At 65.1% G+C, this 56873-nt stretch carries 48 protein-coding genes and 3 tRNA genes (1 of these 51 cut by a window edge); 33 read left to right on the forward strand and 18 right to left on the reverse strand.

The window, feature by feature from the left end:
* The 9 genes from rho to Q0894_RS05650 form a co-directional block, all read left to right on the forward strand.
* Window positions 1-390, forward strand: partial view of a transcription termination factor Rho gene (gene rho / locus Q0894_RS05610; RefSeq protein ID WP_132042821.1) — the 3' portion only. Its footprint begins 870 nt before the window's first position; only the last 390 of its 1260 coding nucleotides appear in the window; the start codon falls outside the window, past its left edge; it ends in the stop codon at window positions 388-390.
* Window positions 391-463: 73 nt separating this feature from the next.
* Window positions 464-1951 carry a 4-hydroxy-3-polyprenylbenzoate decarboxylase gene (gene ubiD, locus Q0894_RS05615; protein ID WP_299232253.1) on the forward strand — a complete coding sequence of 496 codons (1488 nt, stop codon included), beginning with the start codon at window positions 464-466 and terminating at the stop codon, window positions 1949-1951.
* Between the two features lie 18 nt (window positions 1952-1969).
* Window positions 1970-2749, forward strand: a complete 780-nt coding sequence (locus tag Q0894_RS05620; RefSeq protein ID WP_299232255.1) for an NAD(P)H-flavin reductase — start codon at window positions 1970-1972, stop codon at window positions 2747-2749.
* Complete coding sequence (gene folM / locus Q0894_RS05625) at window positions 2746-3459, forward strand: dihydromonapterin reductase (RefSeq protein ID WP_299232257.1); 714 nt, start codon at window positions 2746-2748, stop codon at window positions 3457-3459. Before Q0894_RS05620 ends, folM begins: the two co-directional genes overlap by 4 nt.
* 115 nt (window positions 3460-3574) lie before the next feature.
* Window positions 3575-3703, forward strand: coding sequence for a hypothetical protein (locus Q0894_RS05630; RefSeq protein WP_299232259.1), 129 nt, complete (start codon window positions 3575-3577; stop codon window positions 3701-3703).
* An 80-nt stretch (window positions 3704-3783) separates the two neighbouring features.
* A complete protein-coding gene (locus Q0894_RS05635) occupies window positions 3784-3912 on the forward strand; it encodes a hypothetical protein (protein WP_299232261.1) in 129 nt (42 codons plus the stop codon).
* A gap of 321 nt (window positions 3913-4233) precedes the next feature.
* Window positions 4234-5298 carry a 3-deoxy-7-phosphoheptulonate synthase gene (locus tag Q0894_RS05640; RefSeq protein WP_299232263.1) on the forward strand — a complete coding sequence of 355 codons (1065 nt, stop codon included), beginning with the start codon at window positions 4234-4236 and terminating at the stop codon, window positions 5296-5298.
* Between the two features lie 319 nt (window positions 5299-5617).
* The gene (locus Q0894_RS05645; protein WP_195688745.1) at window positions 5618-6130 is read left to right on the forward strand and encodes a DUF3087 family protein; all 513 of its coding nucleotides are present in this window, start codon (window positions 5618-5620) and stop codon (window positions 6128-6130) included.
* A 138-nt stretch (window positions 6131-6268) separates the two neighbouring features.
* On the forward strand, window positions 6269-8392 hold the full coding sequence (locus Q0894_RS05650; protein WP_299232267.1) for a PhoX family phosphatase: 2124 nt from the start codon (window positions 6269-6271) through the stop codon (window positions 8390-8392).
* A 67-nt stretch (window positions 8393-8459) separates the two neighbouring features.
* On the opposite strand, the gene hemB is transcribed toward Q0894_RS05650, so the two are convergent.
* Window positions 8460-9470 (reverse strand): porphobilinogen synthase, encoded by a 1011-nt coding sequence (hemB, locus tag Q0894_RS05655; protein WP_299232269.1) that lies wholly within the window; start codon window positions 9468-9470, stop codon window positions 8460-8462.
* A 203-nt stretch (window positions 9471-9673) separates the two neighbouring features.
* Here hemB and elbB point away from each other — a divergent pair, with 203 nt between their 5' ends.
* The gene (gene elbB, locus Q0894_RS05660; RefSeq protein WP_299232271.1) at window positions 9674-10336 is read left to right on the forward strand and encodes an isoprenoid biosynthesis glyoxalase ElbB; all 663 of its coding nucleotides are present in this window, start codon (window positions 9674-9676) and stop codon (window positions 10334-10336) included.
* 110 nt (window positions 10337-10446) lie between these two features.
* On the opposite strand, the gene tatC is transcribed toward elbB, so the two are convergent.
* From tatC to Q0894_RS05725, 13 genes are all read right to left on the reverse strand, one after another.
* Window positions 10447-11214, reverse strand: a complete 768-nt coding sequence (gene tatC, locus Q0894_RS05665; protein WP_299232273.1) for a twin-arginine translocase subunit TatC — start codon at window positions 11212-11214, stop codon at window positions 10447-10449.
* Window positions 11211-11633: a Sec-independent protein translocase protein TatB gene (gene tatB, locus Q0894_RS05670; protein WP_299232275.1), complete on the reverse strand. Its 423-nt coding sequence runs from the start codon at window positions 11631-11633 to the stop codon at window positions 11211-11213. The genes tatC and tatB overlap by 4 nt, the downstream gene beginning before the upstream one ends.
* 6 nt (window positions 11634-11639) lie before the next feature.
* On the reverse strand, window positions 11640-11912 hold the full coding sequence (gene tatA, locus Q0894_RS05675; RefSeq protein ID WP_195688751.1) for a Sec-independent protein translocase subunit TatA: 273 nt from the start codon (window positions 11910-11912) through the stop codon (window positions 11640-11642).
* A gap of 65 nt (window positions 11913-11977) precedes the next feature.
* Window positions 11978-12313 carry a phosphoribosyl-ATP diphosphatase gene (locus tag Q0894_RS05680; RefSeq protein ID WP_299232277.1) on the reverse strand — a complete coding sequence of 112 codons (336 nt, stop codon included), beginning with the start codon at window positions 12311-12313 and terminating at the stop codon, window positions 11978-11980.
* A 39-nt stretch (window positions 12314-12352) separates the two neighbouring features.
* Window positions 12353-13975 carry a ubiquinone biosynthesis regulatory protein kinase UbiB gene (gene ubiB, locus Q0894_RS05685; protein WP_299232353.1) on the reverse strand — a complete coding sequence of 541 codons (1623 nt, stop codon included), beginning with the start codon at window positions 13973-13975 and terminating at the stop codon, window positions 12353-12355.
* A complete protein-coding gene (locus Q0894_RS05690; protein ID WP_299232279.1) occupies window positions 13975-14613 on the reverse strand; it encodes an SCP2 sterol-binding domain-containing protein in 639 nt (212 codons plus the stop codon). The genes ubiB and Q0894_RS05690 overlap by 1 nt, the downstream gene beginning before the upstream one ends.
* 7 nt (window positions 14614-14620) lie before the next feature.
* On the reverse strand, window positions 14621-15388 hold the full coding sequence (gene ubiE, locus Q0894_RS05695; protein ID WP_299232281.1) for a bifunctional demethylmenaquinone methyltransferase/2-methoxy-6-polyprenyl-1,4-benzoquinol methylase UbiE: 768 nt from the start codon (window positions 15386-15388) through the stop codon (window positions 14621-14623).
* Window positions 15389-15481: 93 nt separating this feature from the next.
* Entirely contained in the window at window positions 15482-15865 is a 384-nt protein-coding gene (locus Q0894_RS05700; protein ID WP_299232283.1) for a DUF971 domain-containing protein, read from the reverse strand.
* Window positions 15866-16065: 200 nt separating this feature from the next.
* Window positions 16066-17388, reverse strand: a complete 1323-nt coding sequence (gene hslU / locus Q0894_RS05705) for an ATP-dependent protease ATPase subunit HslU (protein ID WP_299232284.1) — start codon at window positions 17386-17388, stop codon at window positions 16066-16068.
* A 10-nt stretch (window positions 17389-17398) separates the two neighbouring features.
* On the reverse strand, window positions 17399-17932 hold the full coding sequence (hslV, locus tag Q0894_RS05710) for an ATP-dependent protease subunit HslV (protein WP_132042789.1): 534 nt from the start codon (window positions 17930-17932) through the stop codon (window positions 17399-17401).
* Window positions 17933-18078: 146 nt separating this feature from the next.
* Window positions 18079-18810, reverse strand: coding sequence for an SPOR domain-containing protein (locus Q0894_RS05715; RefSeq protein ID WP_299232286.1), 732 nt, complete (start codon window positions 18808-18810; stop codon window positions 18079-18081).
* A gap of 3 nt (window positions 18811-18813) precedes the next feature.
* The gene (gene argS / locus Q0894_RS05720; protein ID WP_299232288.1) at window positions 18814-20499 is read right to left on the reverse strand and encodes an arginine--tRNA ligase; all 1686 of its coding nucleotides are present in this window, start codon (window positions 20497-20499) and stop codon (window positions 18814-18816) included.
* A 242-nt stretch (window positions 20500-20741) separates the two neighbouring features.
* A complete protein-coding gene (locus Q0894_RS05725) occupies window positions 20742-23138 on the reverse strand; it encodes a primosomal protein N' (protein WP_299232290.1) in 2397 nt (798 codons plus the stop codon).
* A 20-nt stretch (window positions 23139-23158) separates the two neighbouring features.
* Here Q0894_RS05725 and rpmE point away from each other — a divergent pair, with 20 nt between their 5' ends.
* Together rpmE and Q0894_RS05735 are read left to right on the forward strand one after the other, a co-directional pair.
* Window positions 23159-23371 (forward strand): 50S ribosomal protein L31, encoded by a 213-nt coding sequence (rpmE, locus tag Q0894_RS05730; RefSeq protein WP_132042781.1) that lies wholly within the window; start codon window positions 23159-23161, stop codon window positions 23369-23371.
* A 184-nt stretch (window positions 23372-23555) separates the two neighbouring features.
* Window positions 23556-24824, forward strand: coding sequence for a malic enzyme-like NAD(P)-binding protein (locus Q0894_RS05735; protein ID WP_299232292.1), 1269 nt, complete (start codon window positions 23556-23558; stop codon window positions 24822-24824).
* A gap of 73 nt (window positions 24825-24897) precedes the next feature.
* Here Q0894_RS05735 and Q0894_RS05740 read toward each other — a convergent pair whose 3' ends face one another.
* Window positions 24898-25662, reverse strand: a complete 765-nt coding sequence (locus Q0894_RS05740) for a DUF481 domain-containing protein (protein WP_299232293.1) — start codon at window positions 25660-25662, stop codon at window positions 24898-24900.
* 109 nt (window positions 25663-25771) lie between these two features.
* Complete coding sequence (locus tag Q0894_RS05745; RefSeq protein WP_299232294.1) at window positions 25772-28288, reverse strand: penicillin-binding protein 1A; 2517 nt, start codon at window positions 28286-28288, stop codon at window positions 25772-25774.
* 270 nt (window positions 28289-28558) lie between these two features.
* Between Q0894_RS05745 and pilM the strand changes: the two genes are divergently transcribed.
* The 12 genes from pilM (at window position 28559) to eno (ending at window position 45906) form a co-directional block, all read left to right on the forward strand.
* On the forward strand, window positions 28559-29620 hold the full coding sequence (gene pilM, locus Q0894_RS05750; protein WP_299232296.1) for a type IV pilus assembly protein PilM: 1062 nt from the start codon (window positions 28559-28561) through the stop codon (window positions 29618-29620).
* Window positions 29617-30216 (forward strand): PilN domain-containing protein, encoded by a 600-nt coding sequence (locus tag Q0894_RS05755; RefSeq protein WP_299232298.1) that lies wholly within the window; start codon window positions 29617-29619, stop codon window positions 30214-30216. Before pilM ends, Q0894_RS05755 begins: the two co-directional genes overlap by 4 nt.
* The gene (gene pilO, locus Q0894_RS05760; protein WP_299232300.1) at window positions 30213-30836 is read left to right on the forward strand and encodes a type 4a pilus biogenesis protein PilO; all 624 of its coding nucleotides are present in this window, start codon (window positions 30213-30215) and stop codon (window positions 30834-30836) included. The genes Q0894_RS05755 and pilO overlap by 4 nt, the downstream gene beginning before the upstream one ends.
* Complete coding sequence (locus Q0894_RS05765; protein WP_299232302.1) at window positions 30833-31369, forward strand: pilus assembly protein PilP; 537 nt, start codon at window positions 30833-30835, stop codon at window positions 31367-31369. Before pilO ends, Q0894_RS05765 begins: the two co-directional genes overlap by 4 nt.
* A 95-nt stretch (window positions 31370-31464) precedes the next feature.
* The gene (pilQ, locus tag Q0894_RS05770) at window positions 31465-33579 is read left to right on the forward strand and encodes a type IV pilus secretin PilQ (protein WP_299232304.1); all 2115 of its coding nucleotides are present in this window, start codon (window positions 31465-31467) and stop codon (window positions 33577-33579) included.
* Window positions 33579-34121, forward strand: a complete 543-nt coding sequence (aroK, locus tag Q0894_RS05775; protein WP_089676962.1) for a shikimate kinase AroK — start codon at window positions 33579-33581, stop codon at window positions 34119-34121. The genes pilQ and aroK overlap by 1 nt, the downstream gene beginning before the upstream one ends.
* Before the next feature lie 2 nt (window positions 34122-34123).
* Entirely contained in the window at window positions 34124-35230 is a 1107-nt protein-coding gene (gene aroB / locus Q0894_RS05780) for a 3-dehydroquinate synthase (protein ID WP_299232309.1), read from the forward strand.
* 627 nt (window positions 35231-35857) lie between these two features.
* Entirely contained in the window at window positions 35858-40309 is a 4452-nt protein-coding gene (gene gltB, locus Q0894_RS05785; protein ID WP_299232311.1) for a glutamate synthase large subunit, read from the forward strand.
* Between the two features lie 138 nt (window positions 40310-40447).
* Window positions 40448-41866, forward strand: a complete 1419-nt coding sequence (locus Q0894_RS05790) for an FAD-dependent oxidoreductase (protein WP_299232312.1) — start codon at window positions 40448-40450, stop codon at window positions 41864-41866.
* Window positions 41867-42066: 200 nt separating this feature from the next.
* Window positions 42067-43722: a CTP synthase gene (locus Q0894_RS05795; RefSeq protein WP_299232314.1), complete on the forward strand. Its 1656-nt coding sequence runs from the start codon at window positions 42067-42069 to the stop codon at window positions 43720-43722.
* A gap of 5 nt (window positions 43723-43727) precedes the next feature.
* Window positions 43728-44579, forward strand: a complete 852-nt coding sequence (kdsA, locus tag Q0894_RS05800; RefSeq protein WP_132042753.1) for a 3-deoxy-8-phosphooctulonate synthase — start codon at window positions 43728-43730, stop codon at window positions 44577-44579.
* A gap of 34 nt (window positions 44580-44613) precedes the next feature.
* Window positions 44614-45906, forward strand: coding sequence for a phosphopyruvate hydratase (gene eno / locus Q0894_RS05805; RefSeq protein ID WP_299232319.1), 1293 nt, complete (start codon window positions 44614-44616; stop codon window positions 45904-45906).
* Between the two features lie 525 nt (window positions 45907-46431).
* On the opposite strand, the gene fdxA is transcribed toward eno, so the two are convergent.
* Both fdxA and mutS read right to left on the reverse strand, forming a co-directional pair.
* Window positions 46432-46755 carry a ferredoxin FdxA gene (fdxA, locus tag Q0894_RS05810; RefSeq protein WP_132042749.1) on the reverse strand — a complete coding sequence of 108 codons (324 nt, stop codon included), beginning with the start codon at window positions 46753-46755 and terminating at the stop codon, window positions 46432-46434.
* A gap of 217 nt (window positions 46756-46972) precedes the next feature.
* Entirely contained in the window at window positions 46973-49552 is a 2580-nt protein-coding gene (gene mutS, locus Q0894_RS05815; RefSeq protein WP_299232321.1) for a DNA mismatch repair protein MutS, read from the reverse strand.
* Between the two features lie 175 nt (window positions 49553-49727).
* Between mutS and Q0894_RS05820 the strand changes: the two genes are divergently transcribed.
* The 9 genes from Q0894_RS05820 to Q0894_RS05860 all read left to right on the forward strand — a co-directional run bounded on the left by Q0894_RS05820 (window position 49728) and on the right by Q0894_RS05860 (window position 56873).
* Complete coding sequence (locus Q0894_RS05820; RefSeq protein WP_195688777.1) at window positions 49728-50240, forward strand: CinA family protein; 513 nt, start codon at window positions 49728-49730, stop codon at window positions 50238-50240.
* Between the two features lie 105 nt (window positions 50241-50345).
* On the forward strand, window positions 50346-51413 hold the full coding sequence (recA, locus tag Q0894_RS05825; protein WP_299232325.1) for a recombinase RecA: 1068 nt from the start codon (window positions 50346-50348) through the stop codon (window positions 51411-51413).
* A gap of 3 nt (window positions 51414-51416) precedes the next feature.
* Window positions 51417-51893 (forward strand): regulatory protein RecX, encoded by a 477-nt coding sequence (locus tag Q0894_RS05830; protein ID WP_299232327.1) that lies wholly within the window; start codon window positions 51417-51419, stop codon window positions 51891-51893.
* Window positions 51894-52098: 205 nt separating this feature from the next.
* Complete coding sequence (gene alaS, locus Q0894_RS05835) at window positions 52099-54711, forward strand: alanine--tRNA ligase (protein ID WP_299232329.1); 2613 nt, start codon at window positions 52099-52101, stop codon at window positions 54709-54711.
* Window positions 54712-54813: 102 nt separating this feature from the next.
* Window positions 54814-56067, forward strand: a complete 1254-nt coding sequence (locus Q0894_RS05840; RefSeq protein ID WP_299232331.1) for an aspartate kinase — start codon at window positions 54814-54816, stop codon at window positions 56065-56067.
* 208 nt (window positions 56068-56275) lie between these two features.
* Window positions 56276-56473: a carbon storage regulator CsrA gene (gene csrA, locus Q0894_RS05845; RefSeq protein WP_132042736.1), complete on the forward strand. Its 198-nt coding sequence runs from the start codon at window positions 56276-56278 to the stop codon at window positions 56471-56473.
* Window positions 56474-56556: 83 nt separating this feature from the next.
* Window positions 56557-56649 (forward strand) — tRNA-Ser (locus Q0894_RS05850).
* 21 nt (window positions 56650-56670) lie between these two features.
* A tRNA-Arg gene (locus Q0894_RS05855) sits at window positions 56671-56747 on the forward strand.
* A gap of 49 nt (window positions 56748-56796) precedes the next feature.
* Window positions 56797-56873 (forward strand) — tRNA-Arg (locus Q0894_RS05860).

The following is a 56873-nucleotide window of genomic DNA, read 5'->3' on the forward strand; positions in this document are numbered from 1 at the left end:
GCCCACGCCCTCGAGAAGCCCAAGCGCTTCTTCGGTGCGGCGCGCAATATCGAGGAGGGCGGCAGCCTGACCATCATCGCCACCGCGCTGGTCGACACCGGCTCCAAGATGGACGAGGTGATCTTCGAGGAGTTCAAGGGCACCGGCAACATGGAGGCGCACCTCGATCGCAAGCTGGCCGAGCGTCGCGTCTATCCGGCGATCAATATTCGCCGTTCCGGTACCCGTCGCGAGGATCTGCTGGCCTCCGAGGACGAGATGCAGCGCATGTGGATCCTGCGCAAGCTGCTCAATCCCATGGAGGATACCGCGGCCACCGAGTTCCTGATTGACCGCCTCAAGGATACCAAGACCAACATCGAGTTCTTCGAGGCAATGAAGCGCCGCTAGCCGTATCAGTCAGTGAGCGAAGGGGTAGCATGCTATGCTGCCCCTTTCGTCATTCTGGGATCGGGAAGTCCGAATGAAGTACAAGGATCTGCGCGAGTTTATCGCTGCCCTGGAGGCTCAGGGAGAGCTCAAGCGCATCAGCGCCGAGGTGGACCCCTACCTCGAGATCACCGAGATCTGCGATCGCACCCTGCGCGCGGGAGGGCCGGCCCTGCTGTTCGAGAACGTCAAGGGCCATGATATGCCGCTGCTGGGCAACCTCTTCGGCACGCCGCGCCGGGTGGCCCTGGGCATGGGACAGGACTCGGTTGCCGCCCTGCGTGAGGTGGGTGAGCTGCTCGCCTTCCTCAAGGAGCCGGAGCCTCCCAAGGGCTTTCGTGATGCCTGGGACAAGCTGCCGATCTTCAAGCAGGTGATGAGCATGGGGCCCAAGAGCGTGCGCTCGGCCCCGGTACAGGCGCTGGTCTACGAGGGAGAGGAGGTCGATCTTGACCGCCTGCCGATTCAGCACTGCTGGCCCGGTGATGCCGCACCACTGGTCACCTGGCCGCTGGTGATCACTCGGGGGCCCCACAAGAAGCGCCAGAACCTGGGCATCTATCGGCAGCAGAAGCTCGGCCGGAACCGGCTGATCATGCGCTGGCTCTCCCATCGCGGTGGGGCGCTGGACTTTCAGGAGTTTCAGCAGGCACACCCCGGCGAGCCTTTCCCGGTGGCGGTGGCGCTAGGGGCCGACCCGGCCACCATCCTGGGTGCGGTGACCCCGGTGCCCGACTCGCTCTCCGAATACGCCTTCGCGGGGCTGCTGCGCGGCTCGCGCACCGAGCTGGTCAAGTGTGGCCATGTCGACCTGGAGGTGCCGGCCTCGGCGGAGATCATCCTCGAGGGCTTCATCTACCCCGATGACATGGCGCCGGAAGGCCCCTATGGTGACCATACCGGTTACTACAACGAGGTCGACAGCTTCCCGGTATTCACGGTGACGCGCATGACCATGCGCGAGAATGCCATCTATCACTCCACCTATACCGGACGTCCTCCCGATGAGCCGGCTATCCTGGGCCTGGCGCTGAACGAGGTGTTCGTGCCGATCCTGCGTCGACAGTTCCCGGAGATCGTTGACTTCTATCTCCCGCCGGAGGGCTGCTCCTACCGCATGGCCGTCGTGACCATGAAGAAGCAGTATCCCGGTCACGCCAAGCGGGTGATGATGGGCGTCTGGAGCTTTCTGCGCCAGTTCATGTACACCAAATTCGTGGTGGTGCTCGATGACGACGTCGATGCCCGCGACTGGAAGGATGTGATCTGGGCCATCACCACGCGCATGGACCCGGCCCGCGATACCGTGATGGTGGAGAACACTCCCATCGACTATCTGGACTTCGCCTCGCCCGTCTCGGGCCTGGGCTCCAAGATGGGCCTGGATGCCACCAACAAGTGGCCCGGCGAAACCGACCGAGAGTGGGGCGAGCCCATCGTCATGGACGAGGCCGTCAAGGCCCGCGTCAGCGAGCGCTGGAACGAGCTGGGCATCGAACTCCCCGACAACAAGACCCCCTGACATGCGTACGAGGATTTCATGACGCCAAGGATCCTGACCTGCCCGGTCACCGAGGTCGAGGACCTCAGCCAGGACGTCTTCCGCGTCCGACTCGACGGACGCGCCGAGGCGGTCGCCCATGACCCCGGCCAATACCTGGAGCTCAAGCTCGCCGAAGAGGTCTGGGTGCCGTTCTCCATCGCCAATGCCTGGCGTGGCGACGGCGAGATCGAGCTGCATATCCAGCACTGGCCGGAGCGCGGCAACTCCGTGCGGCTGCGCGAGATGGTCAAGGTGGCCAACCACCTGACCCTGCGCCTGCCCGGCGGTGACTGCGTGCTCGACCCCGACAGTCGACGGCCGTTGCTGCTGATCGCCGCCGGGACCGGCTTCGCCCAGATGAAAGCGCTGGTCGAGGGGGCGCTGGCTGCCGACCCCGAGCGCGAGATCGCCCTGTGGTGGGCGGCGCGGGAGGAGCGCGACCTCTATCTGGAGAGCCTGCCCCGGGAGTGGGCCGAGTCGCATCGCCACTTCCACTTCCACCCGGTCACCGAGGTGGCCCCGGCGCTGCCCTGGTCCGGCGAACGAGTAGTGGGGCATCACGGCCGCATCGACCAGGCGCTGGCCAATGGGCTCGAGGATGTCTCGGAGCAGGATGTCTACCTCTCCGGCTCACCGGGCATGGTCTACGCCTGCGTCGATGTGCTGGCCTCGTTGGGCCTGTCGCCCTCGCGGGTGTTCTCCGACGTGTTCGCCTATGCGCCCCGCGACCCCATCGTGCCCACCACGGGCAGCCTGCAGCATGAGGCCGGTGCATGAGCGCTTCGCCGATCCTGATCACCGGCGGCGCTCAGCGGCTGGGTCGCCACTGCGCCGAGCAGCTGATCAACGACGGCCATCCGGTGATCATCAGCTATCGTCGCGAGCGGCCCGAGCTCGAGGCGCTGCGCGAGCGAGGTATCGTCACCCTGCAGGCCGACTTCGCCAGCGAGGCGGGTATCCTCGACTTCATTGCGCGGCTCAAGCGCGAGACGGCGTCGCTGCGTGCCATCGTGCATAACGCCAGCGACTGGGCGCCCGACTCCTGCGGGGAGGAGGCGGGGGCGATCTTCGAGCGGCTGTTCCGGGTGCATATGCAGGCCCCCTATCTGATCAACCTGCACGCCCGCGGGTTGCTCGAGGCGTGCAGCGAGCCCCAGCGCGATATCGTGCATATGACCGATTACGTGGTGCAGAAGGGCTCCCGGAAGCACGCCGCCTATGCCGCCAGCAAGGCGGGGCTCGATAACCTGACCCTGTCGTTCGCCGCCATGTACGCCCCCGATATTCAGGTCAACGCCATCGCCCCGGCGCTGATCATGCTGGGTGAGGACGACGACGAGGCCTATGCCGAGAAGGCGCGCGCCAAGTCGGTGATGCGGAAGGTGCCTGGCCCCGGGGTCATCTATCAGACCCTGCGCTACCTGCTCGACAACCGCTATGTCACCGGCGCTACCCTGCCGGTGGATGGCGGTCGCCATTTGCGCTGAGCCTGCACAATGATCAGCAGAGTGCGACCATCGGCGCCGTGCCGGTGGTCGTCATCTTCGCTAGAATAGTGCCTTACCCTGACCCAAGATCCTGACGCAATCGAAGGAGCGACACATGGCGGGACATGACGAGAATTTCAGCGACAACAGCGGCCTGCTGTCCATCATCATGGGACTGGTCGTGCTGGTGGCCATGAGCTGCCTGCCGGCCACCATCGGCTGGTACCAGCTGTTCGCCGGCTGAACCATTTGGCCTTTGGCGTGATGGGCCTTGTCAGCCCTGCCGCGATGCGGCACGATAAAGCGACTGCACAGGAGAGACCCATGACCGCACCCGCCACCCACCGCTTTCACCATCACGCCGCCAGCGAGCGTGTGGGATCGCTGTGCGCGGCCACAAGCGGTTTCTGGTATGGCTACTTTATGATCGGTGTGCCGGCGGCCATGTCCTGAGCGCAAGAGACGACATCGCCGGAGGCACACCCCCCAGGGCCGCCTCCACCAGAACCCCCGGACGGCAGCCCCGCCCGGGGGTTCTGCATTCCTGGCTACCCGAAATCATCACGGCCACGTCGCCCGACAGCACAGTAGATATCGAGGAGAGAACCATGACCGCATCCATCGCCATCCGCCAGACCCTATGCTGCGTGGGCTATTACGGCTACTGGCGATTTAGCGAGCTGCGGTCGGCTCACTCCGCCACATCCGACCGTAGCGAGATCGGTGGCATCCGACAAACACGATGTATGACCGCTACCCGGAGTTGATGACGCCATGAATGCGACCCTTGCCGCCGCCCCCCTGAACGATTCCCTGAGCCCCGCCGCCCATCCCGCTCGAGTGCTGCCCACGCCCGGCGATTTGTGCCGTGAGCTACCGCTCTCCGCTGACCTGAAGCGCCGCGTCGAGAGCCAGCGCCAGGCCGTGCACAATATTCTTGCCGGCCACGATGATCGCCTGCTGGTGGTGGTCGGCCCCTGCTCCATCCACGACCCCCGGGCAGCCCTGGAGTATGCCCAGCGGCTGGCAGAGCTATCGGCACGAGTGGATGACCGCCTGCTGCTTGTCATGCGGGTCTATGTCGAGAAGCCGCGCACTACCGTGGGATGGAAGGGGTTGGCCTATGATCCCGGCCTCGACGGCACGGGGGACATGGCTCGCGGCCTCGAGGTCTCGCGCCGGCTGATGCGTGATGTGACGGCACTGGGCCTGCCGGTGGCCACCGAACTTCTGCAGCCGATGCTGGCGCCCTATCTGGAGGACCTGCTCTCCTGGGTGGCGATCGGCGCCCGTACCACCGAGTCCCAGCTGCACCGTGAGCTGGCCAGTGGTCTCGCGGCGGCGGTCGGCTTCAAGAATGCCACCGGTGGTGATATCGGTGTGGCCCTGGATGCCATGCGTGCCGCGGCTCATCCCCATAGCCATTTCGGCATGGATAGCGAGGGGCGGCCGGTGATCCGCGATACCGAGGGCAATCCTTACACCCAGCTGGTGCTGCGCGGCGGTCACGGCGAGCCCAACTATCAGGCACATCATGTTCAGGCGGCTCGTCGCGCCCTGGTGGAGGGGGGGCTCTCCCCGCGGCTGATGGTGGACTGCAGCCACGCCAACGCACGCAAGGATCATCGCCGCCAGAGCGAGGTGCTGCTCGATGTGCTGGCACAGCGCCTGGCCGGCGAGACGGCGATCGCCGGGCTGATGCTGGAGAGTCATCTTCACGAGGGAAAGCAGTCGCTGGAGCCGGGGTGCTTGCGCCACGGGGTGTCGGTCACCGATGCTTGCATCGGCTGGGAGACCACCGAGCATCTGCTGCTCTCCGCCGCCGAGCGCTTGAGGTAGCACACGAGGCTGACCCGTCGACAGGCCCCCGGGGTGCCGGACCATCGAGGGGGGCGCTGTAAACCCATCCCTGGGCGCTACCGATGCCCTGCTTCGCTCTCGCGTCCTGCTCCGCTTGCAGGACCTGTGCTGACCATCCATGGCCAGCCCGTTCGAAGCAGTGCTTCTCACCCCTGGCATAGGACTCCCTCTCCGGCCTGTCCCCGGCGCCTCTCACCTGTGGTGGCACTTGCGTGGTGGTACATCGTCCGCACTGTACCCCGGGTGGCGATGCCGGGATAATGCGCCCGATTCCCGACTCGTTACCCAGGAGAGCGCCATGTCGTTTCACTTCGAGGAGCACGACCCCGAAACTTACCGCCGCAAGGGTCGCCTGATCAGCCTGGCCATGGCGGCCCAGCTGGTCGTCTTCGGACTGCTGTTTTCCCAGTTGCTGCAGGCTGCCTTCGACGGCGGCTTCTGGCTCAATGTGTTGGGGGTTGTGCTGGGCCTGATATCGACCAGCCTGGTATTTGCCGTGGTGCGTGAGCGCCCCTGGATGGCGGAGGTGCGTTATGCGTGGCAGCTCAAGCATCACCTCGCGCGGGTCAGCGGCTACCTGCCTGGGCTGCGACGTGCCTCCGAGGAGGGCAATGATACCGCCCTGGATCTGCTCGCGTTCTACCACCAGGGCATGCTGCAGCTAGCCGACCTCAACGGTCGCACCCTGGATGATGATGGCGAAGCCGTTGCCGAGCGCCTGAGGGTGCGTCAGGCCCGGGAGGAGCGGGGCCTGCCCGAGCGCGTCGAGGGGTTCGACCCCCACGACCTCGCGGCCTTCCGCAAGGGGTAGCTCGAGCGTGGCCGCCTGTCAGGCGGCCAGGATGTCGCCTCTCACCCGTCGGTTCATCGTACTGTCACCTCTCTCGCCTAGTCTGACCTCGTTAGCTGGAAGCGTCTGACGCTTCCCCAACCCGACGAGGAGAGCAGCATGAGCAAGGAAATCGAGGATCACCGCGTCCTGAACCCCGGCACCAACGAGCCCTTCGCCTCCGTTCTCGAGCGTCATGTCACGCGGCGCAGTGTGATGCGTGGCGGCCTGGGGCTGGCGGCCGCCTCGATGCTGGGTTTCGGTGGGGCCGCTCAGGTGCTGGCTTCGAGTGTCGACCAGAAGACGCCACTGGCCCTGGCCTTCGAATCGGTACGCGGCTCGCGCACCGACGCCGTGGTGGTGCCGCCAGGCTATACCGCCCAGGTGCTGGTGCCCTGGGGCACATCGCTCGCTGAAGAGACCCAGGGGTGGCATGACGGGCTGCCCATGACCGCGGAGCGTCAGGCCACCAGCGTGGGCATGCACCATGATGGCATGCATGGCTTTGCGCTGGATGAGTCGACGGCCTCCCGGCGCTTCGTGCTGGCGCTGAATAACGAGTATATCGACCAGCAGGCGCTGTGGGCGCCTGAGGGAGGCCCGACCAATGCCGAGGAGGGTGTCCGCCCCGCCGAGGAGTCGCGCACCGAGATCAATGCCCACGGGGTGACTCTGGTGGAGGTGGAGGCGTCCGCCGATGGCCACTGGCGCCATGTGCCTGGTTCTCCCTATAACCGTCGGCTTACCAGTGCGTCCGTGATGGATATCTCCGGGCCGGTCGCCGGCAGCGACTATGTGCGCACCCGCTTCTCGCCGGAGGGCAGGCTTGCCCGCGGCACCAACAACAATTGCGGCAACGGCTTCACGCCCTGGGGCACCTACCTGGCCTGCGAGGAGAACTGGCCCAACATCTTCGTCAATACCGGCGAGCGCTTTCGGGACGATGCTCGCATCGGGGTCCCCACCCGGCGCTCCCGCTATGGCTGGGAGACCTCGGCGGGTGACTCCTCCGAGCAGAACGACGAGTTCGCCCGCTTCGATATCACCCCGCGTGACGCCGATGCCCGCGGGGACTATCGCAACGAAGCGCGTACCTTCGGCTATCAGGTGGAGATCGATCCCTACGACGGCTCTCGCCGAGCCGTGAAGCGCACCGCGTTGGGGCGCTTTCGTCACGAGGGTTGCTGGCTCGGCAAGCTTCAGCCCGGCAGGCCGGTGGTCTTCTACTCCGGGCACGACGCCCGCAACGAGTATATCTACAAGTTCGTCTCCGCCGCCGCCTGGGAGCCGACCGACGCCAACCGCCCAGGCGAGGCCTATGACCGCCTGGCCATCGGGGCCAAGTACCTGGATCACGGCGTGCTGTATGCCGCGCGCTTCGATGCCGACGGTCGAGGGGAGTGGTTGCCACTGACCCCGGAGGCGAAGACCACTGATGGTCGCCGCCTCCACCAGGCGCTGGGGTTGGCCGCCGACGACCTGGCAGGCATCATCATCAACACCTGCGACGCCGCCGATCTGATGGGGGCCACGCCCATGGATCGTCCCGAGTGGGCCAGCGTGGACCCCGCCTCCGGCGAGGTCTATATCACCCTGACCAACAACAGCCAGCGCACCGGGGAGGGGAGCGAGGAGACCTTCACCAATGGCGGCAGTGCGGTCGAGGAGCCCGGTGTGGGGTTTGCCACCGCCCCGACCAACCCCGCCAACCCGCGTCCCGACAACGGTGCGGGACATATCATCCGCTGGCGGGAGGGCGATGGAGTGACTCGCTTCGCATGGGAAGTGTTCGTCTTCGGGGCGTCAGCCACCGATAGCGACAACCCCTCCGGGCTGACCGAGATGAATCAGTTCGCCAGCCCCGATGGCCTCTGGTACGACGACCGTGGTGATGGTCAGGGGATCCTGTGGATCCAGACCGATAACGGCTATGAGGGGGTCGCCGAGCACACCAATGATCAGCTGCTGGCGGTGGTGCCGGGGGCCCTGGGGTCAAGCGGCGAGCAGGCCGTGGTGACTGCCGATAACCAGCAGCACCTCAAGCGCTTCGCGGTGGGACCCAACGGCTGCGAGGTCACCGGAATCTTCGCCACCCCGGACAGAACGGCGCTGTTTATCAATATCCAGCACCCAGGCAACTGGCCGGCCTCGGAGGATGCCACCGAGGAGGCCCAGGGCAGTGTGCGGCCCCGGGCGTCTACCGTGGTGATTCAGAGGCAGGATGGCGGGCAGATCGCGGTGTAGCGCGAGTCGGCAGGTCATCGGCGTCGGCCGGGGGCGCCTGTTGCCCGGAGGCCGACGCCTGACGCCGCTACTGCTCGGTGAGCAGTCGTGCGGCCCGCTTGGCGAAGTAGGTCAGCACGCCGTCGGCGCCGGCGCGCTTGAAGCACAGCAGGGATTCGAGGATCACGCTATCGGCATCCAGCCAGCCGTTCTCGAAGGCCGCCATATGCATGGCGTACTCGCCGCTGACCTGATAGGCATAGGTGGGTACCTTCAGCTCATCCTTCACCCGACGCACCACGTCGAGGTAGGGCATGCCGGGCTTTATCATCACCATGTCGGCACCCTCGCTCAGGTCCATGGTCACCTCATGCAGCGCCTCGTCGCCGTTGGCCGGGTCCATCTGGTAGGTGCTCTTGTCGGCCTTGCCCAGGTTGGCGGCGGAGCCCACCGCGTCGCGGAAGGGGCCGTAGTAGCGCGAGGCATACTTGGCGCTGTAGGCCATGATGCGGGTATTGACCCGCTGTTCCTGCTCGAGCACCTGACGAATCTCGCCGATGCGGCCATCCATCATGTCCGAGGGTGCCACCACGTCGGCACCGGCCTCGGCGTGGGAGAGCGCCTGCCTGAGCAGCGTCTCCACGGTGCGGTCATTCTGCACATAGCCCTGCTCGTCGAGGATGCCGTCCTGGCCGTGGCTGGTGTAGGGGTCCAGGGCCACATCGGTGATGATGCCCAGCTCGGGAAGGGCCTCCTTGAGGGCCCGCACGCTGCGTTGCACCAGGCCATCGGGGCTGTAGGAGGCCTCGGCCAGTTCGCTCTTCAGCGAGGCATCCACGACCGGGAACAGGGCCAGGGCGGGAATGCCCAGCTCGAGTGCTTCGCGGGCCTCCTCGATCAGCAGGTCCACCGAGAGTCGCTCGACCCCCGGCATGGAGGGCACCGGTTCGCGCTGGCCCTCGCCCTCCAGGACGAAGACCGGCCAGATCAGGTCGGCCGGCGTCAGCACGTTCTCGCTCATCAGACGGCGCGAGAAGGCATCGCGGCGCATGCGCCGCATGCGAGTGGCGGGAAAGTGGCGTGGGGTCGTGAAGCTCAAGATCGTCTCTCCGGCTCTGGCGCCACCGACGGAAGTCCGGCGCTCTTTGATGACTTGGATGGGAATGGACGGCCCATGAGTATATCAGTGTGGCCTGGTGCCGAAAGGCTCGCCTTGTCGCACCCGAGGGATGGCTCTAGAGTGTCATATTCGATTATTGGTCCTGTCGCTCGTTGGCAGGCGACTTCTGCAAGGAGATAGGCATGAGCAAACAGGTGGCGGTGATCCTCTCGGGCTGTGGTGTCCATGATGGCGCCGAGATCTACGAGACCACCCTGACACTGCTGCGGCTCGACCAGCTGGGTCTCGGCTATCGCTGCTTTGCCCCGGATATTCCCCAGCATCACGTCATCGATCATCGAAGCGGTGAGGAGGTGGAAGGGGAGACGCGTAGTGTGCTCAGTGAGTCGGCTCGCCTGGCGCGGGGTGATATCCAGGCGCTGGACGAACTGGACGCCGACGAGTTCGATGCGGTGATTCTGCCCGGTGGTTTCGGTGCCGCCAAGAATCTCTCCAGCTTCGCCATGGATGGCGCCGAGATGCGGGTACTCGACGAGCTCAAGGAGACGCTGCAAGGCTTCCATGAGGCGCGCAAGCCCATCGGGCTGATGTGCATCAGCCCGGTGATGGTGCCCAAGCTGCTCGGCACAGGCATCGCCGTCACCATCGGTCAGGACCCCGGGGTGTCGGGTGCCATCAGCGCCATGGGGGGCTTGCACCGCAGCTGCGGCGTCGAGGATATCGTGGTCGACTTCGAACACCGGGTGGTCACCACGCCGGCCTATATGCTCGCCACCCGCATCAGCGAGGCCGCCACCGGCATCTTCAAGCTGGTCGATCGTGTCGATGAGCTGATGGACCTCTGACCGGGCTGGGCCCGGAGCCGTAAGCTTGTAGAGCGACGCTTCACGCCTGGAAGCTAAATCGCCCCCATGGCGTTGCCATGGGGGCGATCTGTTCTAGGCTGCGGACCAGCTTACGAGTCGTCCTTCAGCTCGCGGCGCTCCTTCTTGCGTCGGGCCAGGCGGCCGAACAGCAGCCCCACCTCGTAGAGCAGATACATGGGGATCGCCAGCAGGCTCTGGGAGATCACATCCGGCGGTGTGAGCAGCATGCCGACCACGAAGCAGCCAAGCACCACATAGGGACGCTTCTTCGACAGGCTCTCCACCGTGGTGGCGCCCGAGGCGATCAGCAGGAAGGTGGCGATGGGTATCTCGAAGGCCATGCCGAAGGCGAAGAACAACTTCAGGACGAAGTTGAGGTAGGCGTTGATATCGGTCATCACCGTCACGTTCTCCGGCCCGGTCTGGGTGAAGAACTCGAACAGCAGCGGGAAGACCGCGTAATAGGCGAATGCCGCACCGGCGTAGAACAGCAGCACGCTGGAGGCCAGGATCGGGATGGCCAGGGCCTTCTCGTTGTCGTAGAGGCCCGGGGCCACGAAGGCCCATGCCTGATGCAGGACATAGGGCACGGCGATAAACACGGCCGCCACCAGTGTCAGCTTGAAGGGGGCCAGGAAGGGCGATGCGACTTCGGTCGCGATCATCTGTGATCCCTCCGGCAGCAGCGCCATCAGCGGCTGAGCCACGAAGAGATAGATGTCGTTGGCGAAGGCGTAGAGGCCGAGGAAGATCACCAGCACCGCCACCACCGCGCGCAACAGACGCGAGCGCAGCTCGATCAGGTGCTCGATCAGCGGGGCCTGGTGCTGTTCCGGGCCGTCACCGGGGTTGCTCATCGTTGTGGGGCGTCCTTGTCGACGGAGGAGGGCTGGGGGGCGGCGTCAGCGTCGGCGGCACCCTCGCGAGCGCGTGCCAAGGCATCATCCAGGCGTTGCTCCGGGGATGACTCGGGCGCCTGTTGAGGGGGCTTCTCGGCCTCGTGGATCCCACCCTCGTGCTTGGCGAGGCCCTCGACGCCGTGCTTCACCCGGGAGACGCTGTCGTCCAGCTTCTTCTGCTGCTCGTCGAGCTTCTGGCGCAGCTCCTCCGCCTCCAGCTGGGCGCTGATCTCGCGCTGCATGCCGGAAACGGTTCGCTTGATCTTGCCGATCCACAGGCCCAAGGTGCGCGCCGCCTTGGGCAGCCGCTCCGGTCCCAGCACCAGCAGGCCTACCACGCCGAGCAGCAGGAGTTCGAGAAAGCCGATATCGAACATGGCGGTTTATTTGCGCTCTTCTTGTTCCTCGGGCTTTCGCTCGGCCTGAACATCGTAGGTATTGGGCTCTTCCTTGTGGTCGACGCGGGCCTGCGCTTCGCTCTCGGCGCCGTTCTTCTCGTCCTGCTCGCCCTTTTCATCCTCGCTCATCGCCTTCTTGAAGCCCTTCACGGCGCCACCCAGATCGGTGCCGACGTTGCGCAGCTTCTTGGTGCCGAAGATCAGAATGATGATGCCGAGTACGATCAGCAGCTGCCAGATACTGATGCCACCTAACATTAGTGCTTCCTCTTGTTGGGGGTTCCGGCTCACCCGGAACGGCCAGTGATGTCGTGTCCAGCGGGTTATGGCTTGCGTGCGGCCTTCTCGTCGTGGCCGGAGATGCCGAAGCGACGCGCCAGTTCGTCGAGTAGTGCACCATGCTCAAGCCCGAGATGCGACAGCATTACCAGGCTATGAAACCACAGGTCAGCCGTTTCGGCGATCAATGCCTGACGTTCGGCATCACCGCCGTCCTCGGCGTCCTTTGCCGCGAGCAGGGTCTCGGTAGCCTCTTCGCCGACCTTCTCGAGTATCTTGTTCAAGCCCTTGTGATGCAAGGCAGCGACGTAGGAGTCTGCTGGATTGGCCTCGCGACGTTGATCCAGGACAACCTGAAGCCGCTCAAGAATATCGCTCATCGATGACGTCTCCGTGAAAAAAGGGGGCGTGAAACGGGGTCAATACCAGGCCAGCAGTACCAGCCCGATGGCGGTGGCGACCAGCGCCGGCCAGGGTTGGCCATCGGCCCATTCGGCCAGTGGCTGCCAGGCCATGGCCAGCGCTACCAGCAGCAGGCCCAGACGCAACCGGCGATGGCGCCGCCCCTGGCGCTCCAGCTGATACTGGATGCCCCCCAGTGCCTCGCCCTGGCGCCGTCGCTGGCGCTTTTCCAGCTCGGCCTGAGCCAGCGCCTGGTGGGCCAGGGTTGGCAGCTCGGGCAACTGGTGACTGAGCTCAGGGGCGTGGCGCTTGAGAGAGGCCCACAGCCCCTTTACCCCGGCACGCTCCTCCATCCAGCGCTCCAGGTAGGGCTTGGCGGTCTGCCACAGGTCCAGCTCGGGATAGAGCTGACGCCCCAGGCCTTCGATATTGAGCAGGGTCTTCTGCAGCAGGACCAGCTGGGGCTGTACCTCCATGTCGAAGCGACGGGCGGTCTGGAACAGACCCAGCAGCACCTGGCCGAAGGAGATGTCCTTGAGCGGTTTCTCGAGTATCGGCTCGCACACGGTGCGAATCGCCGCGGCAAACTCGTTGGCGCGGGTGTGCTCGCCGACCCAGCCCGACTCGATATGCAGCGCCGCCACCTCGTAGTAGTCCTGGTGGAAGAAGGCCAGCAGGTTGCGGGCGAGGTAGTCCTGATCCTCGCGGGTCAGGCTGCCGACGATGCCACAGTCGATCGCGATGTACTGGGGGTCGTGTGGGTGCTTGCGGGAGACGAAGATATTCCCCGGATGCATGTCGGCGTGGAAGAAGTTGTCACGGAACACCTGGGTGAAGAAGATTTCCACGCCGCGCTCGGCAAGCTTCCTGAGGTCGGTGCCCTGGGCCTCGAGTGCGTCGATATCGGCGACCGGCACGCCATAGATACGCTCCTGGACCATGACCCTCTGGCGGGTCAGCTCCCAGTGAATGGCGGGCACATAGAGCAGTGGGGAGTCCTTGAAGTTGCGCTTGAGCTGGGAGGTGTTGGCGGCCTCCTTGTGCAGGTCGAGCTCGTCGAACAGGGTGGTCTCGTAGTCGCGCACCACCTCCACCGGACGCAGGCGTCGCGCCTCGGGCACGAAACTCAGCAATCGCGCGAAACGGTAGAGCAGGGCCATGTCCTGGCGCATCACCCGTTCGATGCCGGGACGGATGATCTTGACGACGACCTCCTCGCCGCCGTGTAGCCGGGCGCCGTGTACCTGGGCGATCGAGGCCGAGGCCAGCGGCTCGGTGTCGAAGCGGGCAAAGGCCTCGGTCACCGGTAGCCCGAGCTCCGTTTCCACCACCTCACGAGCCTGTTGGCCGGGGAAGGGGGGTACCTGGTCCTGTAGCCGCTTGAGCTCGTCGGCCACGTCCTCGGGCAGCAGGTCGCGGCGGGTGGAGAGTACCTGACCGAACTTGATGAAGATGGGGCCCAGCGACTCCAGGGCCAGGCGCAGGCGCTCTCCGCGGGAGCGCTCGCTGATGGGGACCAGCCGCAGCGGCGAAAGCCTGAACAGGGTCCGCAGCGGCCAGGGGAGGCGCTCGAGAGGCAGCAGGGTGTCGAGACGGAAGCGGGTGATCACCCACAGGATGCGCAGCAGACGCAGCAGGATCATGCCGTCACCCTGTCCGCCATACGCCGGTGCAGGCGAGCCAGGCGTGCCTCCAGGCGGTCGGAGGCCACCTCGAGCTCGGTAAGGTGGTCGCGCAGTACCTCGAACTGAGGGCGGCCCGGCAGCAGGCGCGCCTCCTCGATCAGGTACTCCGAGAGGTCGGCATAGAACTCGTCGCGGGAGCGCAGCCCGAAGCGGCCCAGGCGGCGCAGGCCCTCGGCCAGGCTGTGAGCCGGGATATCGCCGAGCCAGCGGGCCAGCTCCCCCTCCCAGTCCAGGTCGAGGTCCAGCAGCAGGTCGCGGGTAGCTTCCAGCAGCGGGATGCGGCCACGCACCGCCAGCCGTCCCTGGAACATCAGGCGCTCCATGGAGGCGCCACCGAGCAGGGCACCGAGGCTCTCGGCGTCAAGCTCGACCACGGCATCATGGTCCTCCTCGGCGCCGCCTTCGGCGCGCAGCAGGTCGAGGCCACCGGGGTGGAAGTGGATGGCGAGTGCCAGCTCGGGGTTCTCGAGACGCAACAGCAGGCGCTGGCCCGCGAGGCGGGCGAGGCGTGAGGGCGCAGCCGGGTCACGGGCCAGCAGGGCGTTCAGGGTTCTCTCGGCGGCGGCGAGCAGCAGGGTCGGGGTCACGGCCATGCCCACCTCAGAGCTTTATGCCGCGGTGCAGGGCCACGATGCCCCCGGTCATGTTGGTGTACTCCACTCGCTCGAGGTCGGCCGCTTCCATCATCGACTTGAGTGTCTCCTGATCGGGATGCATGCGGATCGACTCGGCCAGGTAGCGGTAGCTGTCGGCATCGCTGGCCACCAGCTGCCCGATTCTCGGCAGCAGACGGAAGGAGTACTCGTCGTAGGCGCGGGTCAGCAGGGGATTGCGCGGCTTGGAGAACTCCAGCACCAGCAGTCGGCCGCCGGGCTTGAGCACCCGGGTCATCGAGCGCAGGGCGGCATCCTTGTCGGTCACGTTGCGCAGGCCGAAGGCGATGGTGATGCAGTCGAAGGTATTGTCCGGAAAGGGCAGGCATTCGGCATTGGCCTGGACATACTCGACATTGCCGCCCACACCATGGTCGAGCAGCTTGTCGCGGCCGACGCGCAGCATCGACTCGTTGATATCGGCCAGGACGACACGTCCGCGTGGCCCCACCGTGCGCGAGAACTTCAGTGTCAGGTCGCCGGTGCCGCCGGCGATGTCGAGCACACTGTGCCCCGGGCGCACGCCGGCACGCTCGATGGTCAGGCGCTTCCAGAGGCGGTGGATGCCGAATGACATCAGGTCGTTCATGACGTCGTAGCGGGCCGCCACGGAGTGAAACACATCGGCGACCCGGGAGGCCTTCTCGTCGAGAGGCACTTCCTGGTAGCCAAAATCGGTGGTCTGCTGGTCCCTGGAGCTGGAGTTGGCGCTCATGCGATGGGGCTCCCGAATCGCTGCATGGGAGAGGTCAAGGCCTCGGATGGGCGCCATTGTAGCCTCCCGCAGCGGCGATTGTCTTGACGCGGGTTACAGCTGCTTGATTTCTATACCCAGTGGCTCGCGGCTGGCGCCGGCCGCCTCCAGACGCTGGAGATAGTCGGCCCAGTTGGCCTCGCGGTGGTTGATCAGCCACCACAGGTAGTCCCAGCTGAACAGTCCACTGTCGTGGCCATCATCGAAGTGCAGCTTGAGGGCGTAGCGGCCGGCAGGCGTGATGTCCTTGAGCCCGACGAACTGCTTGCCCGTCTGCAGGGTCTCCTGGCCGCGGCCATGGCCGCGTACCTCGGCGGAGGGTGAGAAGACCCTCAGGTACTCGATGGCGAGCCGGTAACTCTGGCCATCGGCATAGCCGAGCTCCAGCTCACGGGCCTTGCGATGGTAGTGAACATTGGTGGGAATAGGGGCGGTCATGGGCACCTCCGGTGAGCTTGAAGCTGGAAGAGCGCCGCTTCGCGGCTGGAAGCTGGAAGAGTCTGGTTACGCCGAGAATGGGAAGAGAGCCCGCTTTGCAGGCTTATGCCTGGGGCTGGAAGACAGACTCTGGCTCCAGAGTTAGCGGGGGCATGATGTCTTCCAGCTTCCAGCTTCCAGCTTATGGCTTAAAGCTGGGGTTAGAGGATATACCGCGACAGATCCTCGTCCATCGCCAGCTCGCCGAGCTGGGAGTCGACGTAGGCGGCGTCGATGGTCAGCGGGGTGCCGATATCGCTGCCCTGGAAGGAGGCCTCCTCCAGCAGTCGCTCCATCACGGTGTGCAGGCGGCGCGCGCCGATGTTCTCGGTGCCCTCATTGACCTTCCAGGCGATCTCGGCGATGCGCTCGATTCCGTCTTCGGTGAAGGCGACCTCGAGCCCCTCGGTGTTCAGCAGCGCCTGGTATTGCTTGGTCAGCGCCGCGGAGGGCTCGGTGAGGATGCGCTTGAAGTCATCCGGGGTGAGGGCGTTGAGCTCGACGCGGATCGGCAGGCGGCCCTGCAGTTCCGGAATCAGGTCCGAGGGGCGCGACAGATGGAAGGCGCCGGACGCGATAAACAGCACATGATCGGTCTTCACGATGCCGTACTTGGTCGAGACCGAGGAGCCCTCGATCAGCGGCAGCAGGTCGCGTTGCACGCCCTCGCGGGAGACTTCGCCGCCGCTGGACTGGCCGCCGCCCTTGCAGACCTTGTCGATCTCATCGAGGAAGACGATGCCATTCTGTTCCACCGATTCGATGGCGCGGGCCTTGATCTCCTCCTCGTTGACCAACTTGCCGGCCTCCTCGTCGCGCAGCACGGCGAAGGCATCCTTCACCGCGATGCGGCGCGTCTCGGTCTTCTGCTTGCCCATGCCCGAGAAGAGGCTCTGCAGCTGGTTGGTCATCTCCTCCATGCCCGGCGGGGTCATGATGTCGACATTGGGTCCCTGCTGGGAGACCTCGATATCGATCTCCTTGTCGTCGAGCTGTCCTTCGCGAAGCTTCTTGCGGAAGATCTGGCGGGTGGAGCTGTCCTGGCGGGGCTCATCTTCCTGGCCCCGGGGTGGTGGCAGCAGGGCATCGAGGATGCGCTCTTCGGCGGCATCCTCGGCGCGGTGCGCGACCTCCTCCTTGGCCTGTTCGCGAACCAGCTTGATGGCCGCCTCGGTAAGGTCGCGCACGATCGATTCCACGTCGCGGCCCACGTAACCCACCTCGGTGAACTTGGTGGCCTCGACCTTGATGAAGGGAGCACGGGCCAGCTTGGCCAGGCGGCGGGCGATCTCGGTCTTGCCGACACCGGTGGGACCGATCATCAGGATGTTCTTGGGCGTCACTTCCTGGCGCAGATCGCCGTCGAGTTGCATGCGCCGCCAGCGGTTGCGCAGGGCAATGGCCACGGCGCGCTTGGCATCCTGCTGGCCGATGATGAACTGGTCCAGGGCGTGAACGATCTCGCGGGGGGTCATCTGGGTCATGGTGTCGGCCTTAGCCCGCCTTGGCAGGCAGCTCCTCGAGGGTGACGTTGTGGTTGGTGAACACGCAGATATCGCCGGCGATCTCGAGCGACTTCTCGGTGATCTCGCGGGCCCCGAGGTCGGTGTTCTCGATCAGGGCACGCGCCGCGGCCAGGGCGAAGTTGCCACCGGAGCCGATGGCGATGATGCCGCCCTCCGGTTCCAGCACATCGCCGTTGCCGGTGATGATCAGCGAGGCGTCCTTGTTGGCCACGGCGAGCAGCGCCTCCAGGCGGCGCAGGGCGCGATCGGTACGCCACTCCTTGGCCAGCTCCACGGCGGCCTTGACCAGGTTGCCCTGGTACTTTTCCAGCTGAGCCTCGAAGCGCTCGAAGAGGGTAAAGGCGTCGGCGGTGCCGCCGGCGAAACCGGCCAGCACGTCGCCGCGATAGAGGCGCCGCACCTTGCTGGCGTTGCCCTTCATCACGGTGTTGCCCAGCGACACCTGGCCATCGCCGGCCAGCGCCACCTGGTCACCGCGGCGCACGGATACGATCGTGGTCATGGAGGGGACTCCTTGGGGGAGCGGGTCAACGGCTCCCGATGACTTTCGGCGCCCTGCGGGCGCCGTAACGAATCTGTCTGGTGGGAGTAGGTGTGGGCGTGGCGCCCGAAATTCAAGCGGGCAGCATGCAGATGGGGAGTGTCGGCTCAGTTGTTGAGCTGGATAAGCAGTGGCTCGATGCCCTGGGTGGTCATCAGGTCCTGGGCACGCGACAGCTCGCGACGATCCTCGTAGGGGCCCACCTGAACGCGGTGCCAGGTCTGGCCGCCGCCTGCCTTGACCTCGCTGACCTGCGCCAACAGGCCGAAGTCCCGAAGTCGGCTGCGCAGCTGCTGGGCATCGCCGGCCTCGCGGAAGGAGGCAGCCTGCAGCATATAGCGCTGCCCCGAAGCGCTGGTGGCAGTCGTGGTCTGCTGTGCCGGCCGCTCCGTCGCCTGGCGGTCGTTGGATAAGTTGGCGGCGATCACCTCGGCGATCGGGTCATCCGCGGGAGCCGAGTCAGCGTCGGCTGCGACCTCCGCCGCCGGTGGCGGGGTCGCCGTGGAAGCGGGCATCTCCCCGCCGGGGGCGATCACCTCGGACTCCGGCAGCAGGGTATAGAACTCGAAGGTCGGCATCGGTGGCTCGCTGGGCTCCGCGGGTGGCGCTGGTGCGCTCTCGGGCGAGGCGCTCCGCGGCAGTACCGTGGCCAGCGGTGAGTCCTCTACCTGCCAGGGTGCCACACCGTGCTGATGCTGGGAGAGCAGGAAGCCGGCCACCAGGCCGGTCAGGCCCCATACCCAGCCGGGAAGGCGCCATTCGCGGCGGGGCTTCTTGCTGGGCTGGCGCCGGTTGTTGGTGGCGCCGCGCTTCTTCACAGGCTGCTTGCGAGTCGCCATGGGTTACATCTCCTCCGGGGCGCCGACTCCCATCAGCTCCAGGCCATTGCGCAGCACCTGGCGGGTGGCCAGGCCCAGGGCCAGGCGGGCGTTGCGCAGGGCGTCATCCTCGACCATGACCTTCACCGCGTTGTAGCAGGTGTGGAAATCGGCGGCCAGATCGAGGAGGTACTGGGCGATCTGCTGAGGCTCGCGGGCGGCGGCCGCGTGAGTCACCGCTTCGGGGAAGCGGGCCAGGCGATTCAGCAGCGCCTTCTCCTGGTCCTCCTCCAGACGACCCAGGTTGTCCATGGCCAGGGCATGGTCGAAGGGCAGTCCGTCATTCGTTGCACGACGCTCGACGCTGCATACCCGGGCGTGGGCGTATTGCACGTAGTAGACCGGGTTGTCGTTGGACTGCGAGCGGGCCAGATCGATATCGAAGGTGAGCTGGGAGTCGGCACGTCGCGCGGCCAGGAAGAAGCGGGTGGCATCGCGCCCCACCTCGTCGATCAGGTCGCGGACGGTCACGTAGCTGCCGGCACGCTTGGAGAGCTTCACCTCCACGCCGGAGCGGGTCACCATCACCATCTGATGCAGCACGTAGTCGGGCCAGCCCTGAGGGATGCCGGCTTCCAGGGCCTGCAGGCCGGCGCGCACCCGGGTCACGGTGGAGTGGTGGTCGGCCCCCTGTTCATTGATCACGGTGGTGAAGCCGCGCTGCCACTTGTCGAGGTGATAGGCCACGTCGGGCAGGAAATAGGTGTACTGGCCGTCGGTCTTGCGCATCACCCGGTCCTTGTCGTCACCGAAATCGGTGGTGCGCAGCCACAGGGCGCCATCCTGCTCGTAGGTGTGGCCATTCTCGATCAGGCGCTCGACGGTCGCCTCCACCTTGCCGTCGCGGTAGAGCGAGGACTCGAGGAAGTAGACGTCGAAGTTCACGCCGAAGGCCTTGAGGTCGAGGTCCTGCTCGCGGCGCAGATAGGCCACGGCAAACTCCTGGATCGCCGCCAGGTCGTCCGGGTCGGCCTTGGCGGTAACGTGGCGGTCGTCGGCATGCACGGTCTCGCCACCCAGGTAGGCATTGGCCACATCGATGATATAGCCACCGCGGTAACCGTCCGCCGGCCAGCCTTCATCCTCGGGGCTGAGCCCCTTGACGCGGGCCTGTACCGAGAGCGCCAGGTTGGTGATCTGGGCGCCCGCGTCGTTGTAGTAGAACTCGCGGGTCACATCGAAGCCGGTGGCTTCGAGCAGGCGACAGACGCAGTCGCCGATGGCCGCCCCGCGACCATGGCCGACATGCAGCGGTCCGGTGGGGTTGGCGGAGACGAACTCCACCTGCACCTTCTGCCCCTGACCGGTGAGGCTGCGTCCATAGGCATCGCCCGAATCGAGCACCTGGCGGACCACCTGTGCGGCGGCGTCGGTGGCGGCGAAGAAGTTGACGAAGCCGGGGCCGGCGATTTCGATCCGGCTGACCGCCGGGCTCTCGGGCAGGGCGGCCACCAGGGTGTCGGCCAGGTCGCGGGGCTTGCGGCCGGCCGGCTTGGCCAGCATCAGTGCCAGGTTGGTGGCGTAATCGCCATGCGCCTTGTCTCGGGTCGGGTCGACCTTGATGGTCGGGGCGAGGTCGGCGGGCAGCACGCCCTGCTGCTTGAGGGAGTCGAGGGCGTCCTCGAGCAGCGCAACGATAGTCTCTTTCATGGGGCGTTGGATATCCTGTGGCGTCGGGGTGAGCGGCCGATGAACCGGCGATAATGAGACGCTCGGCCCGGCGTGGGCATGGAAAGGGAGCCCTGTACGGGCATGGCCGGCCATTATCGGCAATTGCGCGCTGGCTTTAAAGGGCGGGGCTGTGCCCCGAGCGATACGCATTAAGCCGTAAGCTTTAAGAAAAACCCCTTGCCGCCAGGCTTGACGTCGACATGCCGGCTTACGGCTTATCGCTAGGATAACGTCTGCGGATCAATATCCAGCGACCAGCGCACTCGACGCGCCTCGGGAGTGGCCTCCAGCCAGGCGGTGAGCCAGGCGCTGGCCTCGTGAAGGGCGCTACGCTTTTCGGCGCCGAGCATCAGCTGCAGGTGGTAGCGGCCCTGGCGCCGCTCCATGGGGGCCGGCACCGGGCCCAGGCAGTCCACCTCCAGCTGGCGTTCGGCCAGCCAGGCTCGTAGTGCGGCGGCGGTGTGGCGACCCAGGTCGCCGGCGGCCTCTTCCTTCGCACTCTCCAGGCGCAGGAGGGCCAGGAAGCGGAATGGTGGCAGCGCGGCGGCGCGCCGCTCTTCCAGGAGGCGCTCGGCGAGGGCGGCATAGCCGCGCTCGGCCAGCAGGCGCAGGTGAGGGTCCTCGGGATGCATGGTCTGGACCAGCACTCGACCGGGGTGGGCGGCACGACCGGCGCGGCCAGCTACCTGTACCAGCAGCTGGGCCCCCTGCTCCAGGGCGCGGAAGTCACTGGCATAGAGGCCGGCATCGGCATTGACCACCACGACCAGTGTGACATGAGGCAGATGGTGCCCCTTGGCGAGCATCTGAGTGCCCACCAGCAGGCAGGGGTCCCCGCGGCGAACCTCCGTCAGGGTCTGCTCGAAGGCGTCGCGACGGCGGGTGCTGTCGCGGTCGATGCGGTGCACCGGCACCTTGGGGAAGCGCTCGGCGAGAGTCTCCTCGGTGCGCTCGGTGCCGCTGCCCAGCGGCCGCAGGTCGATGCTCTGGCACTCGGGGCAGGCGTCGGGCAGGACGCGGCGGCGATCGCAGTGGTGGCAGGCCAGTAGCGGCGGCTGGCGGTGGAGGGTCATACGGGCGTCGCAGGCGTCGCACTCGGCCAGCCAGCCGCAGGCATGGCAGGCCAGAGTGGGAGCGAAGCCGCGGCGATTGATGAAGACCAGTACCTGGTGGCCCGCGTCGAGGGTCTCCGAGATCGCCTCCAGTGCCGGAGGGGCCAGGCCACCCAGGCGGGGACGTCCCCGCAGGTCGAGAAGCTCCAGGCGTGCGGGGGCGTGGCGGGTGGCGCGCCGGGTCAAGGGCAGGTGGCGCCACTCGCCACGGTGCGCGCGGGCCAGGCTTTCCAGCGAGGGCGTGGCGCTGCCCAGCAATAGCGGGATGCGGTGGTGATGGGCGCGGGCCACGGCGAGGTCTCTGGCATGGTAACGCAGCCCATCCTGCTGCTTGTAGGAGGTGTCGTGCTCCTCGTCGACGATAAGCGCGCCGGGGCGGGCCAGTGGAGTGAAGATCGCCGAACGGGTGCCGACCACGATAGGAGCCCGGCCGCTGGCGGCGGCCTCCCAGGCATCCAGTCGTTCATGCTCGGTGAGTCCCGAGTGCAGGGCGACCACCGGTACTCGGAAGCGCTTGCGGAAGCGTGACAGGGTCTGGGGGGTGAGGCCGATCTCCGGTACCAGTATCAGCGCCTGGCGGCCGCGTCCCACGACCGCCTCGATCAACTGCAGGTAGACCTCGGTCTTGCCGCTGCCGGTGACTCCCTCCAGCAGGCAGGGGTGGTAGCCATCGAGCCGCTCGTGGAGCGCCGAAAGGGCGTGGGCCTGCTCGCGGTTGAGCGGCAGCGCTGGGCTGGCCAGCAGATGGTCAGGATCGGGGAGAGGCGCGGCGGTGAGGGGTTCCTCGTAGCGCTCGACAAGCCCCTTGGTGGTGAGAGCCTTGAGCTGGTCGCGGCTGAATGACTGGGCGAGGATCGCCTGGCTGGCCAGACCGTGGGGGTGCTGGCGCAACATCTCCAGCAATGCCGCCTGGCGCGGGGCTCGGGGCAGGGTGTCGCTCCCCGATGCGTGCCCCGCGGGGGTAAGCGCCCAGCGCTCGCGTGTGCGGGGAGCCAGCGCACGTCCCTGACGCAGCAGGACCGGCAGTGCCTGGTGCAGGGTGTCGCCCAGCGGGTGCTGATAGTAGCGTGCGGTAAAGCGGCACAGCCATAGCCAGTCCGGAGGCAGTGGGGCGTCGTCCAGGCAGGCAGTTACTGGCTTGAGGGCGGTCAACGGCAGGTCACTCTGCTCGCGACACTCCACCACGATGCCGACCACCTCGCGGCGACCGAAGGGCGCACGCACTCGTAGCCCCGGCTGCCAGCCGCAGGCCGGCACGTCGTGGGTCGGGCGGTAGTCGAACAGGCGATGAAGCGGCGAGGGAATGGCGACGCGTAGCACCCGCGGAATCGGTGAATCTGGCAATTGGCCTCCGGCGGCGACTCTGGTAGTATGCGGCGCTCCCCGGCGCCTGATCGACGGCTCGGGGGTTCCGGTGATCCCATGATTGTTTGGCAATCGATAGTGTTGCTCGTCAATCGATAGACAACCGTGTGCGGTGCCTGGCAGCGGATCAGGTGGCGGCATACAGCGCAACGAGGCTCAAGATGAAACAAGGTATCCACCCCGAATACAAGACGATCAGCGCGACCTGTTCCTGCGGCGCCACCTTCGAGGTCGGCTCCACCGCCGGTCGCGATCTGGAGCTGGACGTCTGCTCGCAGTGCCACCCTTTCTATACCGGCAAGCAGAAGCAGGCCACCACCGGTGGTCGCGTCGAGCGCTTCAACAAGCGCTTTGGCGCCGCGCTCAAGCGCTGATCGCGACCGATATCGGTCAGCCGTCACGAGAACCCGCCTTCCTGGCGGGTTCTCGCGTTTTGGCGGCAAGGTGCCGGTAGCGGCTCAGCCGAGCGCCCAGCAGGCGCTTCGAGGGGCGCTGTTCAGTAGTGGAATAATTTTCTATACTTGTTTAACAAGTCACCCTTCCTGATGGACTTCGAGCATGACTGACGCAAGACAGGCGGCGCTGGACTACCACGCGAAACCCATTCCCGGAAAACTCTCCATCGAGCTCACCAAGCCCACCGCCACTGCCAAGGACCTGGCACTGGCCTACAGCCCCGGTGTGGCAGAGCCGGTGCGCGAGATCGCCCGAGACCCTGAAAATGCCTACCGTTACACCGGCAAGGGTAACCTGGTGGCCGTGATCTCCGATGGTACTGCCATCCTTGGTCTGGGCAATCTCGGGGCGTTGGCCAGCAAGCCGGTCATGGAAGGGAAGGGGGTGCTGTTCAAGCGCTTCGCCGGTATCAACTCCGTTGACATCGAGGTCAATGCCGAGAGCCCACAGGCCTTTATCGATACCGTGGCGCGCATCGCCGATACCTGGGGGGGCATCAACCTCGAGGACATCAAGGCCCCCGAGTGCTTTGAGATCGAGCGCACGCTCATCGAACAGTGCAGCATTCCGGTGTTCCATGATGACCAGCACGGCACCGCCATCGTCACCGCTGCCGGGATGCTCAATGCCCTGGATATTGCCGGCAAGAGTCTGTCCGAGGCGAAAATTGTCTGCATGGGGGCCGGCGCCGCGGCCATTGCCTGCATGAAGCTGCTCGTCTCCTGTGGAGCGCGTGCCGAGAACATCGTGATGCTCGATCGCAAGGGCGTGATCCACAGCGGGCGTGAAGATCTTAATCAGTACAAGGCGATGTTCGCCGTGGAGACCGACAAGCGCACCCTCGATGATGCCATCGATGGCGCCGATGTCTTCGTGGGGCTCTCCGGCCCAGGCTTGATGAGCGCCGACCATCTGCTCAAGATGGCTGCCAACCCGGTGGTATTTGCGTGCACCAACCCGGACCCGGAAATCCATCCGGATGTCGCTCATGAGACCCGTGATGACGTGATCATGGCCACCGGTCGCTCCGACTACCCCAATCAGGTCAACAATGTACTGGGTTTCCCGTTCATCTTCCGTGGCGCCCTGGATGTTCGGGCCACACGCATCAACGAGGAGATGAAGGTGGCGGCGGTGCATGCGCTCAAGGATCTGGCACGGGAGCCGGTGCCCGGTGATGTGCTCGAGGCCTATGGGAAGGAGAGCATGAGTTTCGGTCGCGACTACATCATTCCCACGCCGGTCGATGTGCGCCTGCTGGACCGAGTGACCTCCGCCGTCGCCCAGGCGGCCGTGGATTCCGGTGTGGCGCGCCGCCCCTACCCCTCGCACTATCCACTCAAGACCGTGGACGATGTCTACGGAACATGAGCCCCTGTGTGCTAGAAGCTGCCCATGATGACGCCGGCCCTCGAGCCGGCGTCAGTCTATGTGCGCTGCTGGTTTACCAGTCGTAGAGAATGGAAGCGCTGGTGGTATAGTCGGTGCGCGCCTCAGCGTCCGCCGGCGGGCGGGAGGTATCCTTGATCTCGTGTGACAGCTTCAATGCCAGATGTGAGTTGAGCCGGGCGGTGAGTGACGAAAGTGATCGCGAGGTCGTGTTGTCGTCGGTGGCTTCCAGTGAAAGTTCTTGCTCCAGGCTTGCGGTCTTCGAGAAAGCCCACTCGTAGGCCATCGCGCCGTATGCCACGCCCAGCGAGGCGTTCTCCTTCCCTTCGATGCGGTCGTAGCGGTAACCCGGGCCCGCCTCCAGTGAAAGTCGGTGACGCTCGTCGTCGAGCAGGTCTCGCCCATAGCCGGCTATGGCGGTGAATTGCCGGTCATAGCCGCTGAAGCGGTCTCTCTCTCCGCGGGCGAAACCAAAGAGGTAGTGAGGGCCTTCGAGATTAAAGCGCTCGCGGCCGGCGACGAGGTACTGCTCGGCGCTGGTATCGCCGTCACGACTGACATTGCGGACCTCGCCCCGCAGGGTATGAGTCCAGTTGTCGGTCAACCAGGTGAGTCGACCCTTGGCGATCAGGGTCTGGCTGTCGGTGTTGCCGGACATATGGGTGTAGCCCAGCTCGGCGCTGCCGCTGAAGGCCTCGTCGTCCTCTGCGGGCAAGGGTGGGGCATAGAAGGGGGTGGAGTGCACCTTGCCCGCGATTGCTAACAGGCCGAAAAGCGCCAGCCATACAGGTGTGCAGGGCCGAATCGCAGAATACGGCATGGTCTGTCTCTCGGATTGCCAGGTGTCGTGATGGGTGAGCGGCGCGTGAGGCAGCAAAAGGGGGATGCCTCCACGCCGCTTCCAGCTAATGCCGGGGTTGGTCGCAGCGTTAGAAGATCGCCTCGTAGACGCCCGTGCCCTGAGAGCCACTCTGCTGTTCCACCTCGCGCTCCACACGGCGTGGCTGCTGCTCAGGCAGATGATCGGGGTGGAAGAGTTCGCTGATGCCGCCGCGCGATACGCGTCGGCCGGTCTCGGGATCGACACGGGCGGTGACCAGCTCGTCAGGAGCCTCCGGCATGGCCGGGGGCTTGCCGTCGAGGGCCTGGCCCATGAACGCTATCCAGATCGGCAGGGCAGCATTGGCACCGTATTCGGCGGTGGTGGTGTTGTCATCCTTGCCTAGCCAGACCGTGGCCACCAGGTCGCTGTTGAAACCGGCGAACCAGGTGTCGCGCTGACCGTTGGTGGTGCCGGTCTTGCCGACGATATCCTCGCGGCCCAGCTCCAGGGCACGGCGGCCAGTGCCGTTCTCGATCACGTCACGCAGCATGTCGCGCAGGATATAGAGGTTGATGGGATCGACCACGCGCTCGGCGACGGCGTGGCGCTCACCGTCGAGCGTTACCTCCTCCTGACCGGCGCTGCACTCGCGGCATGCCACGGCCGTCTCCGTCTCTTCCACCATCGTTTCGCCCTTGGCGACGCGCTCGATAAACCAGGGCGAGACCTTGAAGCCCCCGTTGGCCAGAACCGCATAGGCGCTGGTCATCTCCAGGGGGGTCAGGCTGGCGCTGCCCAGTGCCAGGGAGAGGCCATGGGGAAGGCGCGACTCATCGAACCCGAACCCTTTGAGAAACTCGATGGTCTCGTTAAGGCCTACCTCACGAAGCACGCGGATGGTCACCAGGTTGCGAGAGCGTGCCAGGGCATTGCGCAGACGCATCGGGCCCAGGAAGTCCCCGCTGGAGTTGACCGGGCGCCACAGCTCGTTGCTGCCGTCGTCGATCACCACCGGGGCGTCGTTGACGACGCTGGCGGCGGTCATCATGCCGCTCTCGAGTGCCGCCAGATAGATGAAGGGCTTGAAGATGGAGCCCGACTGGCGCTGAGCCTGTACGGCACGATTGAACTTGCTGGCGTTGAAGTCGAACCCGCCCTGCAGGGCGAGAATGGCTCCGGTATCGGGGTGCATTACCACCAGCGAGCCTTCCGCGTCGGGGCGCTGGGCCAGGCGAAGGCTGCCATCTTCACGCTCCATCACGCGCACCAGGTCGCCACGACCGGCGATCTCGGCTGCCGAGCCTGGCTCGGCACCGCGGTACCGTGCGCTCTTGTACTCGCGGGCCCAGGAGAGACCGTCCCACTCGATGGTCCGCAGTTTGCCTTCACGCATCAGCACGCGCATCTGGCGGCCTTCACTCTCTACCACGATGGCGGGATGCAGGAGTCCATAGCGCGGAGTGCGCTGCAGCACCTGGACCCAGTTGCTGACGTCGCCATCGATTCCCTCGACACGAGTCTCGCTGCGCTCGGCGGCGCGTCGGGCGGTCTCAAGCACTTCGGGGGACTCGTCGAGCTCCTCCTCCAGGCCGCTGCGTTCGGTGCGATCCTGCGCCTCTGCCAGGCTCGGCGGCAGCTGCTTCTCCTCCGGGCCACGCCAGCCGTGACGGGTGTCGTAATCGATCAGGCCCCGGGCCAGAGCGCGGCGCGCCATTGGCTGGAGCTCGCTGTCCAGGCTGGTAGTGATCTTGTATCCGCCGGTGTAGACCTCGCTCTCCCCGAAGCGCTCCACGGCATACTGGCGGGCCATCTCGGCGACGTAATCGGCATCGACTTCCGCCTGGGCGATATGGCGTTCGGCGGTGATGGGGGCCTGCACCGCTTCATCGTAGGTGGCCTGGTCGATATGCCCCAGTTCCCGCATGCGGAACAGGATCCAGTTGCGGCGAATCAGTGCGCGCTCCGGGTTGGTCAGCGGGTTGAAGCTGGAGGGGGCCTTGGGCAGGCCGGCAATCATCGCCTTCTCGGCCAGGGTCAGCTCGGCCAGCGGGCGGTTGTAGTAGATTTCGGCGGCGGCGGCGATACCGTAGGCGCGGTGGCCCAGGAAGATCTTGTTGACATAGAGCTCGAGGATCTCCTCCTTGCTGAGCACCTGCTCCATCTGCAAGGCGAGCAGGATCTCGCGAATCTTGCGGGTAAAGGTACGATCCAGAGTCAGCAGGTAGTTACGCGCCACCTGCATGGTGATGGTGGAGCCGCCGGACTGGATCTCCCCACCACTGGCCACCAGTTCCCCGGCCGCACGCAGCAGACCCTTGGGGTCGACACCACGGTGTTCGAAGAAGGCGTCATCCTCAGCGGCCAGCAGTGCCTGGATAAACTCCTCGGGGATCTGGTCATGATCGATCGGCAGGCGACGCTCCTCGCCATACTCGCCGATCAGCTTGCCGTCGCGGGTATAGATGCGCAGTGGTGAGTGCAGCTCGAAGTCCTGGAGCTGGCGCACGTCGGGGAGACCGGGGGCAAAGTAGAGGGCGGCGCCGACCACGCCCAGCCCGGCCGCGGCGATCAGCGAGATGGTCAGCCAGACCAGGGATAAGAGCAGGGTTCTGATAAACGTCATGAAATGGCGGTGTCCATGCAGGGAACTGGAGCGGATGTGAAGCGATGACGATACGTGGTTGCGACATTGGTTGCCGGGCCATTATAGAAAGCCCGGCCGAGGGTCACCAGCGTTGACGATGCTAGCCCAAGGTTTACCGTGTTAGTAATGGCAAGATCATGTAACCTCATGCGACAAAACTGAGGTAAGCAATCGAGACCTGCCGCCGTCACCAAGGCAGGCACATGTCAAGGCGAGCAAGCCGCACGACTCAGCAGGGGCAGGATAGAGATGCGTTTGATGGCATCAAGCAAGGGACTGATCGGTGTCGATATCACCTCGGCCACGGTCAAGCTTGTGGAGCTCAGGCGAGCTGGGGCCACGTATCAGGTGGAGAGCTATGCGGTCAGGCCGTTGCGCGAGGGCGCGGTGGTCGAGCGGCGCATCCAGGATATGGATGAGGTGGTTGATGCCCTTACCCGAGCCGTGCACCAGGCCAAGCCACATACCCGTCAGGCGGTGGTGGCAGTGCCCGCGAGCGCGGCGATCACCAAGACGCTGACGCTACCGGCATCGCTCAGCAGTGACGAGATCGAGTCGCGAATCGAGCTTGAATCTGACAAGCACATTCCCTTTCCGTTCAGTGAGGTCGCCTACGACTTCCAGCGCCTGGGGCTGAATGCCCGCTATGCCGACCAGCAGGACGTGCTGCTGGTGGCCTGCCGGCAGCAGGAGGTCGGCCAGCTGACCGATGCCGTGATGCAGGCAGGCCTGACGCCGGCTGCCGTGGATGTCGAGACCTTTGCCATGGAGCGTGCCTTCACCGAGGTGCGCCGGCAGCTGCCGGCGGATATCGGGGAGGAGGACAGTGTGGCGCTGGTGGATATCGGGGCCAACATGAACACCTTCCATGTGTTGCGTCAGGGGCGCGTCGTCTACAGCCGTGACACCGTGTTCGGTGGGCGCCAGCTCACCGAGGAGATTCGTAACCGTTACGGCTTGAGCTACGACGAGGCGGGGCTGGCCAAGAAGCGTGGCGGCCTGCCGGAGGACTACCAGCACAGCGTCCTCACCCCCTTCATCGACACCCTGGCCCAGCAGGTCGGGCGTTCGCTGCAGCTCTACTACACCGCCGGCCGCAAGCAGGAGGTGCGTCATATGGTGCTGGCCGGTGGCACCAGCGTGCTGCCGGGGCTGGCCGAGCGCCTGGCCCGGGAGAGCGGCATGGAGGTCTCCATCGCCAATCCGTTGGCACGCATGAAGGTCAGCAGCCGTATTGATGTGCAGACCCTTTCCGGTGAAGCACCGGCCATGCTGACGGCCTGTGGCCTGGCATTGAGGGCGCGCTCATGACGATCGAGATCAATCTGCTGCCGTGGCGAGAGGAAAAGCGGGCGCGGCGCAGCAAGCATTTCTATATGGCGCTGGGGGTGGCGGCGCTGCTGGGGATAGCCGGAGGCTATGCCATGACCTGGAACTATCAGCAACAGGCCGAGGTCCAGCGTGAGCGCAATGCCTATATCGAGGCTCAGGCGCGCCAGTTCGACTCGGCGATCCGTGAGGTTGGTGATCTGGAGAAGGTTCGCGATCAGGTGGTCGAGAAGGTGGGGGTCTTTACCGAGCTGCAGAACGGGCGCAGCCAGACGGTTCACGTGATGAGCGACCTGATCACCAGTCTCGAGGAGGGAGTGCATTACACCCAGTTCAACCGACAGGGTGACAGCCTGCGTCTCTCCGGGCGAGCCGAGGATAATGGCCAGGTTTCCGATCAGCTACGACGCCTGGGGGCGGCGGCATCCTTTACCGAGCCCGTGCTATCGGGAGTCGAAGCCGAGGGCGGCGGGGAGCGCAGAAGCTTCAGTCTCAGCATGAGCCAGCGCATGCCCGCAACGCACGCGGAAACTCACGCGGACAAGTCATCCGGCGGAACCGAGGAGGAGAGGCCATGAACCTCAATGCCGAGATGCGTCGGCTGCGCGAACTGGACTGGCGTGAGCTCGATATCAAGGAGGCCGGAGTGTGGCCCTGGTCTCTGCAGCTGCTGCTCTGCCTGCTGACGCTGGGTGTGACCCTCTTCGCCATGCACTGGTATCTGGCCGCGCCCGCCAAGGAGCGGCTCGAGCAGGCAAAGGCCGAAGAGCCACAGCTGATTCGCGCCTACCAGCGTCAGGCGGCCCTGGCCTCCCGGCTCGGACCGCTTCGCGAGCAGGTGGAGGCTCTCGAAGCGCGCATGGAAACCTTGCGCGAGATGCTGCCCAGTGGTGCCGAGATACCGGCGCTGCTCGACAATATTACCGAGACCGCCCTCGACAACCAGCTGGCGATCGACTACATCCGCCTGCGTGGCACGGCGGCCCGGGAGCATTACGTCGAGCAACCCTTCGATATCCAGGTGCGTGGTGACTATCACCGTATCGCCGCCTTCCTGGCAGGGGTCGCGGGCCTGCCCCGCATCGTTACCCTCCATGATATGACGCTGGCGCCGGAGGAGAGTAGCGGGCAGAGCCTGCGGCTTACCTTGGTGGCGCGCACCTACAGTTATCGGCAAGACGCGGAGAGCGGTTCATGAGGGTCTGGCAGAGGGGAGTTGCAGGGGGGGCAGGCCTGTTGCTGATCGCCGGTTGCGCCGATCCGCAGTTGACCAGCCTCGATCGTGAGCTGGCTGAGATTCGCAACAACCCGGCACCGGCGCCGACGGTAGAACTGCCTGAGATACCCGACTACGAGACGGTGCCCTACGATCATGCCGATCTGCGCAGCCCCTTCGTGCCGCGCCTGCCCGAGGCGGAGGAGCCAACTGAGGTAGCCACCGATCTGGCACCCGATCTGGATCGTGAGCGGGAAGCGCTGGAGGCCTACAACCTGGGTGAGCTGCGTCTGGTGGGGACCCTGACCGAGGGCGGCCAGCCCTCCGCGCTGGTGCGTGCACCCGATGGCCAGGTTCACCGGCTGCGGGTGGGCAACCATATGGGCAGCGATTTCGGTCGTATCGTCAGTATCACCTCATCAACGGTACAGTTGATCGAAATCGTGCCAACCGGGCGCGGGGGTTGGGTCGAGCGCACCACGCGCCTCGAGCTCAATGGCCAGCAGGGTGGCTAGCTCAGATGGCCCGGCAGTCAACAACAAGCGTGCACAGCGCAGCTGTCTATCATCGCTCCCGGGGAGCGACGTCAAGCAGGGGAAGGGAAGCAACCATGCAAGCACACATTGTCAAGCGTACCGTGGCGCTGCTCGCCATGCTGGTGGTGTCAGGAGCCGCTATGGCGGCCTCGACGCTCGAAGAGCTCGATTTTCGGCAAGGGGCCAGCGGCGAGCTTGAGGTCGATCTTGAGTTCTCCGGCCTGGTTCCCGAAGTGCGTGGTTATCGCATCGACGACCCCGCGCGGCTGACCATCGACCTGATGGAGACCGATAACCGCCTCGATCGGCGCAGCTACTCCCTGGGCATCGGCGGCGTGCAGCAGGTTACCGCCCTGGAGGCCGGCTCGCGTACCCGCCTGGTCTTCGACCTCGAGGGGCCGCTGCCCTACAACACCCGCGAGCAGGGCGACCGCCTGCGCCTGGCCATCGGCGGTGGCACCGCCGATACCGGCGTGGCCGCCCGTGCCGTCAGCCCTTCCACCACCCCGACAATCACCGCTACGGCAGCCGCCGCGCGGTCCGAGCCGGCCCCGCGCCAGCCGGTCCGCAGTGGCCCTAGCGTCGAGGATATCGACTTCCGCCGCGGCAGCGACGGTGCCGGTCGGCTGGTCGTCACCTTCGACCGCGCCGGCGTCGACGCCCGGGTGAGCGAGAGCGGCCGTAACCGCATCACCGCCGAGCTGATGGACGTCGACCTGCCCACCAGCCTGGACCAGGTCTACGACGTCAGCGATTTCGGCACCCCGCTGCAGCGGATCACCCCGCGGGTGGGGCGCAACGGTGTAACCCTCGATATCCAGGGCAGCGGCGACTACGCCATGGTCTCCACCCAGAGCGGGCGCCAGCTGACCATCGAGGCCCAGCCGGTCACCCGCCAGCAGCAGGAGCAGCGTGTCCGCGAGCAGTTCCCCTACACCGGCGAGCGCATTACGCTGAACTTCCAGGATATCGAGGTGCGCTCGGTGCTGGCGATCATCGCCGACTTCACCGGCCTCAACCTGGTGGCCAGCGACAGCGTGCAGGGCCGCGTGACCCTGAACCTCGAGGACGTGCCCTGGGACCAGGCCCTGGACCTGGTGCTCAAGAGCCACGGCCTCTCCAGCCGTCAGGACGGCAACGTCATCGTGGTTGCCCCGGCTGCCGAGCTGGCCCAGCGCGAGCAGCTCGAGTTGCAGACTCGCGAGCAGTTGGAGGTGCTGGCACCGCTGGAGACCGAGTATATTCAGGTCAAATACTCCAAGGCGGCAGATATTGCCGCACTTCTGCGGGGCCAGGATGGGTTTGGCTTGCTTACAGAGCGCGGCAAGGTGGCGGTGGACCCGCGCACCAATACCCTGCTGATCCAGGACACAGCCGACCAGATCGATAGCATCATGGATACCCTTGAGCGACTCGATGTGGCGGTGCGCCAGGTGCAGATTGAAGCGCGCATAGTCGTAGCTTCAGAGAGTGCGACCCGACAGCTTGGTGTTTCCTGGGGAGCTTCTTCTCCTGATGCGCGCATGGGTGGGCGTTTAGACTTGGGGGGAGCTTCTAGTGGGACCAGTCCACGAGGAGGGCTGTCCGTAGATCTGGGGCCAACTGGTTCGGGTGAAACGGGGTTTGCCTTTGGTTTTCTTTCAGGTGATGTTTTGCTCGACCTTGAGTTGCGCGCTCTCGAGAGTGAGGGGAAGAGCCAAATTATCTCACAGCCAAGAATTGTGACGGCTAATCAAAAGAAGGCGGTTATTACTCAAGGTCAAGAGCGTGCTTACCGAGTTTTTGAATCTGATTCCGGTGAAGATGATATTAATAATACAAGGGTGATTGAGTTTAAGGAGGCTGAGTTGTCGCTGGAGGTTACTCCTCAAATTACTCCTGATAACCGTGTAATCTTGGATATTAATCTTGATAACGATTCCTTTGGTGAGCCGCAGGTGGTTGGGGGGGAGCCGCCTATCGACACCAACTCGCTAGAAGCTCAGGTTCTTGTTGATAACGGCGAAACTGTCGTACTTGGTGGCATTTTGCGGATTGAATCGGGTAGCAACGTAGATAAAACGCCGTTCTTGGGGGACTTGCCGGTGCTTGGCAATCTGTTCAAGTCTACCTCTGAGACCAGAGAGAAGGTAGAATTGCTGGTATTCATTACCCCACGAATCCTGGACGACGGTGTGGCCCTTCGCTGATGCTGGCACTACCCAACCTGATACTGATCGGCCCCATGGGGGCCGGCAAGAGCACCATCGGCCGCCTCCTGGCGGCCGAACTTTCTCGCGACTTCCTGGATACCGACCACGAGATCCAGGCGCGCTGCGGCGCCGATATCCCCTGGATCTTCGATGTGGAGGGGGAGGCGGGCTTCCGCGACCGCGAGACCCAGATGATCGACGAGCTGACCCGCCGCGAGGGCGTGGTGATCGCCACCGGCGGCGGTGCCGTGCTGCGCGAGGAGAATCGCCGCCTGCTGCGCGAGCGGGGCACCGTCATCTACCTCTACACCACCGTGGAGCAGCAGCTCCGGCGCACCGCCAAGGACCGCAACCGGCCGCTGCTGCAGCGTCCCGACAAGGAGGCGGTGCTGCGCGAGATGTTCGGCGTGCGCGACCCGCTCTACCGTGCCACCGCCGACCTCACCGTGCGCACCGACCGCCGCGGCCCACGCTCGGTGGTCAATGACATCGTCCGCCGCGTCACGCGGCTGGTCGACCCCCTGCAAGCCAAGGCCTGAACATGACCCAGACTTCCGCCGGCCCGCACACCCTCGAGGTGGCGCTGGGCGATCGCAGCTATCCCATCCATATCGGCCCCGGCCTGCTCCGTGAGCCCGGGGCACTTTCGCCCTGGCTGGCCGGCCGCCAGGTGATGATCGTCACCAACGAGACGGTGGCGCCACTCTACCTCGAGCGCTGCCGCAAGGCCTTGCCGGACGACGTGGAGCTGCGCGAGCTGGTGCTGCCCGACGGCGAGGCCACCAAGAACCTCGAGCATGTCTCGCGCATCTGGGATGCCCTGCTCGAGGCCGGCTTCAACCGCCGCTGCACCCTGGTGGCCCTGGGTGGGGGCGTGATCGGCGACATGGTGGGCTTCGCCGCGGCCTGCTATCAGCGCGGCGTGGCCTTCATCCAGGTGCCCACCACCCTGCTGGCCCAGGTGGACTCCTCGGTGGGCGGCAAGACCGGGGTCAACCATCCGCTGGGCAAGAACATGATCGGTGCCTTCTGGCAGCCCCGGGCGGTGCTGATCGACACCGATACCCTGGCCACCCTGCCGCCCCGTGAGCTCTCGGCGGGTCTGGCCGAGGTGATCAAGTACGGCCTGATCCGCGACGCCGACTTCCTCGCCTGGCTAGAGCGCTCGCTGCCCGCGCTGCGCGACCTGGAGCCCGACGCCCTGGCGCGGGCCATCCAGCGCAGCTGTGCGCTCAAGGCCGAGATCGTCGCCGAGGATGAGACCGAGCAGGGCGTGCGTGCGCTGCTCAACCTGGGTCACACCTTCGGCCACGCCATCGAGGCGCATCAGGGCTATGGCAACTGGCTGCATGGCGAGGCGGTGGGCACCGGCATGCTGATGGCCGCCGAGCTATCCAGCCGACTGGGCTGGCTCTCCACGGATGACGTCGAGCGCCTGCGGGCCATCTTGCGGGCCGCGGGCCTGCCGCTGGAGGCCCCGGCCGAGATGGGTGTCGACGACTTCCTGTCGCGCATGCGCCTCGACAAGAAGAACGTCGACAGCCGCCTGCGCCTGGTGCTGCTGCGCGCCCTGGGTGACGCCTGCGTGGATGACGCCACGCCCGAGGAGACCCTCCAGACCCTGCTCGAGCAGTTTCCCCGCGGCTGAGCCTGTTCACTCCCCTCTATCAGGGCTATCGCAGTTACAGAAACCAAGGGGCGCTGGGGGCAAGCCGTAGAGGAGGTCCTACGCCATGGATGGCGTCGGTAGCGCCCAGGGAGGGGTTTACAGCGCCTCCTCGAAGGCTTGTCGCCAGATCAGCCCCGGGCGATGCAACTTATCTGCGATAGCTCTGCGTCCTACATTCTTCGATCGTCACGCCCGCGCCATCCCGGTGCGGGCGTTCCTCGTCTATGCTGCGGTGAGCAGCGCCGCAAGCCGACAGGAGGCGGTAGATTGGAATGGCTTATGCGCTATCGGCATGGGAAAATTCGCCATAATCAGACTAAAGTCTAGTGCATTTTCTTATTCGTTAAACCTGCGTTTATGGTTATCGCAAGTCGTTGACTGGCGGGGTTTTTTGTCCTGGGGGTGGGTGGCAACTGTCGGATTTATAGACGTTTTTCAGGAAGGGGGAGGTGCGATCCCGTTGCGCTGCAGCGCGGGCGCTGGCTATGCTGGTCGCTCTTTTGCCATGCAGGCCGGCGCGGGGATTGCGCCATCTCGGTGAAATAAAAAACTTCTAAAAATATCACGAGATTCCTGCCAATAAAACCACTTTCTCGAGGCGCGCCAATGAACAGAGGTCTTCATCAGCCCGGCGAGTTCCGCGACAACTGCGGGTTCGGCCTGATCGCTCATATGGAGGGCCGCGCCAGCCACGAGCTGCTGCGCACCGCCATCGAATCCCTGACCTGCATGACCCACCGCGGCGGCATCGCCGCCGACGGCAAGACCGGTGACGGCTGCGGCCTGCTGCTGCAGCTGCCGGATGCCTTTATGCGCCAGGTTGCACAGGAAGCCCTCAAGGTCGAGCTGGGCGAGCGCTACGCGGTGGGGGCGGTGTTCCTGCCCGATGACGATGCTCGAGCCGCCCACGCTGCGGAGGTGCTCGAGGGGGAGCTGCGCGCCCGTGGCCTGGTGATTCGAGGCTGGCGCGAGGTGCCGCTGGATGCCTCGGTGTGCGGCCCCATGGCGCTGGAGTGCCTGCCGCGCATCCGCCACCTGTTCGTGGAGCCGGGCAAGAACGGTAGCGCCGAGCGCTTCGAGGTCGACCTCTTCATGGCCCGCCGCCACGCCGAGCAGGCACTGCGCAGCGAGCCGGAGTTCTACGTCTGCTCGCTCTCCGAGAAGGTGCTCTCCTACAAGGGCCTGGTGATGCCGGTGGACCTGCCGGCCTTCTACCACGACCTCGGCGACGCGCGCCTGGAGACCGCCATCTGCGTCTTCCACCAGCGCTTCTCCACCAACACCGCGCCGCGCTGGCCGCTGGCCCAGCCGTTCCGGCTGCTGGCCCACAACGGCGAGATCAACACCATCGAGGCCAACCGCGGCTGGGCCAACTCGCGCAAGGAGAACTTCGTCTGCGAGCGGCTGCCCGACATCGCCGAGCTCGACGAGATCGTCAACACCGTGGGCTCCGACTCCTCCAGCATGGACAACATGCTCGAGGTGCTTCTGATGGGCGGCATGGAGCTGCACCGTGCGGTGCGCATGATGGTGCCGCCGGCGTGGCAGAACGTCGAGCTGATGGACGCCGAGCTGCGCGCCTTCTACGAGTACAACTCCATGCACGTGGAGCCCTGGGATGGCCCCGCCGGGGTGGTGATGACCGACGGGCGCCAGGCACTCTGCATGCTCGACCGTAACGGCCTGAGGCCGGCGCGCTGGGTGATCACCAAGAACGGCTTTATCACCCTGGCCTCGGAGATCGGCACCTACGACTATGCGCCGGAGGATGTGGTGGCCAAGGGGCGCGTAGGACCGGGCCAGGTGCTGGCCGTCGACACCGTGACCGGCGAGGTGCTGCATACCGAGGATATCGATGCCCGGCTGAAGTCGGCCTATCCCTACAAGCGCTGGCTCAAGGAAGAGGCGCAATATCTGGAGTCGTCGCTCACCGAGCTGGCCAGCTTCCATAACATGGATGCTGATGGCCTGGCCGTGGCCCAGAAGATGTTCCAGGTCAGTTTCGAGGAGCGGGACCTCCTGCTGCGTCCGCTGGGCGAGAGCGGCCAGGAGGCGGTAGGCTCCATGGGCGACGATACCCCCATGGCGGTGCTTTCCGCCAGGCCGCGTCTGCTCAGCGACTATTTTCGCCAGAAGTTCGCTCAGGTCACCAATCCGGCCATCGACCCGCTGCGCGAGGCGATCGTGATGTCGCTGGAGACCTGTATCGGTGCCGAGCGCAACGTCTTCAAGGCGACCCCCGAGCATGCCCATCGCATCATCCTGACGACGCCAATCCTCTCGCCGCGCAAGTTCACCGCCCTGGTGGAGCAGGAGGATGAGGCCTATGCCAGTCATCGGCTGCGCATGGCCTATGACCCCGAACACCACGGCCTGCAGGCCGCCCTGGGTGAGCTGTGCCGTCAGGCCACGGAGGCGGTCAAGGCCGGCAAGGTGATTCTGGTGCTTACCGATGCCGGCCTCGAGAAGGGCGAGCTGCCAATTCATGCGGCCCTGGCCGTTGGTGCCGTGCACCACCATCTGGGGCGGCTGTCGTTGCGCCCGCGCTGCAACATCGTGGTAGAGACCGGTTATGCCCGCGACGCCCACCAGATGGCGGTGCTGTTCGGGGTGGGGGCCACCGCCGTCTTCCCCTGGCTCGCCTATCAGGTGATGGCCGACATGCATCGCACCGGTGAGCTGGTCGGTAATCCCGCCGATGCCCGTGAGAACTACCGCAAGGGTCTGCAGAAGGGGTTGTTCAAGATTCTCTCCAAGATGGGGATCTCGACCCTCGCCTCCTATCGCGGCTCCCAGCTGTTCGAAGCGGTTGGCCTCGACGATGAGGTGATGGCGCTATGCTTTCCGGGCATGGCCTCGCGCATTCAGGGCGCCGGTTTTGCCGAGCTGCAGCTCCAGCAGGAGCTGCTTGCCCGCGATGCCTGGGTTCCGCGCAAGGGCATCAGCCAGGGAGGGCTGTTCAGGTATGTGCACGGTCACGAATACCATGCCTTCAATCCCGACGTGGTCAAGTCACTTCAGGAGGCGGTTCAGGAGGGGAGTTACGCCAAGTGGAAGCGCTTCGCCGCACTGGTCAACGAGCGCTCTCCTGCCACTCTTCGCGACCTGCTCAGGCTGAAGCCGGTGGCCGAGTCGCTGCCGCTCTCGGAGGTCGAGCCGGTCGAGGCACTGCTGCCGCGTTTCGACAGCGCCGGCATGTCGTTGGGGGCGCTCTCGCCCGAGGCCCACGAGGCGCTGGCCCAGGCCATGAACGAGTCCGGCGGGCGCTCCAACTCCGGCGAGGGGGGCGAGGACCCGGCGCGCTACGGCACGATTCGTTCCTCCAAGATCAAGCAGATCGCTTCGGGACGTTTCGGCGTCACCCCGGCCTACCTGGTCAATGCCGAGGTACTGCAGATCAAGGTGGCCCAGGGTGCCAAGCCCGGTGAGGGGGGGCAGCTGCCTGGCGGCAAGGTCAACGAGCTGATCGCACGGTTGCGCTATGCGGTGCCCGGGGTGACCCTGATCTCGCCCCCGCCGCATCACGATATCTACTCGATCGAGGACCTGGCGCAGCTGATATTCGATCTCAAGCAGGTCAATCCCGATGCCCAGGTGTCGGTGAAGCTGGTTTCCGAGCCCGGTATCGGGACCATCGCCACAGGGGTTGCCAAGGCCTATGCCGACCTGATCACCGTCTCGGGATATGACGGCGGGACGGCGGCGAGCCCGATTACCTCCATCAAGCACGCCGGTTCCCCCTGGGAGCTGGGGCTGCCCGAGGTGCATCAGGCGCTGCGTATCAATGGTCTGCGCGACAAGATTCGTCTGCAGACCGACGGCGGCCTCAAGACCGGCCTCGATGTGGTGAAGGCGGCGATCCTTGGCGCCGAGAGCTTCGGGTTCGGTACCGCGCCCATGGTGGCGCTGGGTTGCAAGTACCTGCGTATCTGCCATCTCAACAACTGTGCCACCGGCGTTGCCACCCAGGACGACTATCTGCGTGACGAGCACTTCCGCGGCACCGTGGATATGGTCAAGCACTACTTCCGCTTTATCGCCGAGGAGGTGCGCGAGCTGATGGCCATGCTGGGCGTGGCCAGGCTCACCGACCTGATCGGTCGTACCGACCTGCTCGAGGTGATCGAGGGCGCGACCGCTTCCCAGCGCAAGCTGGATCTGACGCCACTGCTCGGTAACGATCATGTGCCGGCGGATGCGCCGCAGTTCTGCAAGGTGAACCGCAACGTGCCTCACGACCCGGGTGCCAAGAACCAGGAGGTATTGGCGGCGCTGGAGGAGGCCATCGAACACAGCAGTGGTGGTGAGTTCACCTTCACCATTACCAACTGCGATCGCAGCGTGGGGGCGCTTGCCTCGGGGGTGATCGCCAAGCGTTACGGCGAGGCGGGCCTCGCGGAAGCACCGGTCACCGCACGCTTTACCGGGGTGGCTGGCCAGAGCTTCGGCGTATGGAATGCCTGCGGACTCAATCTCTATCTGGAAGGTGACGCCAACGACTACGTCGGCAAGGGCATGAACGGTGGCAAGGTGGTGATCACGCCGCCCCGTGGCAGTCGCTTCGAGAGTCACAGGACGGCCATCATCGGCAATACCTGCCTGTATGGAGCCACCGGCGGCAAGCTGTTTGCGGCGGGCACCGCCGGTGAGCGTTTTGCCGTGCGCAACTCCGGTGTCCATGCGGTGGTCGAGGGCCTCGGCGACCATGGCTGTGAGTACATGACCGGCGGGTTGGTGGCCGTGCTCGGTGAGAGCGGGGACAACTTCGGCGCGGGCATGACCGGTGGCTTCGCCTACGTGCTCGACGAGGACCGCAGCTTCGTCGACAAGGTCAACCACGAGCTGGTGGAGATCCACCGAATCAATACCGAGGCCATGGAAGCCCACCGGCGTCACCTGCGCGAGGTCATCGAGGAGTTTGTCAGCGAGACCGGTTCGGCCCGCGGGCGCGCCATTCTCGAGGACTTCAGCGACTTTGTCCGCAACTTCTGGCTGGTGAAGCCCAAGGCGGCGAGCCTGAAGAGCCTGTTGGCCCAATCCCGGCGTCAGCCGGAATAAGAGGCGGCGTCAGCCGGAATAAGAGGCGACAACAGCCGGAGCAGAGAGCCGGCATCAGCCTTCACCGTCAGGGTGACCTGCGCCCGTCGAGTTCGGAGCGCGGGCGGACGGTCGACAGGAATTCCAGGAGTAGAGAGCATGGCTAACCGTTTGAGCAACGATTTCCAGTTTATCGAGGTGGGTCGACAGGATCCGGACAAGAAGGATGCCCGTACCCGCTCGCGGGAGTTTGCCGAGATCTATGAGCCCTTCAGGCCCCAGGAGGCGGCGGGTCAGTCGCATCGCTGCCTGCACTGTGGCAACCCCTATTGCGAGTGGAAGTGTCCGGTACACAACTACATACCGAACTGGCTGCAGCTGGTCAGCGAGGGCAATATCCTCGAGGCGGTCGAACTCTGCCACAAGACCAACTCGCTGCCCGAGGTGTGCGGCCGGGTGTGCCCTCAGGATCGTCTCTGCGAGGGAGCCTGTACCCTCAATGACGGCTTCGGTGCCGTTACCATCGGCTCGGTCGAGAAGTACATCACCGATACCGCCTTTGCCATGGGCTGGCGCCCGGACCTGTCTCGGGTCACCTGGACCGACCGCAAGGTGGCGGTGATCGGTGCGGGACCCGCGGGGCTGGGGTGCGCCGATATTCTGGTGCGTAACGGCGTCAAGCCGGTGGTGTTCGATCGCAACCCGGAGATCGGTGGCCTGCTGACCTTCGGCATTCCCGAGTTCAAGCTCGAGAAGAATGTCATGGAGCGTCGGCGTGCGGTGTTCGAGGAGATGGGGGTCGAGTTCCGCCTGGGGGTCGAGATCGGCCGCGATATCACCATCGATACCCTGCTCGAGGAGTACGATGCGCTGTTTTTGGGCATGGGAACCTACAAGTCCATGCAGGGGGGCTTCCCTGGCGAGAACCTGCCGGGCGTTCACAAGGCGCTCGACTTTCTGATCGCCAACGTCAATCACTGTCTGGGCTTCGAGAAGGATCCTGGCGAGTACATCAGCTTCAAGGGGCAGCGGGTGGTGGTGCTGGGTGGCGGCGATACCGCCATGGACTGCAATCGCACCTCGATTCGTCAGGGCGCCACCAGCGTCACCTGCGCCTACCGCCGTGATGAGGAGAATATGCCTGGCTCACGCAAGGAGGTGGCCAACGCCAGGGAAGAGGGCGTGGAGTTCCTGTTCAATCGCCAGCCCGTCGCCGTGGTGGGCGAAGGGAAGGTCGAGGGGGTCAAGGTGGTGCGCACCCGCATGGGTGAACCGGATGAGAATGGCCGCCGCCGCCCCGAGGTGGTGCCGGGCTCCGAGGAAGTGATTCCCGCCGATGCCGTGGTCATCGCCTTTGGCTTTCAGCCCGACCCGCCGGCCTGGCTCACCGAGACCGGCGTGGAGGTCGATGAACGAGATCGGGTCAAGGCAGCGGAGCAGGGTGAGTTCGCCTTCCGGACCACTCACGAGAAGATCTTCGCCGGCGGCGATATGGTGCGCGGCTCCGATCTGGTGGTCACCGCCATCCACGAGGGGCGCCAGGCCGCCGAGGGCATTTTGGACTATCTGGGGGTATAAGCCTCGAGCTACAAGCGCCGAGCTACAAGCAGACCCCAATGCTTCGAGCGTCAGGGGTTTGCTATTGATGGGGCGGTCTTATACCGCCGGCTTGCAGCTTGACGCTCAAATTGAGCCATTGGTCGTATTCTGCTACTCTGTCATCCCATCCTGGCGCGGCTTTCTGTCGTGCCTACCGATCACGCTTCGACAGGTTCCTCATGACACGATACATCTTCGTGACCGGCGGCGTTGTGTCCTCTTTGGGCAAGGGCATCGCGTCGGCCTCGCTTGCGGCGATTCTCGAGGCTCGCGGCCTCAAGGTCACCATGCTCAAGCTCGACCCGTATATCAACGTGGATCCGGGCACCATGAGCCCCTTCCAGCACGGCGAGGTATTCGTTACCGAGGATGGTGCCGAGACCGATCTCGACCTGGGCCACTATGAGCGCTTCATCCGCACCAAGATGACCCAGGGCAACAACTTCACCACCGGGCGCGTCTACGAGCACGTGCTGCGCAAGGAGCGCCGCGGCGATTACCTGGGTGGTACCGTGCAGGTGATTCCGCACATCACCGACGAGATCAAGCGTCGCGTCTATGAAGGTGGCGAGGGTTTCGACGTGGCGCTGGTGGAGATCGGTGGCACCGTGGGCGATATCGAGTCGCTGCCCTTCCTCGAGGCGACCCGCCAGATCAGGAGTGAGCTCGGTGCGAGCCGCGCGATCTTCATGCACCTGACGCTGGTGCCCTACATCAAGACGGCCGGTGAGACCAAGACCAAGCCGACCCAGCACAGCGTCAAGGAGCTGCGCTCCATCGGTATCCAGCCGGATATCCTGATCTGCCGCAGCGAGGTGGAGCTCGAGGAGAGCGAGCGCCGCAAGATCGCCCTGTTCACCAATGTGGAGGAGCGCGCGGTCATCCCTCTGCAGGACGCCGATACCATCTACCGTATCCCGCTGATGCTCCACGAGCAGGGGCTCGACGAGATCGTCTGCGACAAGCTCCGCCTGACGGCCGACGAGGCCGACCTGGGCGAGTGGGTGCATGTACTCGATGCCAAGCTCAATCCGCTCAAGTCGATCAATATCGCTATGGTCGGCAAGTACATGGAGCTGCTCGATGCCTACAAGTCGCTTAATGAGGCGCTGATCCACGCCGGTATCCAGACCCGCGTGAAGGTCAACGTCGACTATATCGACTCCGAGGATATCGAGCGCCACGGCACCGAACGTCTGGCCGGCAAGGATGCGATCCTGGTGCCTGGCGGCTTCGGCGAGCGTGGCGTGGAGGGCAAGATCGCCACGGCGCGCTATGCCCGTGAGAGTGGCATTCCCTACCTCGGCATCTGTCTCGGCATGCAGGTGGCGGTGATCGAGTTTGCCCGCAACGTCGCCGGCTGGGAGGACGCCAACTCCACCGAGTTCACCCACGACACCCAGCACCCGGTGGTTGGCCTGATTACCGAGTGGCTGAGCCCCGAGGGCAAGATCGAGCTGCGAGACGCGGCCTCCGATCTGGGTGGTACCATGCGCCTTGGCGGCCAGGTCTGCCAGCTCAAGGCCGGCAGCAAGGCCCGCGAGGCCTATGCCGCCGATGAGATCGTCGAGCGTCACCGTCACCGCTTCGAGGTCAACGAGCAGTTCGTCGAGCAGCTCGAGCAGGCGGGCCTGGTCGTCTCGGGCAAGAGTGTGGACAACTCCCTGGTCGAGGTGGTCGAGCTTCCCGATCATCCCTGGTACGTGGCTTGCCAGTTCCACCCGGAATTCACCTCCACCCCCCGAGACGGTCACCCGCTGTTCACCGGCTTCGTCAACGCGGCGCTGGAGCACAAGGCGGCACGCGGCCGCGCCCAGTCCTCTTACCAGGAGTGAGTCGGATGAGTGCTCCCGAAAGAACCATCGAGATTGCCGGCCTGAAGGCCGGCAATTCATTGCCGCTGATGCTGTTTGGCGGCATGAACGTGCTGGAGTCCCGCGAGCTTGCCTTGGAGGTGGCCGCGGCCTATGTCGAGGTAACCGGCAGACTCGGCATGCCCTATGTGTTCAAGGCCAGCTTCGACAAGGCCAACCGCAGCTCCATCCACTCCTTCCGTGGCCCCGGCCTGGAGAAGGGGGTCGAGATCCTGGCCGAGGTGAAAGAGCGCTTCGGTGTGCCGATCATCACCGATGTTCACGAGCCCTGGCAGGCCGAGCCGGTGGCCGAAGTGGCCGATGTGATCCAGCTGCCGGCCTTCCTGGCCCGCCAGACCGATCTGGTGGTGGCCATGGCCAGGACCGGGGCGGTGATCAATATCAAGAAGCCCCAGTTCCTGGCGCCCCACGAGATGCGTCATATCGTCCGCAAGTGCGAGGAGGCCGGCAATGACCGGGTGATCCTCTGCGAGCGAGGCTCGAGCTTCGGCTACAACAACCTGGTGGTCGACATGCTCGGCTTCGGCGAGATGAAGCAGAGCGGCCTGCCACTGTTCTTCGATGTGACCCACTCGCTGCAGCGCCCGGGTGGGCGCGCCGACAGTGCCGATGGCCGCCGGGCACAGGTGGCGGAGCTGGCGCGTGCCGGTGTCGCCGTGGGGCTGGCCGGTCTCTTCCTGGAGGCCCATCCGGACCCCGATCACGCCAAGTGCGATGGCCCCTGCGCCTTGCCGCTGGACCGGCTCGAGCCGTTCCTGACCCAGCTCAAGGCCCTCGATGACCTGGTAAAGGGCTTCGCGCCGCTCGAAATCTCATAACACTCCAACGCTGACACGACTGAGGAAGATTCGCATGACCAAGATCGTCGATATTCGTGCCCTCGAGGTGCTCGACTCCCGCGGCAACCCCACCGTCCAGGCCGAAGTGCGCCTTGAAAGCGGTGCCGTGGGTGTGGCCTGTGCCCCCAGCGGTGCCTCTACCGGCTCCCGCGAGGCCCTCGAGCTGCGCGACGGCGACAAGGCCCGTTACCTCGGCAAGGGCGTGCTGAAGGCCGTCGAGGCCGTCAATGGCGACATTCGTGCCAGGCTCGTCGGCATGGATGCGCGTGATCAGCGTGGCCTCGACGACGCCATGCTGGCGCTCGATGACACCGACAACAAGGCCAAGCTTGGCGCCAACGCCATCCTGGCCGTGTCGCTGGCCGCCTCCAGGGCGGCAGCCAACGCCAAGGGTGTGCCGCTCTATGCCCATATCGCAGAGCTCTATGGTCAGCCGGGCCGGTACACCATGCCGGTGCCGATGATGAATATCCTCAATGGTGGAGAGCATGCCGACAACAATGTCGACATCCAGGAGTTCATGGTGCAGCCGGTGGGGGCCCCGAGCTTCCGTGAAGGTCTGCGCATGGGGGCCGAGATCTTCCATGCCCTGAAGAAGGTGCTTTCGTCGCGTGGCCTGTCCACCTCGGTTGGTGACGAGGGCGGTTTTGCCCCCAACCTGGCGTCCAACGCCGAGGCCCTGGCGGTGATCAAGCAGGCGGTGGCAGACGCAGGCTACAAGCTTGGCAGCGATGTGACCCTGGCACTGGACTGCGCCTCCTCCGAATTCTTCAAGGATGGCCAGTACGACCTCTCCGGTGAGGGCAAGCAGTATGATGCCGCGGGCTTCGCCGACTACCTGGCAGGCCTGTGCGATGAGTATCCCATCGTCTCCATCGAGGATGGCATGGATGAATCCGACTGGGAGGGCTGGAAGGCGCTGACCGACAAGCTCGGCGACCGGGTGCAGCTGGTGGGGGATGATCTCTTCGTGACCAATACCCGCATCCTCAAGCGTGGTATCGACGAGCGGATCGGCAACTCCATCCTGATCAAGTTCAACCAGATCGGTTCCCTCTCCGAGACCCTGGATGCCATTCGCATGGCCCAGGATGCCGGTTTTACCGCGGTGATCTCACATCGCAGCGGCGAGACCGAGGACACCACCATCGCCGACCTGGCCGTGGGTACCTGCGCCGGCCAGATCAAGACCGGCTCGCTGTGTCGCTCCGACCGTGTCGCCAAGTACAACCGACTGCTGGTCATCGAGAGTGAGCTGGGCGAAGGGGCGACCTACCCGGGGTTGTCGGCCATCAAGGGTCAGTAATGGCGTGTAGGAGATTGCTGACAAGGTGGTGTCGTTATTGACGCCATTCGAGTGTGGAGGCCGGCACCCAGGGTGCCGGACTTTGTTTTATCTTGTTGAAAATAAAAAGATAAGTTTTCTTTCTGCATGCCGGTCGAGCGTGCCGGAGATAGATGTGTCGTCGTTTATGTCAGATTGTGCAGTGGCGCAATTCTGAGACAATCAGCCACGCAGCACAGGGGCTCACGGGATGTAGCCTCGGCAGGATGCAATGGGATGTAGTCAGGTGATGCGCTCGGTACGGCAGGATGCTGTTTCCGGGCAGGGAAGTCATCACGGGAATCTGGGCGGAAGGAGTCGCTCGTGGAACGGCTTGGAGCTGGCGGCCCCTGGGCCGCCTTTTTATTGCGTGGTGTTCTCCGTTTATCGCCACTCGCCGGCTAGATACAGCAGCGCCGACCGTCACAAGGCGGTCGGCGCTGCTGTATCTGGTGTCTCGCTGATCGCTTCCTGCCGATCGAACCCGCGGCAGGAAGCGAGTGTTGCTCAGCGCTCCAGCTGCTCCAGCTTGCCCGGCTTGCCATCCCACTCCTCGGCGTCGGGCAGCGGGTCCTGCTTCTCGCTGATATTGGGCCATACCTCGGCAAGCTCGGCATTGAGCTCGATGAACGCCTCCTGACCCTCGGGTAGCTCATCCTCCGAGAAGATCGCCTCGGCGGGACACTCCGGCTCGCACAGGGCGCAGTCGATGCACTCGTCGGGGTGGATCACCAGGAAGTTGGGGCCCTCGTAGAAGCAGTCCACGGGACATACTTCGACGCAGTCTGTGTATTTGCATTTGATGCAGTTCTCGGTGACGACGAATGTCATGCTGCTTTTCCCTCCCTCATGGCCTGGCTCGCGCTGTCGTGGCGGGTCCCGACCTATGTAAATATCAAAAAGTAATAAAAAACCAGGTCTCTTATTCTAAGGAGTCCGGGGATTCGTCCATTCTAGTCGCCGCTGCCTGACCGTCGCAAGCAAAGGTCCGGGCGATACGGAGGTGGCGCCCCAGCGTGCGATAGCGCCGTTGGCATCGGCGAGGACCTCATCGTATCTCGCGCCAGCGGTAGAGCATCTCGAGCGCCTGGCGTGGCGTCAGGTCGTCGAGGACAAGCCCGTCGAGCTCTTCCACCATCGGGTGTGGCGGGCTGGCGAAGAGGTCGCTCTGCAGCGGTGTCGGGACATCGTCTGCGCCAGCCAGTCGAGTCCGGCTGCCCTGGTCGACTTCCTGCTGCTCGAGCTGGGAAAGCTTCTCTCGGGCCCGGGCGATCACCCCCTGGGGGACACCGGCCAGCTGAGCCACCTGCAGGCCGTAGCTCTGACTGGCGGGGCCTTCCTCAACCCGGTGCATGAAGACGATGCCATCCTTGTGTTCCGCCGCGGTCAGGTGCACGTTGGCCACCCCCTCGGCCTGCTCGGCCAGGGCGGTCATCTCGAAATAGTGAGTAGCGAACAGTGTAAAGGCACGGGTTCGGGTCAGGTGCTCGGCGCTGGCCCAGGCCAGGGAGAGACCGTCGAAGGTGCTGGTGCCGCGGCCGATCTCATCCATCAGCACCAGGCTGTGATCGGTGGCGTTGTGCAGGATGCTGGCGGTTTCGGTCATCTCCACCATAAAGGTGGAGCGGCCGCCGGCCAGGTCGTCCGATGAACCGATGCGGGTGAAGATGCGATCCACCGGGCCGATGTCGGCCGCGCTGGCAGGCACGAAACTGCCGGTGTGGGCGAGCAGCACGATCAGCGCGGCCTGGCGCATATAGGTCGACTTGCCGCCCATGTTGGGGCCGGTGATCACCAGCATGCGGCGACCCTCTTCCATGATCAGGTCATTGGGTACGAAGGGAGCGTCGCTGACCCGCTCCACCACCGGGTGACGGCCGCCATGAATGGTGATGCCCGGGGCCTCGGCAAGGTGTGGGCGCACGAATTCCAGCGCATGGGCGCGCTCGGCGAAGGCGCACAGCACATCAAGCGTCGCCAGGGCCCGGGCGCTGGCCTGAAGGGCGTCGAGTTCGCTGTTCAGGGTTTCTAGCAGCCCCTCGTAGAGCAGCTTCTCGCGTGCCAGGGCGCGGGACTTCGCCGACAGGGCCTTGTCCTCGAACTCCTTGAGCTCGGGGATGATAAAGCGCTCGGCATTCTTCAGGGTCTGACGACGGATATAGTCTGGCGGGGCATCCTTGGCTTGTGCCCTGGGGATCTCGATGAAATAGCCGTGCACACGGTTGTAGCCGACCTTGAGGCCGGGCAGGCCGGTGCGTTCGCGCTCCCGGGTCTCCAGTCTCACCAGGTAATCGCCGGCGTGTTCGGCGAGGCCGCGGTGCTCGTCGAGCTCGGCATCGAAGCCTTCGGCGATCACCCCGCCGTCGCGGATCACCACCGGGGGGGTCTCCACCAGGGCGCGATTCAGGGTGTCGGCGAGCTCGGGGTAGGGGCGAATATGGTGCCTGAGCTTGTCCAGGGTGGAGCCCTCGGGAAAGTCGGCGAGCCGGGCCTCGAGGTCGGGCAGGGCATTGAAGGCGTCACGTAGCCGGGCCAGATCACGCGGGCGGGCGCTGAAGAGGGCCACCCGGGCGAGGATGCGTTCCACATCGCCGATCGCCTTGAGCGAGTCGCCGAGTGCCACGAAGCCATCCGCCTCCTGCAGCAGCGTCACGGCGGACTGACGAGCCTGGACACGCTCGCGGTCACGCAGTGGACGGTTGAGCCAGCGCTTGAGCAGGCGTGATCCCATGGCGGTGGCGGTGGTATCGAGCACGCTGGCCAGGGTGTTGTCGCCACTGCCGGCGAGGTTGGTGTCGATCTCCAGATTGCGACGGCTGGCGGCGTCGATGACCACGGCGTCGTCGCGGCTTTCCACGCCGATGGCGGTGACATGGGGCAAACGCGAGCGCTGGGTATCCCGGGCGTACTCCACCAGCACGCCGGCGGCGGTGATGGCCGCGGAGAGGTGCGCGCAGCCGAAGCCACGCAGATCCTGGACGCCGAACTGGTCGCAGAGCAGACGGGTTGCGCTCTCCTGGTCGAACAGCCAGTCGCTCTGGCGACGCAGCCCCCGACGCCCCTCCAGGGCCGGCGGCAGACTCAGACCCTCGGCCACAAGCAGCTCGGCCGGGTCGAGGCGCTGGAGCTCGGCGAGCAGTTCGCTCTCACCCTCCACCTCCAGCACGCTGAAGCGTCCACTGGAGAGCTCCAGCCAGGCCAGGCCGATACGCTCGGCGGGGGCATGCACGGCCACCAGCAGGTTGTCGCGACGAGCATCGAGCAGCGCCTCGTCATACAGGGTGCCGGGGGTGACAATGCGTACCACGCGCCGCTCTACCGGCCCCTTGCTGGTGGCGGGGTCGCCGATCTGCTCACAGATCGCCACCGATTCGCCGGCGGCCACCAGGCGCGCCAGGTAGCCCTCGGCGCTATGGTAGGGGATCCCGGCCATGGGAATCGGCTGGCCGGCAGACTGGCCGCGTTGGGTCAGGGTAATGTCGAGCAGTGCCGCGGCGCGCCTGGCATCGTCGAAGAAGAGCTCGTAGAAGTCACCCATGCGATAGAAGAGCAGCACCTCGGGATGCTCGCGCTTGATCTTCAGGTATTGGGCCATCATCGGCGTATGCTGGGTGCTGGCCTGGGACATGGCGATTGCTGGGCTCCTGATCTTGTAGAAGGTCTTGTAGATGGTCTCGTTGAACGGTCGGCAGAGACCCACACAGGGTGGCGGTGCCTGCAACCCCGCGGCAAAGGCAGTATTCTACGCAGATGGCCTCGCCTCGTCAGGCTTGCCTTCGACCCACCGAGCAGGAGTCTTCAGCATGTCCCATTCAGCCGCGAGCCTTGCCAATCTCGACCTCGCCACCCTGGCCGAGCGCCTGGGTCGACTGTGTCGCGAAAAGGGTGTCACCCTCACCTGTGCCGAGTCCTGCACTGGTGGTGGCGTGGCCAGCGTGGTCACCTCGGTCGCCGGCAGCTCCGACTACTTCGAGACCGGCTATGTGACCTACTCCAATGCGGCCAAGGTACGTCTTCTCGGGGTGCCCGAGGCACTGCTCGACCAGCACGGTGCCGTGAGCCGTGAGACGGTGGAAGCGATGGTGACGGGGGCCTGCCGTGACAGCGGCGCCGATCTCGGCGTGGCGGTCAGTGGCGTGGCCGGGCCGGGCGGTGGCAGCGCCGACAAGCCGGTAGGTACCGTATGGTTGGCCTGGGGCGATGGCGAGGGGGCCGAGGCCGAATGCTACCGCTATCCTGGCGATCGCCGAGCCGTTCGCGAGCAGGCAGTGCGCGAGGCGCTGGTCGGCGTGGTGCAACGCCTCGAGGAGCGCTGAATCCACGGGCGCCCTGGAAAACTTTCGCTGGCCGAGCGCGCCATTTTTCCCCATAATACTGTTCAGTCATACAGTATGAAGAGACCCAGATTGAGGAGATCCGTGATGGCTCAGGAAGACAATCGCTCCAAGGCGCTGGACGCCGCCCTATCCCAGATCGACCGCCAGTTCGGCAAGGGGACCGTGATGCGCCTGGGCGATGCGCCGCGGGTGGTGATGCCCTCGGTCTCCACCGGCTCGCTGGGGCTGGATATCGCGCTCGGCATCGGCGGTCTGCCGCTGGGTCGGGTTGTCGAGATCTTCGGCCCGGAGTCCTCGGGCAAGACCACCCTGACGCTCTCGGTGATCGCCCAGGCACAGAAGCAGGGCAAGACCTGCGCCTTTATCGACGCAGAGCATGCTCTGGACCCCAGCTACGCCGAAAAGCTGGGCGTCAATCTGGATGACCTGCTGGTTTCTCAGCCCGATACCGGCGAGCAGGCCCTTGAAATCTGCGACATGCTGGTGCGCTCCGGTGGTGTCGACGTGATCATCATCGACTCGGTGGCGGCGCTGACCCCGCGCGCCGAGATCGAGGGCGAGATGGGCGACTCCCATGTCGGTCTGCAGGCGCGCCTGATGTCCCAGGCGCTGCGCAAGATCACAGGGAATATCAAGAACGCCAACTGCATGGTGGTGTTCATCAACCAGATCCGCATGAAGATCGGCGTGATGTTCGGTAGCCCCGAGACGACCACCGGCGGCAATGCGCTCAAGTTCTACTCCAGTGTGCGTCTGGATATCCGGCGTACCGGCTCGGTCAAGCAGGGCGACGAGGTGACCGGCAACGAGACCCGGGTCAAGGTGGTCAAGAACAAGGTGGCGCCCCCGTTCCGCCAGGCCGAGTTTCAGATCCTCTATGGCAAGGGGATCTACCATGCCGGAGAGGTGGTTGATCTCGGCGTGCAGTGCAAGCTGGTCGACAAGGCCGGTGCCTGGTACAGCTACCAGGGCAACAAGATTGGCCAGGGCAAGGCCAATGCCGCCCAGTTCCTCGAGGATAATCCGGCAGTGATGGAGGAGATCGAGAGCCAGATTCGTGCTCAGCTGCTTGCCACGGCAGAGCCCGCCAAGGAGGAGGGCGATGAGGTCGCCTTGCCAGCCGATGGCGATCAGGGCAGCGATCGGCTGTAAGCCATGTTCGAGCGCAGCGCAGGTGACTCCACGCCCCGAGACGATGCGCTCCGCCTGCTGGCTCGCCGCGAGTACTCTCGCGCCGAGCTGGCAGAGCGCTTGGTGGCCAAGGGGCATGCGCAGGCAGACATCGGCGAGTGTCTCGACGAGCTTGTCGCGCAGGGGTTGCAGTCGGATACCCGTTTCGCCGAGAGCTTCCTGCGCTCGCGCCTCTTCCGTGGGCAGGGGCCCGTGAAGATCCGTCTGGAGATGGAGCGTCGTGGCCTCGACCCGGAGGAGGTGCGAGAGGCCTTCGCGTCGGGTGAGGTGGACTGGCGGGCCCTGGCCTGTGAGACACTCTCGCGGCGCTTCCCCGGTCCCGGTGACTCCCCCCGGGAGCGCGCCCGCCGCGAGCGCTTTCTGGCGGGACGCGGCTTCGACTTCGACCAGGTGCGCCACGCCCTGACACACGCCTGGAGTGCTGACCCTGACGATGCCTAGCTCAGGCTCGCTGTGCACCCGTTCCTTCGCTGCCGAGGCGGCTGCCCCTTCAGTCCCTTGACGACTGCGCTATAATGACTCCCTTTGCGAACGCCCCGGGTGGCATCCCGTGGTAGTGCGATGTGTCCTGTTCAGGCACGTCGCGGTGCCCGTCTCGAGCCAGCGTCGCCCGCCGGGTCCTCCCGTTCATCGCCACGGATACCCCATGAAAAGCGCAGACATCAGACAGGCCTTTCTGAGTTACTTCGAGGCGCACGGCCACAGCGTCGTGCCTTCCAGCTCTCTGGTTCCCGGCAACGACCCGACCCTGCTGTTCACCAATGCGGGCATGGTGCCCTTCAAGGACGTCTTCCTGGGTCGCGATCCGCGCCCCTATGTGCGTGCGACATCCTCCCAGCGCTGTGTGCGTGCCGGGGGCAAGCACAACGATCTCGATAACGTCGGCTATACCGCTCGCCATCACACCTTCTTCGAGATGCTGGGCAACTTCAGCTTCGGCGACTACTTCAAGCGCGATGCCATCCGCTTCGCCTGGGAGTTCCTGACCGAGACTCTGGGGCTGCCGAAGGAGAAGCTGTGGGTCACGGTGCACGTCAGCGATGACGAGGCCGAGCGCATCTGGAAGGAGGAGGTCGGCATCGACCCCGAGCGCTTCTCCAGGCTCGATGAGGACAACTTCTGGCAGATGGGCGACACCGGTCCCTGTGGGCCGAGCTCCGAGATCTTCTTCGATCACGGTCCCGAGGTGTGGGGTGGCCCTCCCGGTAGCCCCGAGGAGGATGGCGATCGCTATATCGAGATCTGGAACCTGGTGTTCATGCAGTTCGACCGCGATGCCGAGGGCAACATGCACCCGCTGCCCAAGCCCTCCATCGATACCGGTATGGGGCTGGAGCGCATTGCCGCGGTGATGCAGGGAGTGCACTCCAACTACGAGATCGACCTGTTCCAGAACCTGCTGGCGGCGGCGGCGCAACATACCGGGCATGCGGATACCCGCAATCCCTCGCTGCGGGTAATCGCCGATCATATCCGCTCCTGCGCCTTCCTGATTGCCGACGGCGTGCTGCCCTCCAATGAGGGGCGGGGCTATGTGCTGCGTCGTATCATTCGGCGTGCCATCCGCCACGGCCACAAGCTGGGCGCCCAGGGCAACTTCTTCCACCAGCTGGTGGGGGCGCTGGATGCTGAGATGGGCGAAGCCTATCCCGAGCTGCGCGAGGCGCGCTCCCAGATCGAACGAGTGCTGCTCAAGGAGGAGGAGCAGTTCGCCCGCACATTGGAGCATGGCATGGGCCTGCTCGAGGAGGCGCTGGCCGGCCTCGACGGCGAGGTGCTGCCCGGCGAGACGGTATTCAAGCTGTATGACACCTATGGCTTCCCCTACGACCTGACCGCCGATGTCTGCCGCGAGCGTGGCGTGACCCTCGATGAGGTCGGTTTCGAACGGCAGTTGGAGGCCCAGCGCGAGCGTGCCAGAGCGGCCAGCCAGTTCGGCGCCGACTATGGCGGCACCCTGGAGCTGGAGGGCGAGACCGCCTTTACCGGTTACGAGCGTCTCGAGGATCACGCCACCGTCAGCGCGCTGGCCGACCGCGAGGGCAATGCCCTGGAGCGACTCACTCCGGAGCACAAGGCGGTGGTGGTGCTGGATCGTACCCCCTTCTATGGCGAGTCCGGCGGCCAGGTGGGTGATACCGGCTATCTGCATCTCGATGGCGGTGGTCGCTTCCTGGTGGAGGATACCCAGAAGCAGGGCGACCACCATCTGCACCACGGCGTACTGCTCGAGGGCGCGCTGGCCCTGGGAGACAGGGTGCGCCCGGTGGTGGATGCCGGCCTGCGCACCGCCACGGTGCGTAACCACTCCGCCACCCACCTGATGCACAAGGCGCTGCGCATGGTGCTGGGCGATCATGTGGCCCAGAAGGGATCGCTGGTCACTCCGGAGCGCCTGCGCTTCGATTTCAGCCATTTCGAGCCAGTGACCGTCGACCAGCTTGCCGAGGTGGAGCGTCTGGTCAACGAGCAGGTCCTGGCCAATGCCCCGACCCGCGTCGAACAGATGACCCTTGACGAGGCCAAGGCCAGGGGAGCGGCGGCGCTCTTCGAGGCCAAGTACGCCGACAGCGTACGGGTGCTGACCATCGGTGCCGAAGATTTCTCCATCGAGCTGTGCGGCGGCACCCATGTGGCGCGCAGCGGCGATATCGGCTGCTTCCATATTGTCAGCGAGCAGGGCATTGCCTCCGGCGTGCGCCGCATCGAGGCAATCACCGGCGAAGGGGCGCTGTCCTGGTTCCATGAGCAGGAGGCTCGGCTCAACCGCATCGGCGAACGACTCAAGGCCAAGCCCGAGCAGGTCGAGGAGCGCGTGGCGTCACTGGTGGAGCGCAATCGCGGCCTGGAGAAGGAGCTCGAGCGACTCAAGGCCAAGCTGGCCAGCGCCGCCGGCAGCGACCTGATTGCCGAGGCGAGCGAGGTGGCCGGGGTCAAGGTCCTGGCCAGGTCCCTCGAGGGCGTTTCCGGCAAGGAGCTGCGTGGAATGCTCGACCAGCTCAAGAACAAGCTCGGCTCCGGCATCATCGTGCTGGGAGTGGGCGATGAGGCCACCGGCAAGGTGAGCCTCATCGCCGGGGTCACCGACGACCTCACCGGTCGCATCAAGGCCGGCGAGCTGGTCAATCACGTGGCCGGCCAGGTGGGCGGCAAGGGCGGTGGGCGAGCCGATATGGCCCAGGCGGGCGGCAGCGACGTCGCTGCCCTGTCGGGGGCCCTGGAGGGTGTCGCCGCCTGGGTCGAAGAGCGCCTGAAATAGGATCTGACAGGGCCGGTTGCCGTGAGGCGCCGGCCCTGTTTACAAGGAGTCACCTTTCACTCACCCGGGCGCTCGCGCCCGACGCACGAGGGAAAATTGCAGATGGCACTATACGTACAGAAATTCGGCGGTACCTCGGTGGGCTCAGTGGAGCGCATCAAGGCCGTGGCCGAGAAGGTCAAGGGCTTCCGTGACAACGGCCACCAGGTCGTGGTGGTGGTGTCGGCGATGAGTGGCGAGACCAATCGCCTGATCGGCATGGCCAACGAGATCAATGACGAGCCCACTCCGCGAGAGATGGACATGCTGGTCTCCACCGGTGAGCAGGTCACCATCTCGCTGCTGGCCATGGCCCTGCACAAGCTGGGGGTGCCGGCGACCTCCTATACCGGTTCCCAGGTGGGCATCCAGACCGACAGCGCCCACACCAAGGCGCGGATCCAGCGTATCGAGACCGATGAGCTGCAGGCCGACCTGGATGATGGCCAGGTGGTCGTGGTAGCGGGCTTCCAGGGCGTCGACGAGGAGGGCAATATCACCACTCTCGGGCGCGGCGGCTCCGACACCACCGGTGTGGCCCTGGCTGCGGCGCTGAAGGCCGATGAGTGCCAGATCTATACCGATGTCGACGGTGTCTACACCACCGACCCCCGCGTCTGCAGCAAGGCCCAGCGTCTCGAGCGCATCACCGTCGAGGAGATGCTGGAGCTGGCCAGCCTCGGCTCCAAGGTGCTGCAGATTCGCGCCGTCGAATTCGCCGGCAAGTACAATGTTCCGCTGCGTGTGCTGTCCAGTTTTCAGGACGGCCCCGGCACCCTGATCGTTGCAGACTCAGACCAAGAAGAGGACTCCATGGAAGAACCGCTGATCTCCGGTATCGCCTTCACTGCCAACGAGGCCAAGCTGACGCTGCTCAATACCCCGGACGTGCCGGGCGTGGCATCGCGCATCCTGGGCCCCATCGCCGGCGCCAATATCGAAGTCGACATGATCGTGCAGAACGTGGCTCCGGCCGGCGACTACACCGACTTCACCTTTACCGTGGCCAAGGGGGACTACAAGCAGACCCTCAAGATCCTCAACGAGCAGGTGCTGCCCGACCTGGGCGAGGGTGAGGTCAAGAGTGACGACAATATCGCCAAGGTCTCGCTGGTGGGCGTTGGCATGCGCTCCCATGCCGGTGTAGCCTCCAAGATGTTCCGTGTGCTTGCCGAGGAGAGCATCAATATCCGCATGGTCTCGACCTCCGAGATCAAGATCTCCGTGGTGATCGACGAGAAACAGATGGAGCTCGCCGTCCGCGCCCTGCACAAGGCCTTCGGCCTCGACAAGGCCGATATCGAGAGCGAGGAATAAGCCGACCCCTCGGGGGCAGATTCCCTTCTACGCTGGTAGGAAGGTCCGCTGCATCTCGCGGTGGGGCTTCCCTTCAACGGGGGGCTTGGTGTTTCATGGGCCGCCGTGTTGGTCATGGAAGGCGTTCTGCCACATACTGAGACGGCGTGATGCCGTCGGCCAGCACCCCGTTGCCAGCCAGAGAACAAGTCTGAGAAGGAGATCAGCCATGCTCATCCTGACCCGCCGTGTCGGCGAGACCCTGATGATCGGTGATGACATCACCGTGACGGTGCTGGGCGTGAAGGGTAACCAGGTCCGTATCGGTGTGAATGCACCGAAGGATGTGGCAGTCCATCGCGAGGAGATCTACCAGCGCATTCAGCGTGAGAGGAGCGACGAGGAAGGTTCTGACCACGACGTGTAGTGCGCAGAGGCGGTTAATAAAAAAACCGCCGGGGTGCTGGACAAACCCCTTCGGAAACGGTAAGATATGCGCCGTGTCGTTAGGGAGAGGTGGCCGAGTGGCTGAAGGCGCTCCCCTGCTAAGGGAGTAAGGGGTTTATAGCCTCTTCGAGGGTTCGAATCCCTCCCTCTCCGCCATAACGATACAGTAAAGCATCAGCGCCCGTAGCTCAGCTGGATAGAGTACCTGACTACGAATCAGGTGGTCGGAGGTTCGAATCCTCCCGGGCGCGCCAGCTTTACACGTAGCAGGTGATGGCGGTCACCGTGACAACACCGCACTACGCGCCCGTAGCTCAGCTGGATAGAGTACCTGACTACGAATCAGGTGGTCGGAGGTTCGAATCCTCCCGGGCGCGCCA

The organism is uncultured Halomonas sp. (assembly GCF_947501415.1).
GTDB lineage: Bacteria > Pseudomonadota > Gammaproteobacteria > Pseudomonadales > Halomonadaceae > Halomonas.

Excerpts from the sequence above, each read along its gene's own strand:
- Q0894_RS05640 (WP_299232263.1), top strand. The coding sequence starts at position 4,234 with ATGAATGCGACCCTTGCCGCCGCCCCCCTGAACGATTCCCTGAGCCCC.
- Q0894_RS05790 (WP_299232312.1), top strand. The coding sequence starts at position 40,448 with ATGGCTAACCGTTTGAGCAACGATTTCCAGTTTATCGAGGTGGGTCGA.
- Q0894_RS05645 (WP_195688745.1), top strand. The coding sequence starts at position 5,618 with ATGTCGTTTCACTTCGAGGAGCACGACCCCGAAACTTACCGCCGCAAG.
- pilQ (WP_299232304.1), top strand. The coding sequence starts at position 31,465 with ATGCAAGCACACATTGTCAAGCGTACCGTGGCGCTGCTCGCCATGCTG.
- Q0894_RS05735 (WP_299232292.1), top strand. The coding sequence starts at position 23,556 with ATGACTGACGCAAGACAGGCGGCGCTGGACTACCACGCGAAACCCATT.
- aroB (WP_299232309.1), top strand. The coding sequence starts at position 34,124 with ATGACCCAGACTTCCGCCGGCCCGCACACCCTCGAGGTGGCGCTGGGC.
- ubiE (WP_299232281.1), bottom strand. The coding sequence starts at position 15,388 with ATGAGCGCCAACTCCAGCTCCAGGGACCAGCAGACCACCGATTTTGGC.
- Q0894_RS05620 (WP_299232255.1), top strand. The coding sequence starts at position 1,970 with ATGACGCCAAGGATCCTGACCTGCCCGGTCACCGAGGTCGAGGACCTC.
- elbB (WP_299232271.1), top strand. The coding sequence starts at position 9,674 with ATGAGCAAACAGGTGGCGGTGATCCTCTCGGGCTGTGGTGTCCATGAT.
- Q0894_RS05700 (WP_299232283.1), bottom strand. The coding sequence starts at position 15,865 with ATGACCGCCCCTATTCCCACCAATGTTCACTACCATCGCAAGGCCCGT.
- aroK (WP_089676962.1), top strand. The coding sequence starts at position 33,579 with ATGCTGGCACTACCCAACCTGATACTGATCGGCCCCATGGGGGCCGGC.
- Q0894_RS05795 (WP_299232314.1), top strand. The coding sequence starts at position 42,067 with ATGACACGATACATCTTCGTGACCGGCGGCGTTGTGTCCTCTTTGGGC.
- Q0894_RS05840 (WP_299232331.1), top strand. The coding sequence starts at position 54,814 with ATGGCACTATACGTACAGAAATTCGGCGGTACCTCGGTGGGCTCAGTG.
- csrA (WP_132042736.1), top strand. The coding sequence starts at position 56,276 with ATGCTCATCCTGACCCGCCGTGTCGGCGAGACCCTGATGATCGGTGAT.
- Q0894_RS05725 (WP_299232290.1), bottom strand. The coding sequence starts at position 23,138 with ATGCCGCCACCTGATCCGCTGCCAGGCACCGCACACGGTTGTCTATCG.
- Q0894_RS05745 (WP_299232294.1), bottom strand. The coding sequence starts at position 28,288 with ATGACGTTTATCAGAACCCTGCTCTTATCCCTGGTCTGGCTGACCATC.
- argS (WP_299232288.1), bottom strand. The coding sequence starts at position 20,499 with ATGAAAGAGACTATCGTTGCGCTGCTCGAGGACGCCCTCGACTCCCTC.
- mutS (WP_299232321.1), bottom strand. The coding sequence starts at position 49,552 with ATGTCCCAGGCCAGCACCCAGCATACGCCGATGATGGCCCAATACCTG.
- Q0894_RS05765 (WP_299232302.1), top strand. The coding sequence starts at position 30,833 with ATGAGGGTCTGGCAGAGGGGAGTTGCAGGGGGGGCAGGCCTGTTGCTG.
- Q0894_RS05715 (WP_299232286.1), bottom strand. The coding sequence starts at position 18,810 with ATGGCGACTCGCAAGCAGCCTGTGAAGAAGCGCGGCGCCACCAACAAC.
- folM (WP_299232257.1), top strand. The coding sequence starts at position 2,746 with ATGAGCGCTTCGCCGATCCTGATCACCGGCGGCGCTCAGCGGCTGGGT.
- hslV (WP_132042789.1), bottom strand. The coding sequence starts at position 17,932 with ATGACCACGATCGTATCCGTGCGCCGCGGTGACCAGGTGGCGCTGGCC.
- pilO (WP_299232300.1), top strand. The coding sequence starts at position 30,213 with ATGAACCTCAATGCCGAGATGCGTCGGCTGCGCGAACTGGACTGGCGT.
- pilM (WP_299232296.1), top strand. The coding sequence starts at position 28,559 with ATGCGTTTGATGGCATCAAGCAAGGGACTGATCGGTGTCGATATCACC.
- fdxA (WP_132042749.1), bottom strand. The coding sequence starts at position 46,755 with ATGACATTCGTCGTCACCGAGAACTGCATCAAATGCAAATACACAGAC.
- tatC (WP_299232273.1), bottom strand. The coding sequence starts at position 11,214 with ATGAGCAACCCCGGTGACGGCCCGGAACAGCACCAGGCCCCGCTGATC.
- gltB (WP_299232311.1), top strand. The coding sequence starts at position 35,858 with ATGAACAGAGGTCTTCATCAGCCCGGCGAGTTCCGCGACAACTGCGGG.
- hslU (WP_299232284.1), bottom strand. The coding sequence starts at position 17,388 with ATGACCCAGATGACCCCCCGCGAGATCGTTCACGCCCTGGACCAGTTC.
- rpmE (WP_132042781.1), top strand. The coding sequence starts at position 23,159 with ATGAAACAAGGTATCCACCCCGAATACAAGACGATCAGCGCGACCTGT.
- Q0894_RS05755 (WP_299232298.1), top strand. The coding sequence starts at position 29,617 with ATGACGATCGAGATCAATCTGCTGCCGTGGCGAGAGGAAAAGCGGGCG.
- Q0894_RS05740 (WP_299232293.1), bottom strand. The coding sequence starts at position 25,662 with ATGCCGTATTCTGCGATTCGGCCCTGCACACCTGTATGGCTGGCGCTT.
- Q0894_RS05630 (WP_299232259.1), top strand. The coding sequence starts at position 3,575 with ATGGCGGGACATGACGAGAATTTCAGCGACAACAGCGGCCTGCTGTCC.
- tatB (WP_299232275.1), bottom strand. The coding sequence starts at position 11,633 with ATGTTCGATATCGGCTTTCTCGAACTCCTGCTGCTCGGCGTGGTAGGC.
- ubiD (WP_299232253.1), top strand. The coding sequence starts at position 464 with ATGAAGTACAAGGATCTGCGCGAGTTTATCGCTGCCCTGGAGGCTCAG.
- alaS (WP_299232329.1), top strand. The coding sequence starts at position 52,099 with ATGAAAAGCGCAGACATCAGACAGGCCTTTCTGAGTTACTTCGAGGCG.
- Q0894_RS05650 (WP_299232267.1), top strand. The coding sequence starts at position 6,269 with ATGAGCAAGGAAATCGAGGATCACCGCGTCCTGAACCCCGGCACCAAC.
- Q0894_RS05820 (WP_195688777.1), top strand. The coding sequence starts at position 49,728 with ATGTCCCATTCAGCCGCGAGCCTTGCCAATCTCGACCTCGCCACCCTG.
- kdsA (WP_132042753.1), top strand. The coding sequence starts at position 43,728 with ATGAGTGCTCCCGAAAGAACCATCGAGATTGCCGGCCTGAAGGCCGGC.
- Q0894_RS05830 (WP_299232327.1), top strand. The coding sequence starts at position 51,417 with ATGTTCGAGCGCAGCGCAGGTGACTCCACGCCCCGAGACGATGCGCTC.
- Q0894_RS05635 (WP_299232261.1), top strand. The coding sequence starts at position 3,784 with ATGACCGCACCCGCCACCCACCGCTTTCACCATCACGCCGCCAGCGAG.
- Q0894_RS05690 (WP_299232279.1), bottom strand. The coding sequence starts at position 14,613 with ATGGCCGTGACCCCGACCCTGCTGCTCGCCGCCGCCGAGAGAACCCTG.
- eno (WP_299232319.1), top strand. The coding sequence starts at position 44,614 with ATGACCAAGATCGTCGATATTCGTGCCCTCGAGGTGCTCGACTCCCGC.
- tatA (WP_195688751.1), bottom strand. The coding sequence starts at position 11,912 with ATGTTAGGTGGCATCAGTATCTGGCAGCTGCTGATCGTACTCGGCATC.
- Q0894_RS05680 (WP_299232277.1), bottom strand. The coding sequence starts at position 12,313 with ATGAGCGATATTCTTGAGCGGCTTCAGGTTGTCCTGGATCAACGTCGC.
- recA (WP_299232325.1), top strand. The coding sequence starts at position 50,346 with ATGGCTCAGGAAGACAATCGCTCCAAGGCGCTGGACGCCGCCCTATCC.